Genomic DNA, 57,341 nt, shown 5'->3' on the forward strand with positions numbered 1-57,341 from the left:
ACAGGCCGATCCCCGGCAGTTCGGTGAGCTTTACCACATCCCGGGGGAATTCCCCGGCGTATTGCTCCACGACGATTTTCGCTGTTTTCTGCAGATTGCGTGCACGGGTGTAGTAGCCCAATCCGGTCCACAGATGCAGCACTTCATCCTCCGGCGCGTCGGCGAGAGCCTGGACCGTTGGCAGGGCGGCCATGAACCGGTCGAAGTAATTGAGCACGGTGCTGACCTGGGTCTGCTGCAGCATGATTTCCGAGACCCACACCCGATAAGGCGTGATGCCCTGTTGCCAGGGCAGATCGTGGCGTCCATGGCGGTCGAACCAATCCAGTACCGCGGCGGAAAACTGCTCGGATGTCATCGCTTGAACAGCCCCTTGAGCGCGTCTTTGAGCTCAGGGCTGACTTTGTCGCCCAGCTTCTCGTCAATCTTGTCGCCGAGGCGGTCTCCGGCCAGTTTCGCCGCGACCTTGCCCAGCCCATCGTTGTCCAGGCGGCAGGCTTTGGCACCCAACTCCAGCGGGCCGCGGCAGCGCAACGGCCACTCGACGTCGACGTAGCGTTCGTTGACCTGGCAGGCAGGGTCGGGCATGTCGCTCTTGTCGCCTTCGACGATCACGCCGACGCGGTAGTCCATGCCCAGCACGCGCAGGTCGATGTCGCCGTTGCCGTTGACGGTCATGCCGGGAATGCGGACTTTCAGGTCTGGGTTGTGGGCAACGCCGTTGGTGAAAGTGAGGTTGCCGTTGAGCTGCTGGAACGGCGTGTCCTTGCCGCGAGGTTCGCCAGTGAGTGACTTGCGGTTCAGCGTGGCGATGCCTTTGCACAGTTGCTGTTCAAGATTGGCATTGAGCAATACGCCATCGTTGATGACGAAACCGGCCGTGCCATTAAGGCTATCGATCAGGGCTTTTTGGCTGTTGCCGTTGGCGGTGATCGCGCTGTTGAGCGTGACCAGACCCTTGACCGGCGGATTCTTGCCTTGGCTTTCGATGATTTTCTCTGCCGGCACCCGGTTGATGCGGGTTTGCAGGCTCAACTGTGGCGTAGGCTGCCGTACGTCCAGGGTGCCCTTGGTTTCAAAGTTGCCGCTGTACAAGTCGCCGCGCAGGTTCTCCAGAGTCAACAGGCCACCCAGGCCGGTCGCCTTGAGCGCGGCGTTCTGGATCGGCAGTTTGTCGAGGGTCAGTTGGCCGAAGGTCAGGTCGGCATCGATGTCCAGCTTGCTCAGGCGCTCCACCGGAAACAGCCGATCATTGCTCCAGGCGCCTTGGGTTGGAGCGCTTGGCAGGGGTGTGCTGCCGGCGCCGGCCATGGCACTGGCCTCGGTGTTGCTGACTTCGGCCTCGCGGGCTGCCTTGGAGCTGTCGGCTTCGGCGGACTTTGGCGGCAGGTAGCGGTCGACGTTGAACGTATCGGCCTTGAGCTGCACGCGCAGGGCCTGTTTGGCAAAGTCTTCCACAGCGATACGGCCGCTGAAACTGCTGTCGTCGACCTTCAAGTTGATGTCGTTGAGCTCGACACTGTTCGGCGTGCCGGCAATGCGGCTCGCCAGTTCGACCTTGCTCAGGCTGCCCTCCGCCATGGCTGGCAGTTTTTGGCCAACGCTGTCGACAAACTTTGCCAAGTCGAATTGAGCAATCGAAATGCCGCCATTCAGTTGTGGTGTCTTGTCGAGGTCGTTGACCTTCAACTCGCCCAGTGCACGCAGTTGGTTGAGGGAAAGCTTGATCCCGGTCCACTCGGCGACGTTTGCCGCTTTATCCAGGGAAAGTTGCCCTTGGGCCGCGAAACTCACGGTCTTGCCCTGCAAGGGATCGCCGGTGGCTTCGCCGGACAGCTTCAGGTCTTCGAACCGATAGCGCTGCAAAGCGCGTTCGAAGCGCAGTTCGCCAGTGACCTCGGTGCGCACGCGGACGGCCGGCTGGTTGCTGGACAGGAACGCCGTGAGGGTAACCGGGATGTTGGTAGCGTCATGGATCGGGCCGGTGCTCAACTGGATGCTTTCGGCACTGAACTGCTTGCCGGTCTGCTCGTCGGTGTATTCCACTCGGGCGTTGTTCACGGTCAGGCTGTCGATGTCCAACCGTGTTGGCTGGGCCGGCTTTTCTGCCGGTGCGCTGGCCGGCGGGGTGGATTGTTCGACGGGCGTTGGTGCTTCCTGGGTGGATGCGGAGGTGGGCGCCTTGCCGATATCTTCCCAGTTGCCGTGGCCGCTCTTGTCACGGTTCAGGCGTAGGTTCAGGCCTTCGACCCGGACATCGCTCATCTGCACTTCGCGGCGCAGCAGCGGCATCACCCGGACAGACAGCCCGAGCATCTGAAGGTCGGCGAAAGGTTGGGTTGGGTTGGCCAGGGTGGCGACACTGGCTTCGTGCAGTTCCAGACCCAGCCATGGGAACAGGCTCCAACCGATGTCCCCATTGAGTGTCAGCTCGATGTGGGCTTTATCGCGGGCTATCTGGCGGATCTCTTCTTTATAGTCGTTGGGATCGAAGAGGTGGGTCAGGGCAAAGCCCAGGGCCACAATGATCAGCAACAGCCCGAGAAGTACCAGACCCAGGATTTTGCCGAACGCTTTCATGGGCGAATCCTTATAGGTTGAGTTCAAATTTTGCCAGGGAGTATAACGTCCCGGGTCGGTGGAGCGTTGAGGGATCGATTTTTCGAGCTGCCGTTACCCGGCCAGACACGGCCCCGTGGCGAGGGAGCTTGCTCCCGCTGGGCTGCGAAGCGGCCCAAAACCAGGCGAATCGGTATGCCAGGCGCGCCGTGGATTCAGTTTTTAGGGAGCTACGCTCCCAGCGGGAGCAAGCTCCCTCGCCACAGGGGCGCTAGTCGACATCCAGCGGTAATTTCAATTTCGCCGCCAAGGCCTGGGCTTCCAGATGCCCGGCAGGCGCCTGCAGTCGCAGCTCGGCGTTGCCTTGCTCAGCCATCCTCCGGGCTTCGCTCACCAGCCGTTCCGCCACGCCCCGGCGGCGAGTGACGTTTCGCACGCATAGGTGGGACAAGCGCCAGACGTTCTGGTGCCGTTGCAGTCGTGCTGCGCCGAGCAGGCGATCGTTGAAGCGTGCCGCGATCAACGAGCCTTCCTCGAGACATCTCTCTATGAGTCGCGCGGCGTCGCTGAACGGCTCGAACAGCCAGACCGGCGCGTCCCGATAGATTTTCTGCAGATCCTGCTCGTCCTGACGAGTGGCTTCATTCAGGTGCTCGACAACGATGGGCATGGAAATTCCTGAAAAATAAACGAATTGCCCCCTACAGAAAGTCAGCAGAGGCGCGATAAGACGAGTGAGAGAAAAAAGGTGATAGCACTTTGGTTTTTCTGTCACGAGCAAATGTTAACCTTTGTCGGTTCGTCCGTCCTTCTGCGACGTGATGTCGCACTAAAATGGAGCTTCACCACAGAATACAGTCATGCCTGCGTGCAAGAAGGCTGAGGGTGAGGTGTGGCTGGCGAACCATTCCAATAACTGGGGGATACACAATGAGCACGAGCATCACGGCGGACGGCATCGCCGACCAGCCTGCGTTCCTCTCCAAGGAACGTATCATCGCCAAGCCCGGATTCAACCGGTGGCTGGTTCCACCGGCCGCGTTGGCCATCCACCTCTGCATCGGCATGGCCTATGGCTTCTCGGTGTTCTGGTTGCCACTGTCCAAGGCCTTGGGTATCACCAAGCCTGTCGCCTGTGCACCGGATATGAGCTTTATCTCGCAAGTCTTTTCGTCCCAATGTGACTGGCCGATCTCCATGCTCGGCTGGATCTACACCCTGTTCTTCATCTTCCTGGGCTGCTCGGCAGCCATCTGGGGCGGCTGGCTGGAACACGCCGGGCCACGCAAGGCCGGCGTTGTTTCGGCATTGTGCTGGTGCGGTGGCCTGCTGATTTCCGCGTTGGGTATCTATACCCACCAGATCTGGCTGATGTGGGTCGGTTCCGGTGTGATCGGCGGCATTGGCCTGGGCCTGGGCTATATCTCGCCAGTCTCGACGCTGATCAAATGGTTCCCGGACAAGCGCGGCATGGCGACCGGCATGGCGATCATGGGCTTTGGTGGCGGTGCGATGGTCGGTGCTCCACTGGCTGCGGCGCTGATGAGCCATTTCGCTACGCCGACCGAGGTGGGTGTCTGGCAGAGCTTCCTGGTGATGGCCGCGATCTACTTCGTGTTCATGATCGGTGGCGCCTTGTCGTACCGCGTTCCGCCAACCGGTTGGAAGCCTGAAGGCTGGACCCCGGCACCGAAGAAAGCCGCGAACGCGATGATCACTCATCGTCACGTTCACGTGAACGTTGCCTGGAAAACCCCGCAGTTCCGCCTGGTATGGCTGGTGCTGTGCCTGAACGTATCCGCCGGTATCGGCATCCTGGGCATGGCTTCGCCACTGCTGCAGGAAGTGTTTGGCGGCAAACTGCTGGGCAACGACCTGCCTTTCGGTCAGCTGGACGCCGTGCAACTGGGCCAGATCGCTGCCATTGCGGCCGGTTTCACCGGTCTGTTGAGCCTGTTCAACATCGGTGGCCGGTTCTTCTGGGCGTCCTTCTCGGACTACCTGGGCCGTAAAAACACCTACTTCGTGTTCTTCGCATTGGGTGTTGCCCTGTACGCGTTGATCCCGAACCTGGGTCACTTGGGCAGTATCGCGCTGTTCGTGGCGGCGTTCTGCATCATCCTGTCGATGTACGGCGGCGGTTTCGCAACCGTGCCGGCCTACCTGGCGGACCTGTTCGGTACGCAAATGGTTGGCGCGATCCACGGTCGTCTGCTGACGGCGTGGGCGGCGGCAGGCGTGCTGGGCCCGGTTCTGGTGAACTACTTGCGTGAATATCAGCTGAGCATCGGCGTCGAGCGTGCCGCGGCCTATGACATCACCTTGTACATCCTGGCCGGCCTGCTGGTGCTGGGTTTCCTGTGTAACCTGATGGTCCGTCCGGTCGCCGACAAGTATTTCATGACCGACGCCGAACTGGCCGCTGAACAGGCGCTGGGCCATGACAAGGGCGCCGACAGCACCACTTCGCTGGAATGGAAAGCCGCGCCGGGCACCAAGCCTTTGGCAATCGCCGCCTGGCTGGTGGTGGGCATTCCGTTGGCGTGGGGTGTGTGGGTGACCCTGCAGAAGACGGCGGTGTTGTTCCGTTAAGACCGTTGCCCTGATCATCAGGTCAGGGCAGCCCTTGTGGGAGCGAGCTTGCTCGCGAAGGCGGTGTATCAGTCAACGGTAATGTCGACTGGCACACCGCTTTCGCGAGCAGGCTCGCTCCCACAGTTGTTTATGGGCATGGCTTAGACTTGTATGCACATGTCTATCGCCGACAGCCCGGTTTTCAACCCGTCAGTGATGTCACCTCTTTTGTTTCTGTTTGCCGCTCGCGCCCCTATAATGGCTGCCTTTTTCGCCCAATGATTTTGCGGAGCTGGTGATGGCCGAACGTAAGGCGTCTGTCGAGCGCGACACTCTGGAAACCCAGATCAAAGCCTCGATCAACCTGGATGGCACCGGAAAGGCCCGGTTTGATATCGGCGTGCCTTTTCTTGAGCACATGCTGGACCAGATCGCCCGTCACGGGCTGATCGACCTGGACATCGTCAGCAAGGGCGACCTGCATATCGACGACCACCACACGGTGGAAGACGTCGGTATCACCTTGGGCCAGGCCTTCACCCAGGCCATCGGCGACAAAAAAGGCATCCGTCGCTACGGCCATGCCTACGTGCCGCTCGATGAAGCGCTGTCGCGCGTGGTCATCGACTTCTCCGGCCGCCCTGGCCTGCAAATGCATGTGCCGTACACCCGTGCCACCGTCGGCGGCTTCGACGTTGACCTGTTCCAGGAATTCTTCCAGGGCTTCGTCAACCACGCCAACGTGACCCTGCACATCGACAACCTGCGCGGGCACAACACCCATCACCAGATCGAAACCGTGTTCAAGGCCTTTGGCCGCGCGCTGCGCATGGCGGTGGAGCTCGATGACCGCATGGCCGGCCAGATGCCTTCCACCAAGGGCGTGCTGTAATGCAGACGGTCGCGGTTATCGATTACGGCATGGGCAACCTGCACTCGGTGGCCAAGGCCCTCGAGCACGTGGGCGCCGGCAAGGTGCTGATCACCAGCGAAGCCGATGTGATTCGCGAAGCCGACCGCGTGGTGTTCCCCGGTGTCGGCGCGATTCGTGATTGCATGGCCGAGATTCGTCGCCTGGGCTTCGACAAGCTGGTGCACGAAGTCAGCCAGGATCGGCCGTTCCTCGGCATCTGCGTGGGCATGCAGGCTTTGCTCGATCGCAGCGAAGAGAACGATGGCGTCGATTGCATTTCGCTGTTCCCCGGCCAGGTAAAGTTTTTCGGCAAGGGCCTGCATGAGGATGGCGAACATCTGAAAGTCCCGCACATGGGCTGGAACGAAGTGAAGCAGGCGGTCGATCATCCCCTGTGGCACAACATCCCGGACCTGGCGCGCTTCTACTTCGTGCACAGCTACTACATCGCCGCCGGCAACGCGCGGCAGGTGGTGGGCAGCGGTCACTATGGCGTCGATTTCGCCGCGGCCCTGGCCGATGGTTCGCGCTTCGCCGTGCAGTTCCATCCGGAGAAGAGCCATACCCATGGCCTGCAGCTATTGCAGAACTTCGCCGCATGGGACGGACGCTGGTAATGGCACGCAAGAAACCGCCGATCCTCACCCTCACGCCTGAGCAGGAAAGTGAAGCGAACCGCAAGATCCAGCGGTTCATGGAGGAACGTTTCGAGCTGGACCTGGGCTCGTTCGAAGCGGCGGAAATTCTTGACCTGTTTACCCGCGAAATTGCTCCGCACTATTACAACAGGGCGATTTTCGATGTGCAGGCGCACCTTAAAGAAAGGTTCGAAAGCATTGAAAGCGACTTGTGGGCGCTCGAGAAAAACTGATTCCCGAGCCAAGCTGAATACTCGTATTTAAGGGTTTGCCAGATGCTGATTATCCCCGCTATCGATCTCAAGGACGGCGCTTGCGTACGTCTGCGCCAGGGCCGCATGGAAGACTCCACGGTGTTTTCCGATGACCCGGTGAGCATGGCCGCCAAGTGGGTGGAGGGCGGCTGCCGTCGCCTGCATCTGGTTGACCTGAACGGTGCTTTCGAAGGCCAGCCGGTCAATGGCGAAGTGGTCACGGCCATCGCCAAGCGCTATCCGAACCTGCCGATCCAGATCGGTGGCGGCATCCGCTCGCTGGAAACTATCGAGCACTACGTCAAAGCTGGCGTGAGCTACGTGATCATCGGCACCAAGGCCGTGAAAGACCCGGCTTTCGTCGCTGAAGCCTGTCGCGCGTTCCCTGGCAAAATCATCGTTGGCCTGGATGCCAAAGACGGTTTCGTCGCCACCGATGGCTGGGCTGAAATCAGCTCCGTGCAGGTCATCGATCTGGCCAAGCAGTTTGAAGCCGACGGCGTGTCCTCGATCGTTTATACCGACATCGCCAAAGACGGCATGATGCAGGGCTGCAACGTACCGTTCACCGCTGCGCTGGCCGCTGCCACCAAGATCCCGGTGATCGCTTCCGGTGGCATCCATAATCTGGGTGACATCAAGTCGCTGCTCGACGCCAAGGCACCGGGCATCATCGGCGCAATCACCGGGCGTGCGATCTATGAGGGCACCCTCGACGTCGCTGAAGCGCAAGCTTTCTGCGATTCCTACAAAGGCTGAGGACTGACCATGGCGCTGGCCAAACGCATCATCCCTTGCCTGGACGTGGACAACGGCCGGGTGGTCAAGGGCGTCAAATTCGAGAACATCCGTGACGCCGGCGACCCGGTGGAAATTGCTCGCCGCTACGACGAGCAGGGTGCCGATGAGATTACCTTCCTCGACATCACGGCCAGTGTCGATGGCCGCGATACCACACTGCATACCGTCGAGCGCATGGCCAGCCAGGTGTTCATCCCGCTGACCGTGGGCGGCGGCGTGCGCTCCGTTCAGGACATCCGCAACCTGCTCAATGCCGGGGCGGACAAGGTGTCGATCAATACCGCCGCGGTGTTCAACCCCGAATTTGTCGGTGAAGCAGCGCAGCACTTCGGCTCGCAGTGCATCGTCGTGGCCATCGACGCGAAGAAGGTTTCCGCCCCCGGCGAAACCCCGCGCTGGGAAATCTTCACCCATGGTGGGCGCAAACCCACGGGGCTGGACGCTGTTGAATGGGCAAAGAAAATGGAAGCCCTGGGCGCCGGTGAGATCCTGCTGACCAGCATGGACCAGGACGGCATGAAAAACGGCTTCGACCTGGGCGTCACCCGCGCCATCAGCGATGCACTGGGCATTCCAGTCATCGCTTCCGGCGGTGTCGGCAACCTGCAGCACTTGGCTGACGGCATTCTCGAAGGTCACGCCAGTGCGGTATTGGCGGCGAGTATCTTCCACTTCGGCGAGTACACCGTGCCGGAGGCCAAAGCTTATATGGCGCAGCGCGGTATCTGCATTCGATAGGTTTCTTCATCGAAAACAGCCCGGTGCCTGTCAGAGTGTCGGGCTGGTCTCCTGCCGGCTTGTGGCAGGACTTAGCAAGTCTTCCCTGGGCTTGGATTCCTGATTCATTTTGTCGTAAGCGATGCTGCAGAATTTCTGCGGCAGTTCTTCGTTTTCGAACAAATAACCTCTCTGGTCATAGGGTTCGTACTCTTGCGCTTCAGTGCAGTCTGTCGTTTCCGGCGGGCCGAACTTGATGGCGTAGGTATGGTATTGATCCTCGGATTGTTCCAGTGCGACTCCGATGCCCGCGTAGATCGACAGATTTGGCTGGGCTGTCGGAGCGCCGTCCAGGATTTCTACCGGCAGCGAAAGGGTAGTGAGTGGCTCTGCCGGTCCCGAGGAGTCAACACCAATAATGCATAGGAAATAGACGCCTGGCTGAGTGCCGATATCAGTGTCTATAAACGCGTCGACCGAGCTGATTGGATCGCTATAGTTTTGGCCGTTTTCGCAGTGCTTTGCGGTACGAACTGTCTTGTGGCGATAAAAGGCAGTGCTGATCTTGAAGCGGTAGTTCCAAGTCGGGATTGCTATGGTCCCGTCAGGCTGTTTTACAAGACGCTGATACCGCGCCGGGCTGTTTTTTTCCAGGTCAACGGAAAATGACGGGTAAAGCGCGCAAGATGCCGTCACGTCCTTGACCAGATGGCCTTGCACGAAGCACCCGTTGAGAAAAGCCGTTGAAGTTCCATAGTGGTTGTCGGGGATTGGTTTATAGCCACTGTTGGTGCGCATACAAGGCACATACCATTCGCATGGGGTGAAGCCCTCGGGTGTGGCACTGGTGTTCAGCACACCGACAATCTCGTTGGTGTAACGATCAAGGATGGGGCCTCCTTCACTGCCTCCCGCCAGATCCGAGCATTGATTCATTATGTTGTTTCGCCAGACAAACTGACCTTTGATGACCTCGTCGGCAGATTGCAGTGTGCACGCGGCCATGCGCAGTGTGTTCTTTGGAAAACCCAACGAGGCTCCTACCGTCAACACATCGGTTCCATCAGTCGGCTGTCCCTGGGCCAATTTCAATGGTTTTATACCGGCCCTGATGAGTTCCTGAAGGCTGACGTTCAGCTCGATGATAGAAAGATTGGTGCCATGCATACTCCGCCATGCCACTTTTTTTACCGGGTAGATCTGGAATAACAAGGTGTCAGCGAAGTAACTGAAATAGATGTGGCCGCTTATGGGGGTGTCCGTCATGTTGCTTTCGTCGATTTGCCTCGTACAGAAACCCGTGGTGACCACATAGGCGGGCGTTGGTCCGGCCACAGTGGAATCCTGAGTATCGAGCAGTGTGGCGGTGCAATAACTGTCGGTATACAGCCGACCGATGCCTCGCCAATGGTCATATTTGCCATCCGCATTTTCCAAGACCCTGGACGCTGCGAAGTTTTGCAGGCCATCGCCATAGTCCTTGCTGTGAGCAATACCTTGCAAAGCCGACACGCACAGCACGGCCATTAAGGGAAATAAGATCGATCTCATAAAACGCTGCCTCTGATTAAATGAATAGAAACCGGTCAGGCCGGTGTTTCAATTAACCAGAGCGCGCCTGTTGGCTGGCGGTAACTAATTACCTCACCCTTGAAGGCTGGAACCTCTAGCCTGAAAGGTTGAGCCGGCGGCAAGTAACGACCGTAGACATGATTGCGGCCCTGAGGCACTCTTGGCTCGCCATGGATCTTCGGTAGTCAGACATGTTCAGACGTTTGGTTTTCTTTCTTGCCGGCACCGTGCTGTTGTTCATCAACGGGGCGCAGGCTCAAGAACATCGCGATGTCGGCGTGGTATTGCTGACGGAAAATTTCCCGCCATACAACATGGCCAAGAACGGCAAGAACTTCGCCCAGGACGAAAACATCCATGGCATCGCCGTGGACATCGTGCGCGAGATCTTCAAGCGCGCCGACATTACTTACAGCCTGACATTGCGCTTTCCTTGGGAACGAATCTACAAGCTCGCCCTGGAGAAACCCGGCTACGGGGTGTTCGTCACGGCGCGGTTGCCGGAGCGCGAGAAACTCTTCAAATGGGTCGGCCCTATCGGCCCGGACGACTGGGTCATGCTAGCCAAGGCAGACAGCAAAATTGCCCTAGACTCGCTTGAGCAGGCGCGTGAATACAAGATTGGCGCCTACAAGGGCGACGCTATTGCCGAGACATTGGCCAAGCAAGGACTCAAGCCTGTCGTCGTGTTGCGCGATCAGGACAACGCCAGGAAGCTGATCAGCGGCCAGATCGATCTGTGGGCCACCGGAGACCCGGCCGGGCGTTACCTGGCGCGGCAGGAAGGAGTTAGCGATCTCAAGACCGTGCTGCGATTCAACAGTGCCGAGCTGTACCTGGCGTTGAACAAGGACGTGCCGGACGATGTGGTTGCCCGACTCCAAGCGGCCCTGGACGAACTGCGCAAGGACGGTACGGTGGACGCGATCATGGCGCGGTATCTCTAAGCACTTCACCCGCCGCGCGGCCGCCATCGCGAGCAGGCTCGCTCCCACAATGGTTCTGCATCGGGCACAAGGTTTGTGTTCACCGCAGATCCCCTGTGGGAGCGAACTTGCTCGCGATGGCGGCGACGCGGTTACCGTCGCTACCGATAAACCCCATCTTTCCCATGCCCGGCCATTGCTCGGTTGCTGCGCAGGCTGATCATCGATTTTATGTCGATCCATTCGATGCCCTGAGCCTTGAGCTTGGGTAGTTCGCGTTCGAGTACCGCCAGGGTCTGTGGGTAGGGGTGGCCGATCATCACGGCCGAGCCCTGCCGGCGGGCCAGGTCGATGGCGGTCTGGAGCTGATGGGCGATGGCTGCTTCGGTGCGCTCGTCATCCAGGAACACATCCCGCGACACGCTGGCGAGGCCGATTTTCTGGGCCTCGGCGCCGGCGACCGTCTGGGCGCTGGTGCGGCTGTCGACGAAAAACTTGTGCCGCTGTTGCAGGTTCGCCATCAACCACGCCATGGCCCTGGGTTGGGCGGTCATGCGGCTACCCATGTGGTTGTTGACGCCGCTGGTATAGGGCACTGCGGCAAACGCGGCGTCCAGGCGCTTGCCCAGTTCTTCGACAGGGAGTTCCGGATGCCAGGCGAACGGCCCGTTGGCCGGGTCCATGGGCATGTGGAGCATGACCAGTTTGCCGGCGCGATGGGCTTCGCGGGCCAGTTCGGCGGCATGGGGTGTGTCGGGCATGATCGCAGCGGTGACGGGCCCAGGGAGGGCCAGTACCCGGAGATCCCGAGGCAGATTTTGCCCCAGGTCGTCGATGATCAGGCTCAGGTACGCCTTATGCGGCGAAGAAGGTGTAGCGGGCGCCGCGTTAACGGCTCCCGCCAGCAGGCACAGCAGGACGAAGGTAAACCGCCGGAACATCTCAGCGGCCGGAAGTGATGTTCAACCCCTTGAGCAAGCTCAAGGCCTGGGCCAACTGATAGTCGTCGTCCTGCGGCATTGGCTTGGCCTTGGCACCGGAACCGGTCGGCTTGTCGGCGCCGCCGTTGCCATTGCCCAAGTGACCTTGCAGGTCGGCTTCCTTGAAGTATTCGCTGTCCGCTTCGCTGGTGATCTTGGCCTTGCGCACTTCGATGTCCGGAACGATGCCCTGGGCCTGGATGGAGCGGCCGTTAGGGGTGAAGTACAGCGCGGTGGTGATCTTCAACGCTCGATCGTTGTTCAGCGGCAACACGGTCTGCACCGAGCCCTTGCCAAAACTGGTGGTGCCCATGACCACGCCGCGTTTCTGGTCCTGCAGGGCGCCGGCGACGATTTCCGAGGCCGAGGCACTGCCGCCGTTGATCAGCACCACCAATGGCACGGCTTCGCTCAGGTCGTTGCCAGTGGCCGAGAAGCGCAGCTCGGAATTGGCAATGCGCCCCTTGGTGTAGACGATCAGGCCCTTGGTGATGAAGTGATCCACCACCTCGACGGCCGATTGCAGTACGCCGCCGGGGTTGTTGCGCAGGTCCAGAACCAGCCCGTTGAGCTTCTTGCCGTTGTCCTTGCGCAACTTGGCCAGGGCCTTGGCGACCTCTTCGCCGGTCTTGACCTGGAACTGCGTGATGCGGATGTAGCCGTAGCCCGACTCCAACAACTGGCTCTTCACGCTCCTGACCTGGATGACCGCTCGCGTGAGGGTCACGTCGAATGGCGTGCCGCCGTCGCGCACCAGCGTCAGGGTGATTTTCTGGCCGATCTTGCCGCGCATCTTGTCTACGGCTTCGGTCATGCTCTGGCCGCGTGTCGGCTGGCCGTTGATCTTGACGATGAAGTCACCGGCCTGGATGCCGGCCTTGGAAGCGGGCGTATCGTCGATTGGCGAGACGACTTTGACGAAGCCGTCTTCGCTGCCGACTTCGATACCCAGGCCGCCGAACTCGCCACTGGTGCTTTCCTGCAACTCGGCAAAATCCTCCGGCCCCAGGTAGGCCGAGTGCGGGTCAAGGTTGCTGAGCATGCCTTTGATGGCGTTTTCCAGCAGCTGTTTGTCATCCACGGGCTCGACGTAGGCAGCCTTGATCCGGTCCATGACCTCGGCGAAGGTGCGCAGTTCGTCCAGCGGCAGCGGAGCCTTGGTGGTCGCGGCGGTGGCGGCGGGTGCCGACGGGGCCGTTTCGGCGGCGAAGGCCAGGGGCGCGCCGATCACGAGGGCGATCGTCAGGGCCAGCGAGGTGAGGCGGGACAAATGCAGCATGTCGAACGAACTCCTTAATAGGATGGGCGCGCTTATCCTTGCGCACGACACCATTGGGCCGGGTCGCTGGGGCGACCCTGCTGACGAATAGCGAAATACAGTGCTGGCGTATCCTGCCCGCCACTGTTGCCGACCGTGGAGATGGACTCGCCGGCCTTGACCACATCGCCCGCCGCCTTGAGCAGCGTCTGGTTGTGGCCGTACAGGCTCAAGTAACCGTTGCCGTGGTCGAGAATCACCAACAGGCCGGCGCCGCGCAGCCAATCGGCAAACACCACGCGCCCGCCATGCACGGCGTGCACCTGGCTGCCGGCGGAGGCGCTGATCATCACGCCGTCCCACTTGGTGCGGGTATCGTCGCCGCGGGTTTCACCGAAGCGCGCAAGCAATCGACCATTGACCGGCCATGGAAGTTTTCCCCGGGCCGAACCAAAAGCACCGCCGAAGGTTTCTCCACCGCTGGAAACCAGCGTGCCGGGGCTCGATTTTGCAGGTTTGCGCGGCGCGTCGCCGGCGTCCGCGTCGGCCTGGGCTTCACGTAAACGCTTTTTTTCGGCTTCCTGCTGGGCGATCAGCGCTTTCTGGCGCGCTTCTTCAGCCTCTCGGGCCTGGCGGGCCAGTGTTTCCTCGATCGTCTTCAAGACGTTGGCCAGTTCGGCCTGGTCTTGCTCGCGGGCCTTGAGCTTGCTGTCGCGGGCTTTCACATCGTCATTGAGTTTGGCCAGGGCAACCTGGCGCTCCTTGCGGACTTTCTCGAGTTCTTCGCGCTGGGTGTCGAGACTGCTTTGCTGGACCAGCAATTGGGCTTGCTGCAACTCGATGTCTTTTTCGACATTGGCCAGTTGGCGCAGGGTTTCGTTGAAATTCTTGAGCTGTTCCAGGCGTGCCTGGCTCAGGTAGTCGTAATAAGTGAGGGTGCGGGCGAATTTCTCGGGGTTCTGCTGGTTGAGGAGCAGCTTGAGGTATTCCTGGCGACCGTTCTGGTAGGCCGCTCGGGCCTGGATCGCGATCAGCTTTTGCTGTTCAGTGCGCGCGCTCTGGAGTTTTTTTTTCTCTCCATCGAGCCGTTGCAGCTCGGATTCGCTTTTCTTCAGCTCTTTCTGCAGGGCCTCGACCTGCTTCTCCAGCTTGCCCATCTCGGTCTCGGTGCCGCGCAAGTCCTTCTGCACACTGGATTTTTCTTCCTGCAGCTTGCCCAGCAGTTTCTTCAGCTCGGCGATGTCCTGGCGCGTGGCTTCCAACTGCTGTTGGGTTTGCGCGCGCTCGTCGGCGAAGGCCGGTTGGAGCAGGCAGGTCAGGGCAAGGGCTATCAGGACGCGGAGCATAGAGGCGGGTGGCACCAGGGAAAGGGACGGCCTAGTATGCCCGCCCCACGCTGCAAAAAAAACGCCCATTTAGGGCTGTGTGATAACTGGCCGAAAAAACACCAAACCCCAATGTGGGAGCGAGCTTGCTGTGGCGAGGGAGCTTGCTCCCGCTGGGCTGCGAAGCAGCCCCTCGACAGTAGATCAGGCCAGAAGCCTTTGCGATGGCTGCGCCATCGAGCGGGAGCAAGCTCCCTCGCCACACAAGCTGTGCTCAAACCTGCGACGCTTCGTCAGACCAGGATCGAAGTCCCGGTCATCTCCGCCGGTTTCTCCATGCCCAGCAACATCAGCATGGTCGGTGCCACGTCAGCCAGCACGCCGCCGTCGCGGACCTTGAAGTCGCGCTTGCCGACATAAATGAACGGCACCGGCTCGGTGGTGTGGGCGGTGTGGGCCTGGCCGGTGGACTCATCGGACATTTGCTCGACATTGCCATGGTCCGCCGTGATCAGGGCTTCGCCGCCTACTTTTTCCAAGGCGTCGACGATGCGACCCACGCAGGTGTCCAAGCATTCAACGGCCTTGACCGCCGCCTCGAACACGCCGCTATGGCCCACCATGTCGCCGTTGGCGTAGTTGACCACGATTACGTCGTAGCGCTGGTTCTCGATGGCATCGACGATGCGGTCGGTCACTTCCGGCGCGCTCATTTCCGGCTGCAGGTCATAGGTGGCGACTTTCGGCGAGGGGATCAGGATGCGTTCTTCGCCCGGGAAGGGTTCTTCACGGCCACCGGAGAAGAAGAACGTCACGTGGGCGTACTTTTCGGTTTCGGCGATGCGCAGCTGGGTCTTGCCGTTTTTCGCCAAGTAGTCGCCCAGCACGTTGTCCAGGCTGCCGGCGGCAAAGGCGGATGGCGCGGGAATGCTGGCGGCGTATTGAGTCAGCATCACGAAGCCGGCCAGTTTCGGCTGGCGGGCGCGGTCGAATTCCTTGAAATCATCTTCGACAAATACGCGGGTCAGTTCGCGGGCACGGTCGGCACGGAAGTTCATGAACACCACGGCGTCGCCGTCTTCGACTTTTACCGGCTCGCCGAGGGTGGTGGCCTTGACGAATTCGTCGCTTTCGCCGCGTTCATAAGCCGCTTGCAGACCCTCTTGCGCGGTGGCGGCATGGAATTCGGCATTGCCGTCGACGATCAGGTTGTAGGCCTGGGCGACGCGGTCCCAGCGATTGTCACGGTCCATGGCGAAATAACGGCCGATCAGGCTGGCGATCCGGCCCTTGCCCAACGCCTTGAAGGTGTCGTCCAGTACTTTGATCGACGACTCGGCGCTCTTGGGCGGCGTGTCGCGGCCATCGAGGAAGGCGTGCAGGTAGATGTTCTTGGCGTCGCGCTTGGCAGCGAGTTCGGCCATGGCGACCAGGTGGTCCTGGTGGCTGTGCACGCCGCCGTCCGACAGCAGGCCCATGAAGTGCACGGCCTTGCCAGCGGCCACTGCTTTGTCCACGGCGGCGCAGATGGTGGGGTTTTCGAAGAAGTCGCCGTCGCGGATCGACTTGGTCACGCGGGTGAAGTCCTGGTAAACCACGCGGCCCGCGCCGAGGTTCATGTGGCCGACCTCGGAGTTGCCCATCTGCCCGTCCGGCAGGCCGACGTCCATGCCGCTGCCGGAGATCAAGCCGTTCGGCACGGTGGCCCACAGGCGATCGAGCACAGGCTTCCTGGCCGCGTATACGGCGTTGGATTCGTGGCTGTCACTGTGACCGAAGCCGTCCAGAATCATCAGGACCAAAGGTTTAGGCGTGGTAGTCATGGAATCCACTCGTGGCTGGTTAAAAGAAGACGATGGAAAAGGGACGGGCAGTTTAAAGGTAAGTTCCGGTGCCGTCACCGCCGGGCGGGGTTTGGCCGGCCTTGCGTGCTGTGTATACTGGCCGACATTTTAACGCCCTGGAACCTCCTTCGATGGTTGCTCACCTGATTGAATTTGCCACTAACCACTACATTCTCGTCGGTATCTTCGTCGTACTGCTGGCTTTGCTGGTTGCCCACACGATGCAGGGCGGCGGTCGCAGCCTGAGCACTGGCGAGCTGACCGCGCTGGTCAACAAGGACGCCGGCGTCGTGGTCGATATTCGTCCGATCAAGGACTACGCCGCCGGTCACATTGTCGGCGCGCTGAACATCCCTCAGGACAAACTGGTCGCACGCGTAGGCGAACTGGAAAAGCACAAGGCCAAGACGGTAATCCTGGTCGACGCCCAAGGCCAGCAGGCCGGGACCCTCGCCCGCGAACTGATGAAGTCCGGCTTCACCGCCGCCAAACTGTCCGGTGGCGTTGCAAGCTGGAAAGCCGACAATCTGCCCCTGGTGAAGTGACATGCCCCACGTTGTTGTCTATTCCAGCGATTACTGCCCCTACTGCTCCCGAGCCAAGCACTTGCTCCAAAGCAAAGGCGTGGCTTTCGAAGAGATCAAGGTCGACGGCAAGCCGCAACTGCGCGCCGAAATGACCCAGAAGGCCCGGCGTACTTCCGTGCCGCAGATCTGGATCGGCGGCACTCACGTGGGCGGTTGCGATGACCTGTATGCCTTGGAGCGCGCCGGCAAGCTTGACGCGCTGCTCAAGGCTTGAATTCCTTATCAATAGAACTGAAGTAAGAAGGATCTGCGATGACTGACCAACAGAACACTGCTGCCACTGAAGAAGAAGCCGCACCGCAATTCTCCTTGCAGCGCATCTATGTCCGTGACCTGTCCTTCGAGGCCCCGAAAAGCCCGGCGATCTTTCGTCAGCAGTGGGAGCCGAGCGTGGCCCTGGACCTGAACACCCGTCAGAAAGCCCTGGAAGAAGATTTCCACGAAGTGGTGCTGACCCTGTCCGTGACCGTGAAAAACGGTGACGAAGTGGCGTTCATTGCCGAAGTCCAGCAAGCCGGTATCTTCCTGATCAAGAACCTCGACGCCGCTTCGATGAGCCACACCCTGGGCGCCTTCTGCCCGAACATCCTGTTCCCTTACGCTCGCGAAACCCTGGACAGCCTGGTGACCCGCGGTTCGTTCCCGGCCCTGATGCTGGCTCCGGTGAACTTCGATGCTCTGTACGCACAAGAGCTGCAGCGCATGCAAGAGGAAGGCGGCGCGACCGTTCAGTAATCCGTTCCATAGCCAGGCACAAAACCTGTGGGAGCGAGCCTGCTCGCGATAGCGGTACGTCAGTCAGCAGTGAGTTGACTGATACACCGCTATCGCGAGCAGGCTCGCTCCCACAGGGGTTTCTGGCCCGGGATTGTCAATCTTGTTACCGGAAGCCGTTCTGCCGCCACGCCTCGTAAACCGCCACTGCTACGGTGTTGGACAGGTTCAGGCTGCGGCAGCCTTCGCGCATCGGCAGGCGCAGGCGCTGTTCCGCCGGCAGGGCGTCGAGCACATCGGCCGACAGGCCGCGACTTTCGGGGCCGAACAGAAACGCATCACCGGCAACGAAACTGGCGTCATGAAACGGCCGTGAACCCTTGGTGGTGAACGCGAACAGACGTGGGTGCCCCAGGCTTTCCAGGCAACTGGCGAGGTCGGCGTGCCGCTGCAAAGTGGCATACTCGTGATAATCGAGGCCCGCGCGGCGCAGGCGCTTGTCGTCCATCTCGAAGCCCAGCGGTTCGATCAAATGCAGGTGGCAGCCGCTGTTGGCGCACAGCCTGATGACGTTGCCGGTATTGGGCGGTATTTCCGGTTGAAAAAGGATGACGTGAAACATGCACGGCTCCGCAGATAAAGATGAGCGGCATTCTACGCCGCAAACCGACCGACGTTCGAAGCTATTGCCTCGGGTGCTGGGCTCGCTGGCGATCTTCGGCATGATGGTCGGGCTAATGATCGGCCGTCTGACCACGCCTGACCCCAGTGCGCTGCAACAGATCGAGGCGGGCGATGGGGTGTTGGTAGCCTGGTTCAACAATGAACCCAAGCTCCACGGGGAAATCGTCGACGGCTCCGTGGCGCTGTTGTTCCAGGCCGAAGGTCGACCGCAGAAGGGCCAGCTCAAGCTCAACGGCAAGGACGTGAATTGGCGGGTGCGGTTGAGTGACAAGGGGTTGTTGCTGACGCTGGTGGCGGCGCGTCCGTTGCGAGGGGAATGGGCCGGCAGCGAAGTCGATGACCGCTGGCGGCTGGAGATCCGTCTCCAAGAGCAATAAAAGAGGGAACCCCCGGCCTGCCTGTACCAAGGTTCCCAAAACGGGAGGGCTCGCGCTTGGCGCAGAGCCCTGGGTGTAAAGAAGGGAAACCTTGACCTGCCTGTATCAAGGCCCCCAAAACAGCGGGCTCGAGAGCCCGGTATAAAAGAGGGGAATCCCCGGCCTGCCTGTACCAAGGTCCCCAAAACTGGGTAGTGACCTAGCTATTGCAGGGGGCGTGCCAGTTTTAAACGGCTTGTCACGAAAACACTGCTGTGAATGAGCAAAGCCCCGTATTCCGGGGCTTTGGCTTTTGTGTGGGCTGGTTTTCCTAGCATGGTCCACCGGCTTTTGGCTTGTTACAGTGGGGCAATTGCAGCCCGCAGTGCATTGAAGCGGTGCACAAAACCTTTAAAAGCATCGCGAGCAGGCTGCTCCCACAGTAGCTCTGTGTCGTTCCCAAAACCTGTGGGAGCGAGCCTGAACTGGCCTAATGATTTTGGACACTTCAATCGGGCGCTATGATAGCGCCCAAATCTGAGGTGTTTGGATATGCGTAAATCTTATTCGAGTGAGTTCAAGCTCAAGGCTGCCAGCATGGTGCTGGATGAAGGCCAGCCGGTTACCGAGGTCTGTGCCAGCCTAGATATCGGCCCCACTGCTCTGCGCCGCTGGGTCGATCAAGTGCAAAAAGAACGCCTGGGTTCGACCCCGGTAGGGGCCAAGGCGATTACTGCTGATCAGCGAGAAATCCAGAGGCTCAAAGCCCTACTCAGGGAGAAAGACCTGGACATTGAAATCCTAAAAAAGGCCAGTGCTCTCCTGCTTTTGGACGCCAAAGATCATTCACGCTGATCGATGAGCTGGACGAGCAATACGGCGTTAAAAGGTGTTGCCGGGCGTTTGGGATCAACCGCAGTAGTTTCTACGCCTGGCGCCAGCGCCAAGGCAGAGCAAATCCTGAACGGGACAAGCTCAAAGCCGCGCTGGTCAGGCACCACAGGGCGTCCAGAGAGTCGGCCGGCGCACGTACTTTGTCCAAGGAGCTAAAAGCCAAAGGGCATCGTATCGGACGTTATATGGCTCGCAGTTTGATGCGCGAAGCTGGCATCGCTAGTCGTCAGCGCAGGCGCCATAAGTACAAGTCGCCGGGCGTTGAGGCATTGGTGGCGCCGCACGTGCTCAAGCGAAAATTTGATGTAACGGCGGTTAACCAGGTGTGGTGTGGCGACGTGACTTACATCAAGGTCGGCAAGCGGTGGATGTACTTCGCCGCCGTTCTGGATCTGTACGCTCGGAGGATCGTGGGTTGGTCGTTCTCGATGATTTCTGATGCCAACCTGACCTGCGAAGCGCTACGCATGGCGGTTGAGCTACGCGGCCACCCCCAGGATGTGTTGTTTCATTCAGACCAAGGTTGTCAGTACACCAGTCATAAATTCCGAAACGAGCTTGTGAAACACGGGTTTAGGCAAAGTATGAGCCGTAAAGGCGAGTGCTGGGACAACGCCCCCATGGAGCGTTTCTTTGGTAGTTTGAAATCAGAGTGGGTTCCTGAAACGGGCTACAAACTGGAACATGAGGCCCGGGCAGACGTGCAGCGCTATGTCTCGCGCTACAACATCAGCAGGCCTCACAGCTACAACGACTACCGGTCGCCGGTCGCGAAGGAAAGGTTGGCGGCGTGAACCTTAATCGGTGTCCAAGATTACTTGACCAGTTCAGCCTGCTCGCGATTGGGCCTTCAAATTCAGTGAAGGATCAAAGGCTGATCAACCCTCATCTCCCTCATCATCATCCCCACCATCGACCTTCATCCCCAATTCCTTGATCTTGCGGGTCAAGGTATTGCGGCCCCAGCCCAGCAGCACGGCGGCGTCGCGGCGGCGGCCGGCGGTGTGCTTGAGGGCGGTCTCGATCATGATGCGTTCGAAGCTCGGCACGGCGCTGTCCAGCAGGCTCGATTGGCCGCGGGCCAACGCCTGGTCGGCCCACTGGCGCAGGGCCTGTTCCCAATTGGTCACCGGCGCCGAATCTTGTGGCAGGCTCAACAGCTCGGGTGGTAGGTCGCTGATATGCACTTCGCGCCCCGAAGCCATTACCGTGATCCAGCGGCAAGTGTTCTCCAATTGGCGCACGTTGCCGGGCCATGGCAGGTTCTTGAGGTATTCCTCGGTTTCGCTCTTGAGCAGCTTGGGCTCCACGGCCAGTTCCTGAGCGGCACGGCCAAGGAAATGCCGGGCCAGGGTCGGGATGTCTTCGCGGCGGTCGGCCAGGCGCGGTATGTGGATGCGGATCACGTTCAGGCGATGGAACAAGTCTTCCCGGAATTTACCGGCGTGGACCAGGGTTTCCAGGTTCTGGTGGGTCGCGGCGATGATCCGCACATCCACCTTGACCGGCGTATGGCCGCCCACGCGATAGAACTCACCGTCCGCCAATACCCGAAGCAGGCGGGTCTGGGTGTCGGCCGGCATGTCGCCGATTTCGTCAAGGAACAAGGTGCCGCCATCGGCCTGTTCGAAGCGTCCGCGTCGAAGGTTGGCCGCGCCGGTAAACGCACCTTTTTCATGGCCGAACAGCTCGGATTCCATCAGATCCTTGGGAATCGCCGCCATGTTCAAAGCAATGAATGGCGACGCCGCCCGGGGACTGTGACGGTGGAGGGCATGGGCAACCAATTCCTTGCCAGTGCCCGACTCGCCGTTGATCAGCACGGTGATGTTGGAATGGCTCAGGCGGCCGATGGCGCGAAACACTTCCTGCATCGCCGGCGCTTCGCCGATGATTTCCGGGGTGCGGGCCAGGGCTGGCACTTCTTCCAGGCCTTGTTGTTCCTGGGCATGCTGGTTGGCGCGCTTGACCAGGGACACGGCTTCGTCGACGTCGAACGGCTTGGGCAGGTATTCGAACGCACCGCCCTGGTAGGACGCGACAGCGCTGTCCAGGTCCGAATGAGCGGTCATTATGATCACCGGCAAGCGCGGATGCTGCTCGCGGATCCTGGCCAGCAGGTCCAGGCCACTGGCGCCGGGCATGCGGATGTCGGAGATGATGACGTCCGGCTGCTGACGGGCCAGGCGGCTCATCACCCCATCGGCGCTGTCGAAGCTCTGGGTGGTCATGCCTTCCTGTTGCAAGGCTTTTTCCAGGACCCAGCGGATAGAACGGTCGTCATCGACGATCCACACGGTTTCACTACGGCTCATGTCGATGTGGCTCCTTGTTCCAGTGGCAGGAAGATCGAGAAAGTGGTGTGGCCAGGGTGGCTTTCACATTCGATCAAGCCCTGATGCTGACTGATGATGTTCTGGGTGATGGACAGCCCCAGCCCGGTACCGTCCGGGCGGCCGCTGACCATGGGAAAGAAGATGGTTTCCTGCAGCTCGGCAGGGATCCCCGGGCCGTTGTCGATGATTTCGATCTTGGTCACCAGGCGATGACGCACATGGCCGATGGTGAACTGGCGCATGGCGCGGGTGCGAAGGCTGATGCGGCCCAGGCGCAGCTCGTTCTGGCTGCTGATGGCCTGCATGGCGTTGCGCACGATGTTCAGCACGGCCTGGATCATCTGCTCGCGGTCGATCAGGACGTCGGGGATGCTCGGGTCGTAGTCGCGCACCAATGTGATGCAGCCCTGGCTTTCCGCTTCGACCAGGCTGCTGACGCGCTCCAGCACTTCGTGGACGTTGCACATCGCCAGGGACGGAAGCTTGTTCGAGCCGAGCATGCGGTCCACCAGGTTCCGCAGGCGGTCGGCTTCTTCGATGATGACGTTGGTGTAGTCCTTGAGGCTTTCTTCCGGCAGCTCACGCGCGAGCAACTGCGCCGCGCCACGTATGCCGCCAAGCGGATTCTTGATCTCGTGGGCGAGGCCGCGCACCAGCATCTTGCTGGTTTCCTGCTTGGACAATTGCGCCTCTTCCTTGGTGATGCGCAGCAGGCGATCACGGGGATGGACTTCGAGCAACAGGAGGGTGGCGTGGTTGTTCAGGATAGGCGTTACCGCGTAGTCGACGGTCAGGGTCTGGCCGGTCAGGGCGGTAAGCATGGCTTCGCGCTTGGTGAATGGGTGGGCCTGCTCGACGGCCTGGCGCAGGGAGTTGAGCGCTTCGGCGGATTCGGTAAACAGTTCGCTGATGAACTGCCCATGGCTGCGCTGGCCACTGACAGCCAAGAGCATCTCCGCCGCCGGGTTCATGTACTCAAGGCGCAGTTCGGCGTCGAGCAGGATGGTCGCGGTGGTGAGATTGTCGAGCAGCAAGCGGTGTAGTGCGTCGCTAATGGTCATCAGGACCTCTTTTAAAGCGTAGCAATTGGAGGCAAGCCCTCAAATTGCGCGCGCGATTAATGCGCTGATACCAGGAAAATGCAAAAACCAAACCAAGGCTCCGAAAAGAAGCGTTTAAAGCCTCAATCAGCCTTTGTGCGCTCGTTTACGCGGCGTTCTGCCAGCGCTTTCGGGTAGTTTCGAACCAAAATGGGTTGGTATCTGGGTAGGGCGTGCGGAGCCCGCACCAATATGGTGCTCCATCTCCAGGGGCATTAGAAGAACGGCAGGATGCTGCTTTCTTCTTCCTTGGGCTTGTCGGCGAGCGGGCATTCGGGACGTTGGCCGTAATCGGCCTTTGTACAAGGTTTGACGCGGCGCTTCTGTGCCAGGGACATGCGCTGCATGTGGAAGGGTTGGTTGGCGGTGCGTTCGACGATACGGTCTTGCTCATCGAGGATTTCAACCGCCAGTTGATGGCTGCCACGGTCGATATTCTTCAACGCGAATACCGGGCTGGGCCCTGCGGCGCCGGTGGGTTTGCCATCCAGCAGCAGGCGGTAGCGATGGCCTTTCTGCAGGCCGGGTTCGCTGGTGGCGGTGACGATCAGCTCCCCGGCGGTGCTGCGTATCGTGGCGTCCGGTTCGGGAATCAGCAGCCGGAGCATCTCGTAACGAAACAATGGTTCGGGTCGCGGTTCCTCCGGTGGCGCCGTTGAGGTTGTACCCGGGGGCGGCGCCTGCATCCGGTTGCCCGGTGATAGCTGCAGTTTCTTGGCATTGCCGGGGCGGGGCTGGTCGGTGAAGACACGATTGCCCTGGGCGTCGATGTAGGTATAGACCTGCGCCAGGCCCGGCGATGCGCTCAACAGCAGGGCTGCGGCGAGTAACCAGCGGCTCAAGGAACGTGTACCCGCTGCACGGTGAAGGTGACGGTTTCGCTCTGCTGCACCAGGCGCTCGCCGTCGATGACCTGGACTGCGAGGCTGTGCTCGCCGCGATCGATGTTCATCAATTGCAGCCGTGGCACATTGCTAGGCTGGCCATAGGGCTGGCCGTCCAGCAGCAACCTGAACAGATGGGGGCTTTGCAGGCGCGGTTGTGTCCGAACGCCGACGGTGAAGGTGCCATTGTTGGCGCGCAGGGCCTCATCGGTTGGAATGTCGGTCAGTTCCAGCAGGTCGTAGGCGTTGCGCGGCGCGTCGTTGTTTTGCGCAGGTGCGGGCGTTTCCGGGGTGGTCGGAGCCTGGGTTTCAACGCTGTTGAGCGGCGGCAACTCCACCGCCTGGGCCGGCACGCCGTCGGGCGGCTGGTTGCTGTAGGCGGTGTTGCCGTTGGCGTCGGTGTATTTGTAGATCTGCGCGGCGGCGGGCAGCGTCAGCAGCAATAAAAGGAGAATTGAACCGCGACCCATGGAGGATTGACCGTAAAACAAAAGTGATGGGTAGCAGCATAGGCCAGGGTGGGCGGTTGGCCAAAGAAGTTGCATCAACCTTTGTGGGTTGTGGTGTGCCTGGTTTTTGGCCGACGCAAATCCAGCGTGGGAGCGAGCCTGCTCGCGAAAGCGGCGTGTCAGACGCCGCGATGCTGAGGCTGCCGGCCCATTCGCGAGCAGGCTCGCTCCCACAGGGTTTTGGAAATATTTCTCAGGATTTCGGGGAGATACACAGTCCGCCGGTTGCCCGGATCAGGGCCAGCCGGTGCACCGGGTGCTGTTTGTTGTGGTGGGTGGCCTGGGCCAGCCATTGCGGGCACTGTGGATCGGTGCGGTAGGGCGCGAAGTCGGCCAGTTGTTGCAGCAGGCGTTTTTGCAGGCGGTCGAGTTTAGGGCGGATCTCGCCTACCAGGTCCGGGCGCGGCAGGTCTGGCGCCTTGCCGTCCAGGGCCCAGTCGGACAAGTTGATGTATTGGACCAGTTTGTTGGCTTCTATCTGGGCGGCGAAAAACGCCTCCACCGTCTCGCCGTTCAGCTTGTAGGTGGGCGCCTGGGCCACGGCGGCGGCAATGACTTCGCGCTCGCGCGGACGGTCCTCTACGGGTTTGCCACTGTCCCATTTGCTCAATGCCACTTGATCTGCGATCAGCAGGCGTTCGCCGATGGCATTGAGCAACGGCGTCAGGGCGTCGGGGGCGTTGCTGGCCTCGGCTGTGGAACACAGCAGTGCGGCAGACAGGGCGAGGCAAATCTTCAAGCGGGAAGTCATTGGCGATCTCGTCTTGTAAGGGAAGCGGCGCACCATCATGCACGCATCCTGCGCCCATAAAAAAGGCCTCCCGAAGGAGGCCTCTCTTTAGTTCACGCCGTGCGTGGCGGCGCTTACTGGATCAGCAGCTGTAGTACAGCTCGTATTCCAGTGGGTGTACGAAGGTGCGAACCTTGATTTCTTCTTCGCTTTTCAGTGCGATGTAAGCGTCGATGAAGTCATCGCTGAATACGCCGCCCTTGGTCAGGAACGCACGGCCCTTGTCCAGCTCTTCCAGGGCTTCTTTCAGGCTGCCACAAACCTGTGGGATTTCCTTGGCCTCTTCAGGCGGCAGGTCATACAGGTTTTTGTCAGCGGCATCGCCAGGGTGGATCTTGTTCTGGATACCGTCCAGGCCGGCCATCATCAGTGCAGCGAAGGCCAGGTATGGGTTGGCAGCCGGATCCGGGAAGCGCGCTTCGATACGGCGGGCTTTTGGGCTGTTAACGTAAGGGATACGGATCGAGGCGGAACGGTTGCGAGCCGAGTAGGCCAGCATGACCGGGGCTTCGAAGCCTGGTACCAGACGCTTGTAGGAGTTGGTCGACGGGTTGGTGAAGCCGTTCAGGGCCTTACCGTGCTTGATGATGCCACCGATGAAGTACAGGGCAGTGTCCGACAGACCGGCATAACCTTCGCCAGCGAAGGTGTTCTTGCCGTCCTTGGAGATCGACATGTGCACGTGCATGCCCGAACCGTTGTCGCCGTACAGAGGCTTCGGCATGAAGGTCGCGGTGCGGCCGTAGGCGTCGGCAACGTTGTGTACGCAGTACTTCAGGGTCTGGACTTCGTCAGCCTTCTTCACCAGTGTGTTGAATTTCACACCGATTTCGTTCTGGCCGGCAGTTGCCACTTCGTGGTGGTGAACTTCGACGGTCTGGCCCATTTCTTCCAGTGCGTTGCACATGGAGGTACGGATTTCGTGGTCGAAGTCGAACGGTGGAACCGGGAAGTAGCCGCCTTTGATACCTGGACGGTGGCCTTTGTTGCCGCCTTCCACGTCCTGGTCGGACATCCACGAACCTTGTTCGGAGAAGATCTTGAACATGGAGCCGGAGATATCGGACTTGAACTTGACCGAGTCAAAGATGAAGAACTCAGGCTCTGGACCGAAGAAAGCGGTGTCGCCGATACCGGTGGACTTCAGGTATTCCTCGGCGCGGTGGGCAATGGCGCGTGGGTCGCGGTCATAACCTTGCATGGTCGAAGGTTCGATGATGTCGCAGACCAGGATCAGGGTCGGCTCTTCGGTGAACGGGTCCAGGACGGCGGTTTCGTCGTCCGGCATCAGGATCATGTCGGAGGCTTCGATGCCTTTCCAGCCGGAGATGGAAGAACCGTCGAACATCTTGCCGATTTCGAAGAATTCGTCGTCCAGCGCATCACGGGCCGGCATGGTCACGTGATGTTGAGTGCCTTTGGTGTCAGTGAAGCGCAGATCAATCCACTTGACGTCATGATCTTTGATGAGTTGAACCGACTTCGACATATGTCCTCCGGGTGGCTTCGGGCGGGTAGTGGAGTGCCCTTAGATATGGGTGATGCCGGCGCGAATACTCTGCCAAGGCAACCTGCCTCACAAGGGAGCAAATTGCATGCCAGTGCCCCACCATGGGTTTTTTGCACCAAATCCACGCTTTTACAGGCGCAAATCAAAGATTGTCAGACAATAACGCACTGCAATGTGGCGCCGTCAATCGATAATGACCCGTTTTGGTGCATGAAAAACCATCTGCACATAAACTGGTTAAACCTTGAGCAATTTCCGCTATAATCCGCGCCCCCTTTTTCGGCTGGCCGTTCGCGCGCTGTTTTCATGAAACTAATCGTAAAAGTCTTCCCCGAGATCACCATCAAGAGCCGCCCGGTACGGATGCGTTTCATCCGCCAGTTGGCCAAGAACATCCGTGCCGTGCTCCGTGACCTGGACCCGGCCGTCGTGGTGAACGGTGTGTGGGACAACCTCGAACTGGAAACCCGCGTCAGCGAACCCAAGCTGCTGAAGGAAATGACCGAGCGCCTGAGCTGCATGCCGGGCATCGCGCATTTCCTGCAAGTTGACGAGTACCCGCTGGGGGACTTCGACGATATCCTCGCCAAGTGCATGCTCCATTATGGTGATGCACTGGCCGGAAAGATCTTTTCGGTCCGCTGCAAGCGCGCCGGCAAGCACCCGTTCAGTTCCATGGACGTGGAACGTTATGTCGGCAGCCAGCTGCGCCGGCAGTGCGGCGCCGCCGGGATTTCGCTGAAAGATCCGCAGGTTGAAGTGCGCATCGAAATTCGCGACCAGCGGTTGTTCGTGATCCACAGCCAGCACGACAGCATCGGCGGTTACCCGTTGGGGTCACTGGAGCAAACGCTGGTGCTGATGTCCGGTGGCTTCGATTCCACCGTCGCCGCTTACCAGATCATGCGTCGCGGCCTGATGAGCCATTTCTGCTTCTTCAACCTCGGCGGGCGCGCCCATGAGCTGGGCGTGATGGAAGTGGCGCACTTCATCTGGAAGAAGTACGGCAGCTCCCAGCGCGTGTTATTTGTGAGCGTGCCGTTCGAAGAAGTCCTGGGCGAGATTCTCGGCAAAGTCGATAACAGTCATATGGGCGTCATTTTGAAGCGTATGATGTTGCGTGCCGCGACGAGCATCGCCGACCGGCTGCACATCGACGCGCTGGTGACCGGCGAGGCGATTTCCCAGGTATCGAGCCAGACGCTGCCGAACCTGTCGGTAATCGACTGCGTGACCGAGAAACTCGTGCTGCGCCCGCTGATCGCCAGCCACAAGCAGGACATCATCGACACGGCGAACGAGATCGGCACCGCCGATTTCGCCCGGCACATGCCCGAGTACTGCGGGGTCATCTCGGTCAATCCGAAGACGGCGGCCAAGCGCGGGCGCGTGGAGCACGAAGAGAAAGAATTCGACATGGCGGTACTCGAGCGCGCGATCGAGAACGCCAGGCTGGTACCGATCGATCGGGTCATCGACGAATTGGGCCAGGACATCCAGATTGAAGAAGTCGGCGAAGCGCTGGCCGGTCAGATCATCATCGACATCCGTCACCCGGACGATGCTGAGGACGACCCGCTGAGCATCGCCGGCGTCGAGGTACAAACGATGCCGTTCTATGCAGTGAACGCGCGTTTCAAGGAACTGGACCCTACTCGCCAGTACCTGCTGTATTGCGACAAAGGCGTGATGAGTCGCCTGCATGCTCACCATTTGCTCAGTGAGGGGCATGCCAATGTGCGCGTTTATCGACCGAGCTAAGTGCCCGGGGCTGTTTGCCTGTGGCCTGCGTCACCGGCCCCCCGACGCCGCCGACACGCTGTAACTGTCGGACTCTACTGTAAATCGCTGCCACGACCTGTCAGCACACCGAATCCTCTGATCGAGATACACAAGTGATCGAAAATCTACGCAACATCGCCATCATTGCTCACGTTGACCATGGTAAGACCACCCTGGTAGACAAACTCTTGCGTCAATCCGGCACCCTGGAGCGCAACGAGCTCAACGACGAGCGCGTGATGGACTCCAACGACCAGGAAAAAGAGCGCGGTATTACCATCCTGGCGAAAAACACCGCCATCAACTGGAACGGCTACCACATCAACATCGTGGACACCCCGGGCCACGCCGACTTCGGTGGTGAAGTAGAGCGCGTGATGTCGATGGTCGACTCCGTGCTGCTGCTGGTTGACGCCCAGGACGGCCCTATGCCGCAAACCCGTTTCGTGACCAAGAAGGCCTTCGAAGCCGGCCTGCGTCCGATCGTGTGCATCAACAAGGTTGACCGTCCAGGCGCGCGTCCGGACTGGGTTCTGGATCAGATCTTCGACCTGTTCGACAACCTGGGCGCCACCGAAGAACAGCTGGACTTCAAAGTCGTCTACGCCTCGGCCCTGAACGGCATTGCCGGTCTGGACCACACCGACATGGCTGAAGACATGACCCCGCTGTACCAGTCGATCGTCGACAACGTACCTGCACCGGCCGTTGACCGTGACGGTCCGTTCCAGATGCAGATCTCGGCACTGGACTACAACAGCTTCCTGGGTGTGATCGGTGTTGGCCGTATCGCCCGTGGTCGCGTCAAGCCGAACACCCCGGTCGTGGCTATCGGCGCCGACGGCAAGCGCCGCAACGGTCGTATCCTGAAGCTGATGGGTCACCATGGCCTGCACCGCGTTGACGTCGAAGAAGCTGCCGCCGGCGACATCGTCTGCATCAGCGGTATGGACTCGCTGTTCATCTCCGACACCCTGTGCCACCCGGACACCGTTGAAGCGATGAAGCCGTTGACCGTCGACGAGCCGACCGTTTCCATGACCTTCCAGGTCAACGACTCGCCATTCTGCGGTAAAGAAGGCAAGTTCGTGACGTCCCGTAACATCAAGGAACGTCTGGACAAAGAGCTGCTGTACAACGTTGCACTGCGCGTTGAAGAAGGCGACTCGGCTGATAAGTTCAAGGTTTCCGGCCGTGGCGAACTGCACCTTTCGGTACTGATCGAAACCATGCGTCGCGAAGGCTTCGAAATGGCTGTAGGCCGTCCGGAAGTGATCATCCGTCTGGTTGACGGCGTGAAGCACGAACCGTTCGAAAACGTCACCATCGACCTGCCGGAAGAATCCCAGGGCAAGGTGATGGAAGAGATGGGCCTGCGTAAGGGCGACCTGACCAACATGGTGCCGGATGGCAAAGGCCGTGTACGTCTGGAATACAACATCCCTGCTCGCGGTCTGATCGGTTTCCGTAACCAGTTCCTGACCCTGACCAACGGTGCTGGCATCCTGACCTCGATCTTCGACCGTTACGACGTGATGAAGTCGGGCGACATGTCCGGCCGTCAGAATGGCGTTCTGGTTTCGGTTGAAACCGGTAAGGCACTGACCTACTCCCTGGAAACTCTCCAGGCGCGTGGCAAGCTGTTCGTCGAGCACGGCCAGGAAATCTACGGCGGCCAGATCGTTGGTCTGAACAGCCGTGACAACGACCTGGGCGTGAACCCTACCAAGGGCAAGAAGCTCGACAACATGCGTGCTTCGGGTAAAGACGAAACCATCGCCCTGGTTCCACCTGTTCGCTTCACTCTGGAACAGGCCCTGGAATTCATCCAGGATGACGAGCTGTGCGAAGTGACGCCTAAGTCGATCCGCCTGCGCAAGAAGATCCTGGACGAAAGCGAGCGTACCCGCGCCGCCAAGAAAGCCAAGGCCTGATTTAGCCCAGGCTGAATGAAAAACGCCCCCGGTTGTGAGACCGGGGGCGTTTTTTTGTGCCCGGTTTTATGGAGTGCCTGTGAGGGCCCCTTCGCGAGCAGGCTCGCTCCCACAGTGGTTCTTTGTCGGACGCAAGATTGTGAACAACATAAGGCCCTTGTGGGAGCGAGCCTGCTCGCGAAGACGGTATTGCAGGCGCCGCTAAACCCTCAGTCGATCAAAATTTGTCCAGCGTCCGCGGATTCCGCTCGCGCTCCACTTCCTTGGGCTTGTACGCGCAATAACCCGGCCGTGGCCCGACCCGTGGATGGTTGCGGCAGGTGTCCGGGCGCTTCTCATAGATGGTGCACAGCCGGCTCTTTCGGTCCAGGTACAGGCAATCGTTGTTGCTCATGCGTTGCAACGTGAAGATTTCCGATTTCTGGTTGTAGCGCTCGACGATCCCTTCCTTTTGCAGGCGCTTGGCGATGTTCTTCGGCGGGTCGCCCAGTTCGAACTCATCGACGATGCCAATCCGGATCAGATCCTTGATCTTCACCTCCACCGGCAGCGTGCAGCAGCTCGACACGCAGGAACCGCACATCGGGGCGGAGTACTTGGCCCAGGTATCGAGTCGGTCGATCTCCGCGGCGGCGATCAGGTTGGGCTTCATCATCGGTGTGTACCAGCATGCATCAGGGCGCGCGATCATACCGGGACTGGTGAAATTTTGAACGACCATCTGCCGGTTTTTTTTGCGTCCCGACAAAACCCGCCCTTACCGGCACGGCCCCTGCATTCATTCGTCCATCGGCAATTCCTTGGCGACGATTCTCCGGCGCCGACGGAAAAACCACCGAACCAAGAGCCTTTACCGTCTGTCAGACCGACTAGGCTCAGACAATTCCATGCTCGTTCGAGGTCTCATCAATGACTCAAGAACCACTTGTTCGCGAAGCTGAGGTTGCGGCATTTCGCGACGCTGTGTTGACCAAACTCACTTATGCCGTCGGCAAGGATCCCGATCATGCGTTTGATCACGATTGGTTCGAAGCCATCGCCCTTGCCGCCCGCGACCACATGGTCGAACACTGGATGGACCACACGCGGCAGATCTACCGCAAGGGCCAGAAGCGTGTCTATTACCTCTCCTTGGAATTCCTCATCGGCCGCCTGCTCTACGACAGCCTGAGCAACCTCGGCCTGCTGGACACCGCCCGCGAAGCGCTGACCGAGCTGGGTGTCGACCTGGAACGCATCCGTCTGCTGGAGCCCGACGCGGCCCTGGGCAACGGCGGCCTTGGCCGTCTGGCGGCGTGCTTCATGGAAAGCATGTCGACACTGGGTATCGCCGGTCATGGCTACGGTATTCGTTACGAACACGGCTTGTTCCGCCAGGCGATTGTCGATGGCTGGCAACAGGAGCAGACCGAGCACTGGCTGGATTTCGGCAACCCCTGGGAATTCGAGCGGCCTGAAGTCGTCTACCCAATCGGCTTTGGCGGCAGCGTCGAAACCGTCACCGACGAAACCGGCAAGACTCGCCAGGTGTGGTCCCCGGCCGAAACCGTGCGGGCCATCGCCTATGACACGCCGGTGGTCGGCTGGCGCGGCGCGAGCGTCAATACCCTGCGCCTGTGGCGTGCCCGGGCCATGGAAGAACTGCACCTGGAGCGCTTCAATGCCGGCGACCACCTCGGCGCCGTAGCCGAAGTGGCCCGGGCCGAAAGTATTTCCCGCGTGCTGTATCCGGCCGACAGCACCGAGGCCGGCCAGGAGTTGCGCCTGCGCCAGGAGTACTTCTTTGTCGCCGCTTCGCTGCAGGACTTGCTGCGTCGTCATCGCAACATGCACACCTCGGTGCTGACCCTGGGCGATCACGCGGCGATCCAGCTCAACGACACGCACCCGTCCATTGCCGTGGCCGAGCTGATGCGCCAATTGGTGGACGTCTACGATGTGGCGTGGGACGCGGCCTGGCAGATCACCCAGGACACACTGTCCTACACCAACCACACGTTGCTGCCTGAGGCCCTGGAAACCTGGCCGGTAGGGTTGATGGAGCGCATGCTGCCTCGGCACATGCAGATCATCTACCTGATCAACGCCCAGCACATCGATTCGCTGCGGGCCAAGGGCGTGCATGATTTCGACGTGCTGCGCTCGGTGTCGCTGATCGAGGAAGACAACGGTCGCCGGGTGCGCATGGGCAACCTGGCGTTCCTCGGCTCCCACAGCGTCAACGGCGTGTCCGGGTTGCACACCCAGTTGATGCGCAGCACGGTGTTCTCCGAGCTGCACAAGCTCTATCCAGAGCGAATCAACAACAAGACGAACGGCATCACTTTCCGCCGCTGGCTGTTCCAGGCCAACGCTGAATTGACCTCGATGATGGTCGACGCTCTGGGGCCTGGCGTGCTCGACAACCCCGAGGAACGGCTGATCGAGCTGGAGCCGTTCGCCGACAAGCCGGCGTTCCGCAAGCAGTTCGCCGAGCAGCGCCTGCACAGCAAGAAAGCCTTGGCTTACTTGATTCACGAGCGCCTGGGCATCGCCGTCAACCCGGCGGCGATGTTCGACGTGCAGGTCAAGCGCATCCACGAGTACAAACGCCAGTTGCTCAACCTGCTGCACACCGTGGCGCTGTACCAGGCGATTCGTGCCGAGCCGGAAGTGGACTGGGTACCGCGGGTAAAGATCTTCGCCGGCAAGGCCGCCGCCAGTTACCACCAGGCCAAGCTGATCATCAAGCTGACCAACGACATCGCCCGGGTGGTGAACAACGACCCGACCGTGCGCGGTCTGCTCAAAGTGGTTTTCCTGCCCAACTACAACGTCAGCCTGGCCGAAAGCATCATTCCGGCGGCGGACTTGTCGGAGCAGATTTCCACCGCCGGTTTCGAGGCGTCGGGCACCAGTAATATGAAGTTCGGCCTCAACGGCGCGCTGACCATCGGCACCATGGATGGCGCTAACGTGGAGATGCACGAGCGCGTCGGCGATGAGCACATGTTCATCTTCGGCCTGACTGCCGAGCAGGTGGAAGCGCGCAAGCGCAACGGTGAGTTCAGCGCCGCGCCGGACATCGCCGCCTCCCATCGCCTCAACGATGTGTTGCAGGCGATTCGGGGCGGGGTGTTTTCCCCGGACGATCCGATGCGCTACACCGGATTGGTGGATTCGCTGGTGGACTACGACCGCTTCCTGGTCTGCGCCGATTTCGATGCCTACTGGAACGCCCAGGTGAAGGTCGAAGAGAAGTGGCACGACTCCAAGCAATGGTGGCGCTCGGCGGTGCTCAACACCGCGCGCATGGGCTGGTTCTCCTCGGACCGGACCATTCGCGAATACGCCACCGATATCTGGAAAGCGCTGGAATAACGCTTGCGAGAAATGTGAGCGAAGCCCAACGACGGTTGGGCTTCGTCGATATACTAAGCGCCTGATTCGCCGGGTTGTGAAGCCGGATTCAGTACTGGAAGCGCCAACGATCCACTGTGGGAGCGAGCTTGCTCGCGATAGCGGCATGTCAGGCAAGATCACTGTCGCCTGAAACGACGCCATCGCGAGCAAGCTCGCTCCCACAGGGTTTTGGGGTTTCCACTAGACTGATCCAGGCACCGCATCCTCCCGGTCATGCCCGCTAGGGGCCGCTTAGGGATATCGACCATATGCAATGGATTTTGACACTGTTGGGCCTGGCACTCGGCTGGGTGGTGGACGAGTCGTTCGCCGATGCGCTGATAGGCGCGTTGGTCGGGCTCGGCATCGCCCAGTCGTTTCGACTGGGGCGCTTGGGTATCCAGGCGGCCAAGCAACAAATCCTGTTGCAAGAGGCCCAGCAGAGTCTGCTCACCTTGGAAGCGCGGCTGGCGGTGCTCGAACGCGGCAAGGCCGCCCAGCCGAGTGATCCGGCGCCGGCGGCCGAGGCCGTCGCGCCCCAGGCTCCAAAACCCGAAGCCCGCACCGAGCCGGAGCTGGTCTGGGAACTGCCGCCAGACCTCGAACCCATCTCCGTCATGAGCACCCAGGCCAGCCAGCCGTTGCCTGATGAAATCTGGAGCCCTGCGCCGGCCGCTTCCAGCCGTCCCTCCAATCGTGACTTTGCGCCGTTGCCCCTTGAATCGACGTCGCCTGCGCCTGCGGTTCCCCGTGGCCCGAATCTGCTCGATCGCGCCATCACCGCCGCGCGCAACTGGCTGTTCGGCGGTAATACCGTGTTGCGGGTCGGGGTGGTGTTGTTATTCCTCGGCCTGGCATTCCTGTTGCGCTACGCCACCGAAGGCATGGTGGTGCCGATCGAATTGCGCTATGCCGGCGTCGCGGCCAGCGCGCTGGGCCTGTTGGGCCTGGGCTGGTGGTTGCGCCAACGTAACAACAGTTATGCATTGATGCTCCAAGGCACGGGCATTGCGGTGCTGTACCTGACCGTGTTTGCCGCCATGCGCCTGCATCCATTGCTCGATTCCAAGGCAGCGCTGGCCTTGCTGGTGGCGGTCACGGTGTTCTCGGCGATCCTGGCGGTCACCCAGAATGCCATGGGCCTGGCGGCGGCCGCGGCGCTGGGCGGGTTTGCCGCGCCGATCCTCACCTCCACCGGCAGTGGCAACCACGTCGGGCTGTTCAGCTATTTCATCCTGCTCAACGCCGGCATCCTCGCGATTGCTTGGTTCAAAGCCTGGCGCCTGCTCAACCTGATTGGCTTTGTTGGTACTTTCGGCATTGGTTTCGCCTGGGGTTTGCGTTCCTATACGCCGGAATTGTTGTGGAGCACCGAACCGTTCCTCATTGTGTTTTTCCTGATGTATTTGGTGATCGGCTTGCTGTTCACCCGGCGCAAGCTGATGGAAATGAGCGATGGACCCGACGATGACAGCCGCGATGCGATGTTGCGCTGGTCGGCCCGCAAGGGTGACTACGTCGATGGCAGCATGCTGTTCGGCCCTCCGTTGGTAGGCTTCGGTTTGCAGTTCGCGTTGGTCCAGCACCTGGAATTCGCCGCAGCGTTCAGTGCTTTGGCCCTGGGCATGATCTACATGGGTCTGGCCCGCGTATTGATGGGCGGTCGCGCCGTGCTGCTGGCTGAAACCTGCCTCGCCTTGGGCGTGATTTTCAGCAGTCTGGCGATTCCGCTCGGCCTCGATGCCCGTTGGACTGCCGCGGCATGGGCGGTGGAGGGCGCCGGCATCTTCTGGCTGGGCCTGCGCCAACAACGGCCCTTCGCGCGAGTCTTTGCCCTGTTGCTGCAATTGGGTTCGGCGCTGGCCTTCGTCAGCGAATTGCATTCAGGTGAAGGCAGCCTGCTGGAAGGTTCGTGGCTGGGTGCGTTGATGCTCGGTGGTGCCTTGCTGTTCAGCTTCTATCAGTCGCGCAAGGCAGAGCCTGACCATATCGCGAGCTGGGAGCGCCAGGGCCAACCCGTGCTGGCGGTGCTGGGCCTGGGCTTCCTTTATTTGCTGGCTCCTCTGTTCTTCTCCACCCACGGCACCGCCATCGCTTGGGCATTGGCCGGCCTGGCGACGCTGTTCGTTGGCCTGCGCCTGCAATCACGTAGCTTCTTGTTTACGGCGTTCGCCGTGCAACTGCTGGGCGGTGCGTTGTTCCTGGTGCGCCTGCAAGGTGCGGACGGGGATTCGACGGCCGTGTTCAGCGCTGGCTGGAGCGGTTTGCTCAGTGCTTCGCTGATTGGCCTGGCATTGATCGGCGGCATGCTGCTGGCGGCGCGCGACGACATGGTGCGCAACGATGTGCGGTTGCTGCGTGGCTTGTCGGTGGTGTTGCTGGCGGGACTGGTGCTGATCAATCTCGCGGTGCTCTTCGTCCTGCCTTGGCAAACGGCGAGCGGCGTGTGGGCGGCCAGCGGCCTGTTGATCATCTGGTTGAGCCTGTACCTGAAGCAGCGGGTGAGTTTTGTCTTTGGCTTGCTGCTGCAATTGCTGGGCGGTGCGGCGTTCCTCACTGCGGGGCCGGCGCTGTTGGGGGCGCTCGATGCCGAGGATCTTCGCCCGCTGGCCCACAGCGGTTTCTGGACACCATTGGTTCTGGGACTGGCGGCGCTGGTGGGTGCATGGCGGCTGCAACGGGCGCATTCGGCGAAGGAGCTCGACGCCTTGAGTTTGCGGCGCCTGTCCGAGCTGTTGCTGATTTGGGGTGCCGGTTGGTGGGCGCTGGCATGGGTCAGCGAAGTGCTGCGCTTTGCCCCGGCCAACCTGCAAGGCAGCTTGTTGCTGATGGTGGCGGCGGCCAGCGTGGCGGTGTGGAGCGTCTTGTCGCTGCGTTTGAAATGGCCGGCGCTGGGGCTGTTGGGCACCTTGCTGATCCCGGCGGCGGGCTGTGTGCTGGTGGCGACCGGGCACAGCCGTTACCACCCGGCGGCGGATTTCGGTTGGCTGGCCTGGCTTGCGGTGTTCGCCGTGCATTTCATGTCCTTGAAACGGCTCGCGCCGATACTGCCGGCCCAGGCGCGCAGTACGGCTCATGTGCTCGGCTGCTGGCTGCTGATGACGGTGTTGATGCTGGAGCTGCGTTACGGCCTGCTGTTGCTGTCTGAGCAATACAACGCCTGGCGCTGGTTGGCCTGGGCGATCCTGCCGAGCCTTTACCTGGTGCTGGTGTCAACGCCGCGCAGCTTGCCCTGGCCGGTATCGGCTCAACCGCGCGAATACCGAGTCTACGCGGCGGCACCGATGGCGCTGTTGATGCTCGGTTGGTTCTGGCTGACCAACACCTTCAGTGACGGCAACTCTGAGCCACTGCCCTATGTGCCGTTGCTCAATCCCTTGGAGCTGGGCCTGCTGTTCGCCTTGTTCGGTATTTACGTGTGGGCCCGCAACGCCGTGGAGCAGTCGACAAACCGTTGGAGTCGCGTCGGGCATATCGCTCAGTTGACCGCCGGTGTGTCGCTGTTCGCGTTCTTCACTGCCGTGGTGATGCGCTGTGCGCACCAGTGGATGGGGGTTGCGTACGAACTGGATGCGTTGCTTGAATCCATGTTCGTGCAGGCCGGTCTGTCCATCGTCTGGACCTTGATTGCCTTGGGCCTGATGATCGGCGGTCACCTGCGCCATCGCCGTGAGGTGTGGCTGATCGGCGCCGCGTTGATTGCTGTCGTCGTGGCCAAGCTGTTCTTCGTCGAATTGAGTAACCGTGGCGGTCTGGCGCGGATCGTGTCGTTTATTGGGGTGGGCGTGTTGTTGCTGGTGGTCGGCTATTTTGCGCCGCTGCCACCGAAACGTCCGGAGCCGGCCGCCGATGCCGAGCCGCCGATGCCTGTCAGTGAGGGAGTGTCGTCTTGAGTCGCAAGTTAAGTCGAATCGGGTTGGGCGTGGTCGGGCTGTGGGCAGCCTTGTCGGCGACGGCGCAGGAGCAACCGCAGGATTTTGCCCATCAGGTGCCGTTGGCCTTGAGCGGCGAGGGGCCGTGGTATCGCTTGCCGTTACCGTTGGACGTCCAGTTGCAGGCGCGGCAAACCGACCTCAGTGACCTGCGGGTCTTCAACGCCGCCGGGCAGGCCCAGGCCTATGCGTTGTTGCGCGAGTCGGCTCAGAGCCGGGAGAATCGCACCCTCACCGATGTGAAGTGGTTCCCGTTGTACAACGCCGCGGACGACAGCGAGCGCGCGCCCAGCGTGCGGGTGCAATCGAACGCCAACGGCACGTTGGTGCAAGTGCAGCCGTCCAGCCGACTCGAAGCGGGGGAAGAAGAACTGCGCGGCTGGCTGCTCGATGCCAGCGCAATCAAGGCACCGTTGCAGCAGTTGATTCTCGACTGGACCAGCGAGCGCGACGGCTTCCAGCGCTTCACCATCGAAGCCAGCGATGACTTGCAGCATTGGCAGGCCTGGGGGGAAGGGCAGGTCGCCCGGCTGACATTTGCCGATGAGCGGGTCGAGCAGCACGAAGTGAACCTGCCCGGGCAATCGGCGCGGTACTTGCGGTTGCTGTGGGATTCTCCGTCCTCGGCGCCGGTGCTGACCTCAGCCCAACTGCAAAGCGCCAGCCGCGAAAGCCTGCCGCTGCCGTTGGTCTGGTCGCAACCGCTTGCCGGCAATACGACGAAGGCCGGTGAGTACACATGGCAGTTGCCGATGGGGCTGGACATCGAGCAGGTGCAGGTGGAGCTCAGCCAGGCCAACAGCCTGGCGCCGGTGACCCTGGCCGGTCGCCGTGAAAGCAGCCATCCGTGGCAGCCGATGGGCGGTGGCTTGCTCTATCGCCTGACCCAGAACGGTCAGGACGTGCAGCAAAACCAGCTGCAGTTGTCCGGCCAGACCGTTCAACAATTGAAGCTGACGGTGGATGAGCGCGGCGGCGGTCTGGGCACCGAAGCGCCTGCGCTGCGTTTTGCCGTGCGTGCGACCCAGGTGGTGTTCCTGGCACGGGGCGAAGGGCCATACCAGCTGGCACTGGGCAGCGCGACGGTAAAGGCGGCCAACTTGCCGTTGACCACGCTGATTCCGGATTACAAACCGTCACGCCTGGCGGCGCTGGGTGCGGCGAAGGTGAACGGAACCACTACGTTGACGCCAACGGTTGAAGCGGTGCCTGCGGTCGTTGACACCAACTGGAAGAAAATGGGCTTGTGGGCGGTGTTGCTACTGAGCGTGCTGTTCCTCGCGGCGATGGCGTTCAGCCTGTTGCGCAAGCCGCCGGTCAAGAACTGAGGTGTGTTCATCGTCGGATCGCCGCCCGGAGCAAGCTCGCTCCCACAATAGACCGCATTCGTTAGAGCAACTCGGTCAACTTGTGGAAGCGAGCTTGGTCGCGATGGCGCCTTGTCAATCAACATAAATACCCAAGCGGGCCCCACCCCGTGAACTCAATCCTCCATATCCCGTCTCATAGGAGGAATTAAGTCCCGACTCGCGCTAAACTGCGCGGGTTTTCCGCCCCCTATTCTTCGGAGCCGTCCATGTCCCGCGTTACCTTGAGTCGCTATTTGATTGAGCAGACCCGCAGCAACAATACCCCTGCCGATCTGCGCTTTTTGATCGAAGTGGTGGCGCGTGCATGCAAGGAGATCAGCCACGCCGTGTCCAAGGGCGCGCTGGGCGGTGTCCTGGGCAGCATGGGCACCGAGAACGTGCAGGGCGAAGTGCAGAAGAAGCTCGACGTGCTCTCCAACGAAATCCTGCTGGAAGCCAACGAGTGGGGCGGTCACCTGGCCGGCATGGCGTCCGAGGAAATGGACAATGCCTACCAGATCCCGGGCAAATACCCGAAAGGCGCCTACCTGCTGGTATTCGACCCGTTGGACGGCTCGTCGAACATCGACATCAATGCGCCGGTCGGCACAATCTTCTCGGTACTGCGTTGCCCGAACGAATACCTGAGCCAGAACGAAGCCTTGAATGAAAAGGCCTTCCTGCAGCCCGGCACCGAGCAAGTCGCCGCCGGTTACGCCATCTACGGTCCTCAGACCATGCTGGTGCTGACCCTGGGCGACGGCGTGAAAGGCTTCACCCTGGACCGCGAGATGGGCAGTTTCGTCCTGACCCACGAAGACATCACCATTCCTGAAACCACCCAGGAATTCGCCATCAACATGTCCAACCAGCGTCACTGGGAAGCTCCGGTACAACGCTACGTCAGCGAGTTGCTGGCCGGTGAAGAAGGCCCGCTGAAAAAGAACTACAACATGCGCTGGGTGGCCGCGATGGTTGCCGATGTACACCGCATCCTGACCCGAGGCGGTCTGTTCATGTACCCGCGCGACAGCCGCGAGCCGTCCAAGCCGGGCAAGCTGCGCCTGATGTACGAAGCCAACCCGATGTCGTTCCTGGTAGAGCAGGCGGGTGGCGCTTCCACCGACGGTCGCCAGCGCATCCTCGACATCAAGCCTGAGGGCCTGCACCAGCGAGTTGCGGTATTCCTCGGTTCGAAAGAAGAAGTGGCACGCGCCACGGCTTACCACAAGGAGTAAACCATGACCGGGCCTTGGCAGCCGTTGCTCGATTGGTGGTTTGGCACAGCCCAAACGCCGGACGAAATAGCGGCTGACAAGGGCAAGCTGTGGTTTGGCAAAGGCCATGATCGCCAGGCGCAAGAGCGCTTCGGCGAACAGGTCGAGCAAGCACTGGCCGGCGGATTGACCGATTGGGCGCAACGCCCGGAAGGTTGGCTGGCCCTGGTGCTGCTACTGGATCAGCTCCCGCGTATGATCTTTCGCAACACGCCCAAAAGCTTTTCCGGCGACTTGCGTGCCCAAGCGTTGGTGGCCCAAGGCCTGACGGCAGGTTTCGACCAGCAACTGCGGCCAATCCAGCGTGTCTTCATCTACCTCGTCCTCGAACATTGCGAAAACCTCGCGGTGCAGAACGAAGCCGTGTCGCGGTTCGTCAAACTGGTCCGGGAGCAACCCGAGGCGCAGCGTGCGGTGTTCGAAGACAACCTGGATTATGCCGAACGGCATCAGAAGATCATTGCCCGGTTCGGACGTTTTCCCCATCGCAATGCGGTGTTGGGGCGTGAATCCACGGCGGATGAGCTGGAGTTTTTGAGCAGGCCTGGGTCCAGGTTCTAAATTGCGTCGTGGCTGCTGTTGCCATCGCGAGCAGGCTCGCTCCCACATTGGGTTTCTGTTTGAGCGCAAAAAGCGCGTCCGCTGAAGATCTACTGTGGGAGCGGGCTTGCTCGCGAAAGGGCCCTTGAGAGCACTAGATCCGGAAACTACCCACCAACTGCTTCAACCGCGCCGCCTGCTGTTCCAGGTCGGAACAGGCCCGCAAGGTGGCTTGCAGGTTTTCCACGCCTTCCTGGTTCAGCGTGTTGATTTCATTGATGTCGACGTTGATCGATTCCACCACGGCGGTCTGTTCTTCGGTGGCGGTGGCCACGGACTGGTTCATGCCGTCGATCTCGCCGATGCGCTGGGTCACGCTGCCCAGTCGTTCGCCGGCCTGGTTGGCGATGCCGACGCTGCTTTCGCTCTGGCGCTGGCTATCGGTCATGGTCAGCACCGCTTCCCGCGCGCCGACTTGCAACTCTTCGATCATCTTCTGCACTTGCTGCGCCGAATCCTGGGTGCGGTGGGCCAGGTTGCGCACTTCGTCGGCGACGACCGCGAAGCCGCGACCGGCTTCACCGGCCCGGGCCGCTTCGATGGCGGCGTTCAGGGCAAGCAGGTTGGTCTGCTGGGAAATGCTGGTGATCACTTCGAGAATCTGGCCGATGTTCACCGTGTTGCTGTTCAGGGTTTCGATGTTGCCGCAAGAATCGCTGATCTTGGCTGACAGCTGTTGCATCGCCGTGATGGTTTTATCCACCACTTGCTGGCCATCTTCGGCCAGGTTGCGGGCCTCGCTGGAGTGCTGCGAGGCGAGGGCGGCATTCTGGGCAATTTCCTGGGCTGCGGCGCCAAGCTGGTTGATGGCCGCGGCCACGCTGCTGGTGCGCGAGGCTTGCTGGTCGGAGTTGTACATCGACGAATTGGAGGCGCTGACGACACGCAGGGCGACTTCATTGACCTGGCCCGTTGCGGAAGCCACTTCGCGGATCGAAGCGTGGATACGCTCGACGAAACGGTTGAACGAAGTGCCCAGCGCGCCGAATTCATCATGGCCGTGGATGGTCAGGCGGCGGGTCAGGTCGCCTTCGCCTTCGGCGATGTCATGCATGGCGCGGCCCATGATCAGCAGCGGTTGCATCAATACACGGATGAGCATGCTCAGCAGGGCGATGATGAACACCACGGCAATGACCATGGCAATCAGGGCCGAGGTGCGGAACTCGCTGAGCATCGCCAGCGCCGCGCTCTTGTCGAGCACCAGCGCCACGTACCAGTCGGCGCCGGGTACGCCGGCGACTCGGGTAAAGGAAATGAACTGGGTCTTGCCGTCGAGCTCGACTTCCTTCATGCCCGGGCTGACTTGCGGCGCACCGTTGGGATAGGCCTCGGCGAGGGTCTTGAGCACGCGCTTGCTGTCAGGGTGGACGAGGATCTTGCCATCGGCGCTGACGATGAACGCATGACCATGTCCGCCGAAGTTCAGCGAGTTGATGATGGCGCTGACGCTGGTCAGGTCGATGTCCGCCCCCGCCACGCCGATCATCTGGTTCTGGCGCTGTACCGGCGTGGCAACGGTGATCACAAGCTTGCCCGAAGACGCGGCGATGTAGGGTTCGGTGACGACGGTCTGTTGGGCGCTGTTGGCGGCCTTGTACCAGCCACGGGCGCGCGGGTCGTAGTCGGCGGCGCGATTGCCGGCCGGCACCGAAAACATTACGCCGTCGGTGCCGCCAAAATAGCTGAGCTGAAAATTGCCGGTGTAGGCAGGCAGGCCCACCGCGCGTTTCAGGCTGTCGGCACTGCTGCCATCGATGGCGATTTGCTGGGCCAGCGATTGCAGCAGTTGGATCCGGCCTTCGACCCACGTCTGGATATTGCGGCTGGTCAGGCTGCCGAGCTCCTGCATGGAGGTCTCGGTGCTGGAATACAGACTTTGTCGTTGGCGGTAATCGTTGAACAGGATGAAACAGGCGAATGCGACGGCCACCACAAGGGCGGCAGCCAACAGGATTTTGTGGCTAAATTTCATGTTTCTGGTCATTAAGAACGCTACCGCGGAGGGACGGGTCAAAAAGGGGCGTCAATTTGCCATAACACAGGAATTTACGCTGTTACTTTTTATCGGCCCGCAGGCCCGGCGCATCAGGTGTCGATGGACTCATCCCGACGAAAGGCACGACGGCGTCACCGTTCGGTTGTTTCACCCGTCGAATACCCTCGGAACAACCAATAAATACTGGGGGCGTCGGGGAACCAGATAGGGGTTTTCTCTTCTAAGGTTCAGGTTGGCACCCTGCCACCTCCCTTCCGCTCCAGGAGTTACACCATGTCGCTGCGATCTATCGCCCTGCTGTTCATGTGCGTCGTATTGACCGCATGCAGCAAGGTCAACCAGGAAAACTACTCGAAGCTGTCGGCGGGCATGCCCAAGGCCGAAGTCGAGACGTTGCTGGGGAAGCCGACTGACTGTTCGGGCGCGCTCGGCATGTCCAGCTGCACCTGGGGCGACCAGAAAAGCTTTATCAGCGTGCAGTACGCCGGTGACAAAGTGTTGATGTTTTCCGGCCAAGGCCTGAAGTAACCTGAAGTAAACCGGGGCCAAGCGCCCACGGGAGAAAAAAATAATGATGCGGTTAGTTTTTGTGCTTTTGGCTGGCCTGGTATTGGCCGGCTGTGCCACTTCTGGCGTAGACCCGTTGGCGCCCAAGACCGTCAACAGTGTCAATCTCAAGCGTTACCAAGGGACCTGGTACGAGCTGGCCCGCCTACCGATGTATTTCCAGCGCAACTGCGCGCAATCCGAAGCCCATTACACACTCAAGCCCGACGGCAACGTGGATGTGTTCAACCGCTGCCTGACTTCCGATTGGAAGTGGGAAGAAGCCCGGGGCACCGCTTACCCGCAGGTGCCAGGCAAGACCGACAAGCTCTGGGTCGAATTCGACACCTGGTTCTCGCGGATCCTGCCGGGTGTGGCGAAGGGAGAATATTGGGTCTTGTATGTCAGTGATGACTACAAGACCGCCATCGTTGGCGATCCGAGCCGGCGTTACATGTGGTTGCTGTCGCGCACGCCAACGGTCAATGTCGATGTGCGCGAAGAACTGCTGAGCAAGGCGCGCCAGCAGGGCTACGACACGACGCGGTTGGTCTGGCGTGCGTCGGACCGGCAGATGGCCAAGACTTCGGACTGATGTAGTAGAACACCTGTGGGAGCGAGCTTGCTCGCGATGAGGCCTTTACCGTCAACATAGATGTTGATGGAAAATCCGCTATCGCGAGCAAGCTCGCTCCCACATTGAATTGTCGTCAGCCCAGCAGTTCGCGCAGCACCCGGGTAAACGCTCGGGCGCTTTCTTCTTCGCCGGCATGACGGCCGTCGCGAACCTGCCATTTTCCGCCGACCATCACATCGCGCACCTGGCGATCGCCGCCCGCAAACAGCCAACGATTGAGAATGCCGTCACCGGTCGCCGTGGCCAGGTAAGGATCATTGCCATCGAGCACCAGCCAGTCGGCGCGCTTGCCGACTTCCAATGCGCCGATCGGTTGGCCCAACGCCTGGGCGCCACCGTCCAGTGCGGCGTCATACAGGGTACGCCCGACCATCGGCTGATCCGTTCGGTACAACCGGTTGCGGCGCTGGTCCCGCAGCCGCTGGCCGTATTCCAGCCAGCGTAATTCCTCCACGACGCTCAACGACACATGGCTGTCAGAGCCGATGCCCATCCGCCCGCCTTGGGCTAGGAAATCCACGGCCGGAAAAATTCCGTCACCCAGATTGGCTTCCGTGGTCAGGCACAGACCGGCAATTGCCCGGCTCTTGGCCATCAGGCTGACTTCCTTTGGATTGGCGTGGGTGGCATGAACCAGGCACCAGCGTTGATCCACCTCGGCATTTTCATACAGCCATTGCAGCGGACGCACGCCGCTCCAGCTCAAGCAGTCGTCAACCTCCTTTTGCTGTTCGGCGATGTGGATATGCACGGGGCAATCGCGGTCGCTGGCGGCCAGCACATCGTGGATCTGCCCGGGTGTCACGGCGCGCAGCGAGTGGAAGCACAGGCCCAACGCCTGGGACGGTTGCCCGGCCAGGATCGGCTGCAAGCGTGACTGAAGCTTCAGGTAGTTTTCGGTGCTGTTGATGAACCGGCGCTGCCCGTCGTTGGGCTCTTGGCCGCCAAAACCGGAATGGCTGTAAAGCACCGGCAGCAGCGTCAAGCCAATGCCCACGTCACCGGCGGCCTGGCTGATACGCAAGGCCAGTTCGGCCGGATCGGCGTAATGCCTGCCGTCGGTGTCATGGTGTACGTAATGGAATTCGGCAACCGATGTATAGCCGGCCTTGAGCATTTCGATGTAAAGCTGTCGGGCGATGACGCCGAGCTGGTCGGGGCTGATTTTGCCGACGAGGCGGTACATCAAGTCGCGCCATGTCCAGAAACTGTCATTGGGATTGCCCGCCACTTCCGCCAGCCCGGCCATGGCCCGCTGGAACGCATGGGAATGCAGGTTCGGCATGCCCGGGAGCAGGGGACCGCCGAGCCGTTCGGCGCCGTTTGCGTGGAAATCGGCCTGGACATGGGTCAAGACGCCCTCGGCGTTGACCTCGAGGCGTACATCATTGGCCCATCCATCAGGCAGCAGCGCACGCTCGGCAAAGAAGGCGGACATCGGTTGAACCTCGTTGCGTGTAATTTGTATATACATATACAGACGTTTGCCTGCCCGGTAAACTCCGGCAAGCTAGTCATCAACATTCGCAGAACAGGAATACGCCGTGCCGACTCCGCCTGCCAAACCGCCGCTGGCCGCAACCATGGGTGACAGTCCGGCGCCCTTGTACGCCCGCGTCAAACAAATGATCACCCAGCAGATCGACAGTGGAAACTGGCCGCCACATTACCGTGTGCCATCGGAAAGCGAACTGGTCAGCCAGTTGGGCTTCAGCCGCATGACCATCAACCGGGCCCTGCGGGAAATGACCGCTGATGGCCTGCTGGTGCGCATGCAAGGCGTCGGCACGTTCGTCGCCGAGCCCAAGAGCCAGTCCGCACTGTTCGAAGTGCATAACATTGCGGATGAAATCGCCTCCCGTGGTCATCGCCATACGTGCAAGGTCATCACCCTGGAAGAAGAGGCCGCCGGTTCCGAGCGGGCGCTGGCCCTGGACATGCGCGAAGGCCAGAAGGTATTCCATTCGTTGATCGTGCATTTCGAAAACGACATTCCTGTGCAAATCGAGGACCGTTTCGTCAACGCGCTGGTGGCGCCTGATTACCTCAAGCAGGACTTCACTCAACAAACGCCTTATGCCTACCTGAACCAGGTTGCGCCGCTGACCGAAGGTGAGCATGTGGTCGAGGCGATCCTGGCGGAGCCGAGTGAATGCAAGCTGTTGCAGATCGAGCGGGGCGAGCCGTGCCTGTTGATCCGTCGTCGTACCTGGTCAGGTCGCCAGCCGGTGACCGCCGCACGCCTGATCCATCCGGGCTCGCGTCACAGTCTGGAAGGGCGTTTCCACAAATGAGCCAATTGAAGGTTTTACGCGCAGCGGATTACCCGCGCATGCCGTGGAAAAACGGCGGTGGCAGCACCGAGGAAATCACCCGCGATGCCGGCACCGGCCTGGAAGGTTTCGGCTGGCGCCTGTCCATTGCCGATATCGGTGAATCGGGTGGTTTTTCCACCTTCGCTGGCTACGAACGGATCATCACGGTCTTGCAAGGTGGCGGCATGACGCTGACTGTCGATGGCCACGCCACGCGGCCGCTGCATTCGCTGGATCCCTTTGCCTTCAGCGGCGAGAGCCAAGTGCAGTGCACGCTGCTGGAGGGGCCGATTCGCGACTTCAACCTGATCTACGCGCCGCAGCGTTACCGCGCGCGGCTGCAATGGCTGGGCGGCCAGCAGCGTTTTTTCAGCGAGGCGGGAACGGTATTGGTGTTCAGTGCCGCTCCGACGCTGAGGGTCAAGATGGATGAAACTGTCGAGGCACTGGGGCTTTATGACTGCCTGCAACTGAGCGGTAACGCTGGGCTGCTGGACATCACTACCCACGGCCAATGCTGCGTGATCGAGCTGACGGCTCACTAAAGAAGTCCTGCGACAGAGCTTTTGTGGCGAGGGAGCTTGCTCCCGCTCGACTGCGCAGCAGTCGCAAGGTATGGGGCCGCTTCGCAGCCCAGCGGGAGCGAGCTCCCTCGCCACAAAAAGTGCGCTCATTGTTCCCTACCCGCGCACCAACTTGTTACCGAACGCCCCAGCGTGGCGCAATACCACGCTTTTATGCCCTGCTGATTGCTTCCCAAAAACCTCCTCCAAAAATTTCATGCAGCTTGGCGGCCCTTCTATTACGAGGCTTCTCGCCGATTCTTCAATTTTTCTTGATTAGCCCTTCAACAAGTTGGCCGCTTGATTGCATATGCTTGTACATACAAGTAAAGACGTATGCGTATGAGTCCTCTGCATTCAACGCTACGTTCGCTTAATCGCTGCCCACTGCCCGGGCTGGTCTGGATTGATCGCTGAGGAGTTTTTGCTGTGACCGACGCTACCCGCAAACCTGAAAAATACCGTGACGTTGAAATCCGTGCCCCTCGCGGTAACACGCTGACCGCCAAGAGCTGGCTGACCGAAGCGCCGCTGCGCATGCTGATGAACAACCTCGACCCGGAAGTGGCCGAGAACCCCAAGGAGCTGGTGGTCTACGGTGGCATCGGGCGCGCGGCGCGCAACTGGGAGTGCTACGACAAGATCGTCGAAAGCCTCACCCATCTGAATGACGATGAAACCCTGCTGGTGCAGTCCGGCAAGCCGGTGGGCGTGTTCAAGACCCACAGCAACGCCCCGCGCGTACTGATCGCCAATTCCAACCTGGTGCCGCACTGGGCCAGTTGGGAACACTTCAACGAGCTCGACGCCAAGGGCCTGGCCATGTACGGCCAGATGACAGCCGGCAGCTGGATCTACATCGGCAGCCAGGGCATCGTGCAAGGCACGTATGAAACCTTCGTCGAGGCCGGCCGCCAGCATTACGACTCCAACCTCAAGGGCCGCTGGGTCCTGACCGCCGGCCTCGGCGGCATGGGCGGCGCGCAACCGTTGGCCGCGACTTTGGCCGGTGCGTGCTCGCTGAACATCGAGTGCCAGCAGGTGAGTATCGATTTCCGCCTGAAAACCCGTTACGTCGACGAACAAGCCAAGGATCTGGACGACGCCCTGGCGCGCATCGAGAAATACACCGCCGAAGGCAAGGCGATTTCCATCGCACTGTGTGGGAACGCGGCTGAAATCCTGCCAGAAATGGTCCGTCGTGGTGTGCGCCCGGACATGGTCACAGACCAGACCAGCGCCCACGACCCACTCAATGGTTACTTGCCTGCCGGCTGGACCTGGGACGAATACCGTGCCCGCGCCAAGACTGAACCCGCCGCCGTGGTAAAGGCCGCCAAGCAATCGATGGCCGTCCACGTCAAAGCGATGCTCGAATTCCAGAAAAGGGGCGTGCCGACCTTCGACTACGGCAACAACATCCGTCAGATGGCCCAGGAAGAAGGCGTGGAAAACGCATTCGACTTCCCGGGTTTCGTCCCGGCCTACATCCGTCCTCTGTTCTGCCGCGGCATTGGCCCGTTCCGTTGGGCGGCGCTGTCCGGTGACCCGCAGGACATCTACAAGACCGACGCCAAGGTCAAGGAACTGATCCCCGACGACGCCCACCTGCACAACTGGTTGGACATGGCTCGCGAGCGCATCAGCTTCCAAGGCTTGCCGGCGCGGATCTGCTGGGTTGGCCTGGGCCAACGCGCCAAGTTGGGCCTGGCGTTCAACGAGATGGTCCGCAGCGGCGAGTTGTCGGCGCCGATCGTCATCGGCCGCGACCACCTGGACTCCGGTTCCGTGGCCAGCCCGAACCGCGAAACCGAATCCATGCAGGACGGTTCCGACGCCGTTTCCGACTGGCCGCTGCTCAACGCCTTGCTCAACACCGCCAGCGGCGCGACCTGGGTTTCGCTGCACCACGGCGGCGGCGTCGGCATGGGCTTCTCCCAGCACTCGGGCATGGTGATTGTCTGCGATGGCACCGACGAAGCGGCCGAACGGATTGCCCGCGTACTGCACAACGACCCGGGCACTGGCGTGATGCGCCACGCCGACGCCGGTTACCAGATCGCGATCGATTGCGCGAAGGAGCAGGGGCTCAACCTGCCGATGATCACTGGCAAGTAAGTGCAAAAACTGTGGGAGCGAGCCTGCTCGCGATGGCGGCCTGTGAGCCAACGCATGTATCGAATGTGTCGGCCTCATCGCGAGCAGGCTCGCTCCCACAAATAAGAGCATCGTTCGAACCAGAACAATCCACAGAGGTTGAACCATGGCTGTCACCAGCACACGCGATAGCAGCAAGCCGTTGATCGAGAAGCGCTCGATCGACTACATCCCGGAAGGGGAAAGACACGGTCATCTGTTTAGCCAGTTCACCCTCTGGATGGGGGCCAATCTGCAGATCACCGCCATTGTCACCGGTGCGTTGGCGGTGGTGTTGGGGGGTGATGTGTTCTGGTCGTTGATCGGTTTGCTGATCGGCCAGTTGCTCGGCGGTGGTGTCATGGCGTTGCACGCCGCCCAAGGGCCAAAGCTCGGGCTGCCGCAGATGATCTCCAGCCGGGTGCAGTTTGGTGTATATGGCGCGGCCATCCCGATCGTGCTGGTGTGCCTGATGTACCTGGGTTTCACCGCAACGGGCACCGTGCTATCCGGCCAGGCGCTGGGCCAGTTGTTTGGCGTCAGCGACAGTGTCGGCATCCTCATTTTCGCCAGTGTCATCGTGTTGGTCACGGTGCTTGGTTATCGGGTGATTCACTTGATCGGCCGTGTCGCCAGCATCATCGGTGTGATCGCCTTTGTTTACCTGTTCGCTCGCCTGATCAGCCATACGGATGTGGGCGCACTCCTGCAGATCCGCCACTTCAGTTGGAGCAGTTTCCTGCTTGCGGTGTCGCTCGCGGCCTCCTGGCAGATCGCCTTCGGCCCCTACGTCGCGGACTACTCGCGTTACCTGCCGAGCAAGACGTCCTCGGTGAAAACCTTCTTTGCCGCAGGCGCAGGTTCAGTCATCGGCGCGCAGGTGGCGATGATCCTCGGTGTGTTTGCCGCCGCCTCGGCCAACGGGCAGTTCGCCGGCCACGAAGTGGCCTACATCGTTGGCCTGGGTGGCACCGGCGCCACCGCCGCGCTGCTGTATTTCAGCATCGCGTTCGGCAAGGTCACCATTTCCACGCTGAACTCCTACGGCAGCTTCATGTGCATTGCGACCATCATCAGCGGTTTCCGTGGTCACCTGAACGTAACGCGGGTGCAACGCCTGGTGTTCGTGCTGTTCATTGTCGGCGCCGCGACCCTGATCGCGCTGCTCGGCCAGCACTCGTTCCTCGGTGCGTTCAAGTCCTTCATCCTGTTCCTGCTGGCGTTCTTTACGCCTTGGAGCGCGATCAACCTGGTGGACTACTACTGCATAACCCGTGAGCGCTATGACGTGCCGGCACTCGCCGATCCGAACGGTCGCTACGGTCGTTGGAACGCACTGGGTATCAGCGTCTACGTCTTCGGCGTACTGGTCCAGTTGCCGTTCATCGCCACCAAGTTCTATACCGGTCCGCTGGTGGAGGCCATGGGCGGTGTGGATATCTCGTGGATCATCGGCTTGGTGGTTCCGGCGGTGCTGTACTACGTCATCGCTAGAAAATGGCACAGCGCCGTACCCGATCAATTGATCCTGCCGGTCGAGCAGGACGCGGTTGACGCACAACCGAGCAGGGCGGGCCGCATCCAAGCGGTCTGATGGGACGTTGACAGGGCTGGATGCCTCTTGACTGCCGTAAGCCAATCCAACTGATTAGGAGCGTCACATAATGAAATCGAACAAGACCCTGCTGACCACATTGCTGTCCATGGGCCTGCTGGCCAGTGCCGGCGCCACGCAAGCGGCAGGCTGGTGCGAGTCGGGCAAACCGGTGAAGTTCGCCGGCCTGAACTGGGAAAGCGGCATGCTGCTGACCGACGTGATGCAAGTGGTGCTGGACAAGGGTTACGGCTGCAAGACCGATAGCCTGCCTGGTAACTCCATCACCATGGAAAACGCCCTGAGCAGCAACGACATCCAGGTGTTCGCCGAAGAGTGGGTCGGCCGCAGCGAAGTGTGGAACAAGGCCGAGAAGGCCGGCAAGGTGGTGGGCGTCGGTGCGCCGGTGGTGGGGGCCATCGAAGGCTGGTACGTGCCACGCTACGTGATCGAAGGCGATGCCAAGCGCAAGCTGGAAGCCAAGGCGCCAGGCCTGAAGAACATCGCCGACCTGGGCCAGTACGCCGCCGTGTTCAAGGATCCTGAGGAACCGTCCAAGGGTCGCTTCTACAACTGCCCGGCCGGCTGGACGTGCGAGCTCGACAACAGCGAAATGCTGAAGAGCTACGGCCTGGAAAAGACTTATACCAACTTCCGTCCGGGCACCGGCCCGGCGCTGGATGCAGCGGTGCTGTCGAGCTACAAGCGTGGCGAGCCGATCCTGTTCTACTACTGGTCGCCGACGCCGCTGATGGGCCAGGTGGACCTGGTGAAACTGGAAGAAAAACCGGGCGTGGATAAAAGCGTGAGCATCAAGGTCGGCCTGTCCAAGACCTTCCACGACGAAGCCCCGGAGCTGGTGGCTGTGCTGGAAAAGGTCAACCTGCCGATCGATATCCTGAACCAGAACCTCGGCCGCATGGCCAAAGAGCGGATCGAGTCGCCGAAGCTGGCGAGGATCTTCCTGAAGGAACATCCTGAAGTCTGGCATGCCTGGGTCAGCGAAGACGCAGCCAAGAAAATCGACGCGGCTCTGTAGGTCGAATATTTCCCGGCCAGCCAGAGGGCGGGCCGGGACGTTCACCGCATCCACCTGATCGAGAGTCTCTTATGTTTCCCGAAAGCTTTACCTTCTCCATCGCCGACTGGGTCAACGGTTGGGTCGACGCCCTGGTGACCAACTATGGCGATGTGTTCCGGCAGATCTCCGACACGTTGCTGTGGGCCATCGTCAGCCTTGAAGGCCTGCTGCGCATGGCACCCTGGTGGCTGATGCTGGCCATCGTCGGCGGTGTTGCCTGGCACGCCACCCGCAAGGTCGTCGCTACGGCGGTGATCGTCGGCCTGCTGTTCCTGGTGGGTGCGGTGGGCCTGTGGGACAAACTGATGCAGACCCTCGCGCTGATGCTGGTGGCGACGCTGATCTCGGTGATGATCGGCATCCCGCTGGGCATCCTCTCGGCGCGCAGCAACCGCCTGCGTTCGGTGCTGATGCCGTTGCTGGACATCATGCAGACGATGCCCAGCTTCGTGTACCTCATTCCGGTGTTGATGCTGTTTGGCCTGGGCAAGGTCCCGGCGATTTTCGCCACGGTGATCTATGCCGCGCCACCGTTGATTCGCCTCACCGACCTGGGCATCCGCCAGGTGGACGGTGAAGTCATGGAGGCCATCAACGCCTTTGGCGCCAATCGCTGGCAACAGCTGTTCGGCGTGCAGCTGCCCCTGGCCCTGCCGAGCATCATGGCCGGGATCAACCAGACCACCATGATGGCCCTGTCGATGGTGGTCATCGCCTCGATGATCGGCGCCCGTGGCCTGGGTGAAGACGTGCTGGTGGGCATCCAGACCCTCAACGTCGGGCGCGGCCTGGAAGCGGGGCTGGCCATCGTGATTCTCGCCGTGGTCATCGACCGCATTACCCAGGCCTATGGTCGTCCGCGGCACGAGGTGAGCAAATGAGCAACGAAGTCATCAGCAAGATCGAAGTCAAAAATGTCTTCAAGATTTTCGGCAACCGCTCCAAGGAAGCCCTGGCGCTGATCCGCCAGAACAAGACCAAGGACCAGGTGCTGGCCGAGACTGGCTGCGTGGTCGGCGTGAACGACCTGTCGCTGAGCATCGGCACCGGCGAGATCTTCGTGATCATGGGCCTGTCGGGCTCCGGAAAATCCACCCTGGTGCGCCATTTCAACCGGCTGATCGACCCAACCAGCGGCGCCATCCTGGTGGACGGCGAAGACATCCTGCAGCTGGACATGGACGCCCTGCGCGAATTTCGTCGGCACAAGATCAGCATGGTCTTCCAGAGCTTCGGCCTGCTTCCCCACAAGAGCGTGTTGGACAACGTCGCCTATGGCTTGAAAGTGCGCGGCGAAAGCAAGCAGGTGTGCGCCGAGCGCGCGCTGCACTGGATCAACACCGTCGGCCTGAAAGGCTACGAGAACAAATACCCGCACCAGCTCTCCGGCGGCATGCGCCAGCGCGTCGGCCTGGCCCGAGCCTTGGCGGCCGATACCGACATCATCCTCATGGACGAAGCCTTCAGCGCCCTCGACCCGCTGATCCGCGCGGAAATGCAGGACCAGTTGCTGGAACTGCAAAAGACCCTGCACAAGACCATCGTTTTCATCACCCACGACCTCGACGAGGCCGTGCGCATCGGCAACCGCATTGCGATCCTCAAGGACGGCAAGCTGATTCAGGTCGGCACGCCGAGAGAGATCCTGCACTCGCCGGCGGATGAGTATGTCGATCGGTTCGTGCAGCGCAGAGCGGCGGAGGTTTGAGGTTTTGTGGGTGACAGGGCTGGCCTCTTCGCGAGCAGGCTCGCTCCCACAATGGGGCCTCCTTTGTTCACAGATTTGTGTCCAAAGGCAAATCCCTGTGGGAGCGAGCCTGCTCGCGAAAGCGTCGGCAAAGCAGCATAAATATTTAAGTTGTACAGATGAGGTCGAGGATGTCCCAGGCTGAAAAAATCATCATCACCGGCGCCCCCCTGCGCTGGCAGGACGTAGTCGCCGTCGCCCGCTTCGGCGCTACGCTCGAGCTGTCGGCCCAGGTCTGGGCGCGGATCGACAATGCCCAGGCCATCGTCCAGCGCATCGTCGAAAGCGGCGAGCGTGCCTATGGCGTCAACACCGGCCTGGGCGCCTTGTGCAATGTCTCGCTCCAGGACGAACAGCTCAGCCAATTGTCGCGCAACACCCTGCTCAGTCACGCCTGTGGCGTCGGCCCGGCACTCGCCGACGAGCAGACCCGGGCGATTCTCTGCGCCGCCATCCACAACTACAGCCAAGGCAAGTCCGGTATCCATCGCCGGGCGGTCGAGGCATTACTGGCGTTGCTCAACCGCGGCATTACGCCACAAGTGCCGTCCCAGGGCTCAGTGGGTTACTTGACCCACATGGCCCACATCGGTATCGCGCTGTTGGGCGTTGGGCAAGTCAGCTATCGCGGGCAGATCGTCCCGGCGCAACAGGCCTTGGCCGCAGAAGGCCTGCAGCCGGTGCAGTTGGGAGCGAAGGACGGTTTGTGCCTGGTCAACGGCACGCCGTGCATGACCGGGCTCAGTTGCCTGGCCCTGGCCGATGCCACGCGGCTGGTGCAATGGGCCGACGTGATCGGTGCCATGAGCTTCGAGGCCCAGCGCGGGCAGATTGCCGCGTTCGATGCCGAGATCATCGCCCTCAAGCCACACCCGGGCATGCAACAGGTTGGTGCGAATCTGCGCGCGTTGCTCGATGGCAGCGAAGTCATTGCTTCGAGCCTGGGTATCCGCACCCAGGATGCCTTGAGCATCCGCTCGATTCCCCAGGTTCACGGCGCCGCTCGCGATCAGTTGGAGCATGCTCGGCAACAGATCGAAACCGAGCTCAACGCTGTCACCGATAACCCAATGCTGCTGGGTACGCCGGAGAGTTTCCGGGTCATGTCCCAGGCCAATCCACACGGCCAGTCGGTGGCGTTGGCGGCGGACCTGCTGGCGATTGCCATGGCCGAGATCGGTTCGATCGCCGAGCGTCGCCTCGACCGCCTGATCAATCCTCACGTCAGCGGCTTGCCGGCATTTTTGGTCGCCAACCCGGGCGTGAACTCGGGAATGATGATCGTGCAATACGTTGCCGCGTCGCTGTGCGCGGAGAACAAGCAACTGGCGCAACCGGCGGTGCTGGACAATTTCGTCACCTCCGGGTTGCAGGAAGACCATTTGAGCATGGGCACCAACGCGGCCTTGAAGCTGCACCGGGCGCTGGAAAACTGCACGCAGATCCTCGCCATCGAGTACCTGCTGGCGGCCCAGGCCTTCGAGTTTCTCAAGGCGCAGCGCTTCGGCGCCGGCACCGACATCGCCTGGAAACTGCTGCGCGAGCGCGTTCCGGCCTACGACCAGGACCGCTGGCTGGCGCCGGACATCGCCAGTGCCGCCGGGCTGCTCAGCGACCCGCACCTCCTGAAAAACGTATTACCGAATTTGAATTGATCAAAAAAGCGCCAGCGTGCCAAGGCACCTATAGCCCCTAGGCATCGCCCAAAAAGCGAAGGTGACGGATAACGGAGCATTCCGGAGCGACTGGCGAATGAAAAAACAAAACTCTCAAAAGGAGCAATAAATGACTGCCTTAAACCTGATTCCCGGCCAATTGAGCCTGGCTCAATTGCGCGACATCTACCAGCAACCGGTCACCCTGAGCCTTGATGCCAGTGCGTCGGCGCAGATCGAAGCCAGCGTTGCGTGCGTGGAACAGATTCTTGCCGAGAACCGCACCGCCTATGGCATCAACACCGGTTTCGGCCTGCTGGCCTCGACTCGCATCGCAAGCGAGGACCTGGAAAACCTGCAGCGTTCCCTGGTGCTGTCCCATGCCGCCGGTGTGGGCGAGCCGATCAGCGATGCGCTGGTGCGGTTGGTCATGGTGCTCAAGGTCAACAGCCTGAGCCGAGGTTTCTCGGGCATTCGTCGGCAGGTGATCGATGCGCTGATCGCGCTGATCAACGCCGAGGTTTATCCACACATTCCGTTGAAAGGTTCGGTGGGCGCATCCGGTGACCTGGCACCGCTGGCGCACATGTCCCTGGTGCTGCTGGGCGAAGGTAAGGCCCGCTACAAGGGCGAATGGCTGCCGGCCGTCGACGCCTTGAAAGTTGCTGGCCTCGCGCCGCTGACCCTGGCCGCGAAGGAAGGCTTGGCGCTGCTCAACGGCACCCAGGTGTCCACCGCGTTTGCCTTGCGCGGCCTTTTCGAAGGCGAAGACCTGTTCGCTGGCGCCCTGGCCCTGGGTAGCCTCACTGTCGAAGCGGTGCTCGGTTCGCGCTCGCCATTCGATGCGCGCATCCATGCGGCTCGCGGCCAGAAAGGCCAGATCGATGCAGCCGCGGCCTACCGCGACCTGTTGGGCGAGCGCAGCGAAGTTTCCGATTCGCACCAGAACTGTGACAAGGTCCAGGACCCGTACTCCCTGCGTTGCCAACCGCAAGTGATGGGCGCCTGCCTGACCCAGTTCCGCCAGGCCGCCGAGGTGCTGGTGATCGAGGCCAACGCCGTGTCGGATAACCCGCTGGTGTTCGCTGCCGAGGGCGATGTGATTTCCGGTGGCAACTTCCACGCCGAACCGGTGGCGATGGCGGCGGACAACATGGCCCTGGCGATTGCCGAAATTGGCTCCCTGAGCGAGCGACGCATTTCGCTGATGATGGACAAGCACATGTCGCAGCTGCCGCCGTTCCTGGTGGCCAATGGCGGTGTGAACTCCGGGTTCATGATTGCCCAGGTGACAGCGGCGGCGCTGGCGAGTGAAAACAAAGCGCTGTCCCATCCTCATTCGGTGGATAGCCTGCCGACCTCGGCCAACCAGGAAGACCACGTCTCCATGGCCCCGGCCGCTGGCAAGCGCCTGTGGGAAATGGCCGAGAACACCCGCGGGATCCTGGCGGTGGAATGGCTGGCGGCGTGCCAAGGGCTGGACCTGCGCGGCGGTTTGAAGACCTCCGCCAAGCTGGAACAGGCCCGGGGTCTGTTGCGTGCAGAAGTGCCGTTCTATGAGAAGGACCGATTCTTTGCCCCGGATATCAATGCAGCGAGTGAATTGTTGGCGAGTCGCTGCCTGAACGAGCTGGTCACGGCGCAGTTGTTGCCGAGTCTATAAGGGCCTCATCGCGAGCAAGCTCGCTCCCACAGGGGTAGGGGTTGAACATTCATTTGGGTACACCCTGACCCTTGTGAGAGCGAGCCTGCTTGCGATTCGATTTTGAACGCGACGAGGAAACCGGGATGAAAACCCTCTGGCAAAACTGCCACGCCGCCACCATGGCCCAGGGCGTCTACTCGATCATCGAAGACGCCGCCATCGTCACCCAGGGCGAGCACATTCAATGGATCGGGCCCCGTGCCGAACTGCCGATGGGCGACTATCCGGCGGTCAACGACCTCAAGGGCGCCTGGGTCACGCCGGGGCTGATCGACTGCCACACCCACACGGTGTTTGGCGGCAACCGCAGCGGTGAGTTCGAACAGCGCCTGCAAGGCGTTAGCTACGCCGAAATAGCGGCGGCCGGCGGTGGCATCGCCAGC

The 57,341-nt window shown here is 60.8% G+C and carries 50 protein-coding genes (2 of these 50 only partly in view); 32 read left to right on the top strand and 18 right to left on the bottom strand.

Annotation, left to right across the window (positions count from 1 at the left end; genetic code table 11):
* The 3 genes from mutY to panM form a co-directional block, all read right to left on the bottom strand.
* Window positions 1-358, bottom strand: partial view of an A/G-specific adenine glycosylase gene (gene mutY, locus J3Q04_RS01835; protein ID WP_434608285.1) — the beginning only. The gene continues 710 nt to the left of window position 1, outside the view; the window shows 358 of its 1,068 coding nt (coding positions 1-358); it begins with the start codon at window positions 356-358; its stop codon lies off the left edge, out of view.
* Window positions 355-2,580 (bottom strand): AsmA family protein, encoded by a 2,226-nt coding sequence (locus J3Q04_RS01840; protein WP_434608282.1) that lies wholly within the window; start codon window positions 2,578-2,580, stop codon window positions 355-357. Before J3Q04_RS01840 ends, mutY begins: the two co-directional genes overlap by 4 nt.
* 250 nt (window positions 2,581-2,830) lie before the next feature.
* Complete coding sequence (gene panM, locus J3Q04_RS01845) at window positions 2,831-3,229, bottom strand: aspartate 1-decarboxylase autocleavage activator PanM (protein WP_434608280.1); 399 nt, start codon at window positions 3,227-3,229, stop codon at window positions 2,831-2,833.
* A 260-nt stretch (window positions 3,230-3,489) separates the two neighbouring features.
* On the opposite strand from panM, the gene J3Q04_RS01850 reads away from it, so the two are divergent.
* From J3Q04_RS01850 to hisF, 6 genes are all read left to right on the top strand, one after another.
* A complete protein-coding gene (locus tag J3Q04_RS01850) occupies window positions 3,490-5,151 on the top strand; it encodes an OFA family MFS transporter (RefSeq protein WP_434561140.1) in 1,662 nt (553 codons plus the stop codon).
* Between the two features lie 280 nt (window positions 5,152-5,431).
* Complete coding sequence (hisB, locus tag J3Q04_RS01855; protein ID WP_024778052.1) at window positions 5,432-6,025, top strand: imidazoleglycerol-phosphate dehydratase HisB; 594 nt, start codon at window positions 5,432-5,434, stop codon at window positions 6,023-6,025.
* Window positions 6,025-6,663: an imidazole glycerol phosphate synthase subunit HisH gene (gene hisH, locus J3Q04_RS01860; protein ID WP_434608276.1), complete on the top strand. Its 639-nt coding sequence runs from the start codon at window positions 6,025-6,027 to the stop codon at window positions 6,661-6,663. The genes hisB and hisH overlap by 1 nt, the downstream gene beginning before the upstream one ends.
* The gene (locus J3Q04_RS01865; RefSeq protein ID WP_030141479.1) at window positions 6,663-6,917 is read left to right on the top strand and encodes a DUF2164 domain-containing protein; all 255 of its coding nucleotides are present in this window, start codon (window positions 6,663-6,665) and stop codon (window positions 6,915-6,917) included. The genes hisH and J3Q04_RS01865 overlap by 1 nt, the downstream gene beginning before the upstream one ends.
* Before the next feature lie 42 nt (window positions 6,918-6,959).
* The gene (gene hisA, locus J3Q04_RS01870; RefSeq protein ID WP_434561136.1) at window positions 6,960-7,697 is read left to right on the top strand and encodes a 1-(5-phosphoribosyl)-5-[(5-phosphoribosylamino)methylideneamino]imidazole-4-carboxamide isomerase; all 738 of its coding nucleotides are present in this window, start codon (window positions 6,960-6,962) and stop codon (window positions 7,695-7,697) included.
* 9 nt (window positions 7,698-7,706) lie between these two features.
* On the top strand, window positions 7,707-8,477 hold the full coding sequence (hisF, locus tag J3Q04_RS01875; RefSeq protein ID WP_420766339.1) for an imidazole glycerol phosphate synthase subunit HisF: 771 nt from the start codon (window positions 7,707-7,709) through the stop codon (window positions 8,475-8,477).
* Between the two features lie 30 nt (window positions 8,478-8,507).
* Here the strand turns inward: hisF and J3Q04_RS01880 are convergent, their stop codons facing one another.
* Window positions 8,508-10,007: a trypsin-like serine peptidase gene (locus J3Q04_RS01880; protein WP_434608272.1), complete on the bottom strand. Its 1,500-nt coding sequence runs from the start codon at window positions 10,005-10,007 to the stop codon at window positions 8,508-8,510.
* 212 nt (window positions 10,008-10,219) lie between these two features.
* On the opposite strand from J3Q04_RS01880, the gene J3Q04_RS01885 reads away from it, so the two are divergent.
* The gene (locus J3Q04_RS01885; RefSeq protein WP_420766337.1) at window positions 10,220-10,975 is read left to right on the top strand and encodes a substrate-binding periplasmic protein; all 756 of its coding nucleotides are present in this window, start codon (window positions 10,220-10,222) and stop codon (window positions 10,973-10,975) included.
* A gap of 140 nt (window positions 10,976-11,115) precedes the next feature.
* Here J3Q04_RS01885 and J3Q04_RS01890 read toward each other — a convergent pair whose 3' ends face one another.
* The 4 genes from J3Q04_RS01890 to gpmI form a co-directional block, all read right to left on the bottom strand.
* Complete coding sequence (locus tag J3Q04_RS01890) at window positions 11,116-11,895, bottom strand: divergent polysaccharide deacetylase family protein (protein ID WP_434608269.1); 780 nt, start codon at window positions 11,893-11,895, stop codon at window positions 11,116-11,118.
* A gap of 1 nt (window position 11,896) precedes the next feature.
* A complete protein-coding gene (locus J3Q04_RS01895; RefSeq protein ID WP_434608266.1) occupies window positions 11,897-13,213 on the bottom strand; it encodes a S41 family peptidase in 1,317 nt (438 codons plus the stop codon).
* A gap of 32 nt (window positions 13,214-13,245) precedes the next feature.
* A complete protein-coding gene (locus J3Q04_RS01900) occupies window positions 13,246-14,538 on the bottom strand; it encodes a murein hydrolase activator EnvC family protein (RefSeq protein ID WP_434608264.1) in 1,293 nt (430 codons plus the stop codon).
* A gap of 272 nt (window positions 14,539-14,810) precedes the next feature.
* Window positions 14,811-16,340, bottom strand: a complete 1,530-nt coding sequence (gene gpmI / locus J3Q04_RS01905; protein ID WP_434608262.1) for a 2,3-bisphosphoglycerate-independent phosphoglycerate mutase — start codon at window positions 16,338-16,340, stop codon at window positions 14,811-14,813.
* A gap of 152 nt (window positions 16,341-16,492) precedes the next feature.
* On the opposite strand from gpmI, the gene J3Q04_RS01910 reads away from it, so the two are divergent.
* Genes J3Q04_RS01910 through secB form a run of 3 tightly spaced genes read left to right on the top strand, consistent with a single transcriptional unit; the run spans window position 16,493 to window position 17,683 of the window.
* Window positions 16,493-16,906, top strand: coding sequence for a rhodanese-like domain-containing protein (locus tag J3Q04_RS01910; protein ID WP_434608261.1), 414 nt, complete (start codon window positions 16,493-16,495; stop codon window positions 16,904-16,906).
* Window position 16,907: 1 nt separating this feature from the next.
* Window positions 16,908-17,162: a glutaredoxin 3 gene (gene grxC / locus J3Q04_RS01915; RefSeq protein ID WP_434608259.1), complete on the top strand. Its 255-nt coding sequence runs from the start codon at window positions 16,908-16,910 to the stop codon at window positions 17,160-17,162.
* A 38-nt stretch (window positions 17,163-17,200) separates the two neighbouring features.
* Complete coding sequence (gene secB, locus J3Q04_RS01920; RefSeq protein ID WP_420766331.1) at window positions 17,201-17,683, top strand: protein-export chaperone SecB; 483 nt, start codon at window positions 17,201-17,203, stop codon at window positions 17,681-17,683.
* A 145-nt stretch (window positions 17,684-17,828) separates the two neighbouring features.
* Here secB and J3Q04_RS01925 read toward each other — a convergent pair whose 3' ends face one another.
* The gene (locus J3Q04_RS01925) at window positions 17,829-18,284 is read right to left on the bottom strand and encodes a tRNA (cytidine(34)-2'-O)-methyltransferase (protein ID WP_434608257.1); all 456 of its coding nucleotides are present in this window, start codon (window positions 18,282-18,284) and stop codon (window positions 17,829-17,831) included.
* On the opposite strand from J3Q04_RS01925, the gene J3Q04_RS01930 reads away from it, so the two are divergent.
* The 3 genes from J3Q04_RS01930 (at window position 18,283) to J3Q04_RS01940 (ending at window position 20,390) form a co-directional block, all read left to right on the top strand.
* Complete coding sequence (locus J3Q04_RS01930; RefSeq protein WP_434608255.1) at window positions 18,283-18,723, top strand: hypothetical protein; 441 nt, start codon at window positions 18,283-18,285, stop codon at window positions 18,721-18,723. The genes J3Q04_RS01925 and J3Q04_RS01930 overlap by 2 nt on opposite strands.
* A gap of 531 nt (window positions 18,724-19,254) precedes the next feature.
* Entirely contained in the window at window positions 19,255-19,557 is a 303-nt protein-coding gene (locus J3Q04_RS01935) for a transposase (protein WP_014717988.1), read from the top strand.
* Between the two features lie 8 nt (window positions 19,558-19,565).
* Entirely contained in the window at window positions 19,566-20,390 is an 825-nt protein-coding gene (locus J3Q04_RS01940) for an IS3 family transposase (RefSeq protein ID WP_434611621.1), read from the top strand.
* 84 nt (window positions 20,391-20,474) lie between these two features.
* Here the strand turns inward: J3Q04_RS01940 and ntrC are convergent, their stop codons facing one another.
* The 6 genes from ntrC to glnA form a co-directional block, all read right to left on the bottom strand.
* Window positions 20,475-21,911, bottom strand: a complete 1,437-nt coding sequence (gene ntrC, locus J3Q04_RS01945; protein WP_420766328.1) for a nitrogen regulation protein NR(I) — start codon at window positions 21,909-21,911, stop codon at window positions 20,475-20,477.
* Window positions 21,908-22,993, bottom strand: coding sequence for a nitrogen regulation protein NR(II) (gene glnL / locus J3Q04_RS01950; RefSeq protein WP_420766327.1), 1,086 nt, complete (start codon window positions 22,991-22,993; stop codon window positions 21,908-21,910). The genes ntrC and glnL overlap by 4 nt, the downstream gene beginning before the upstream one ends.
* Before the next feature lie 254 nt (window positions 22,994-23,247).
* A complete protein-coding gene (locus tag J3Q04_RS01955) occupies window positions 23,248-23,874 on the bottom strand; it encodes a DUF4124 domain-containing protein (RefSeq protein WP_420766326.1) in 627 nt (208 codons plus the stop codon).
* Window positions 23,871-24,386, bottom strand: coding sequence for a DUF4124 domain-containing protein (locus tag J3Q04_RS01960; RefSeq protein WP_434608252.1), 516 nt, complete (start codon window positions 24,384-24,386; stop codon window positions 23,871-23,873). Before J3Q04_RS01960 ends, J3Q04_RS01955 begins: the two co-directional genes overlap by 4 nt.
* Window positions 24,387-24,618: 232 nt before the next feature.
* Window positions 24,619-25,176: a chorismate mutase gene (locus J3Q04_RS01965; protein WP_434608251.1), complete on the bottom strand. Its 558-nt coding sequence runs from the start codon at window positions 25,174-25,176 to the stop codon at window positions 24,619-24,621.
* Window positions 25,177-25,297: 121 nt separating this feature from the next.
* Window positions 25,298-26,704: a type I glutamate--ammonia ligase gene (gene glnA, locus J3Q04_RS01970; protein ID WP_014336114.1), complete on the bottom strand. Its 1,407-nt coding sequence runs from the start codon at window positions 26,702-26,704 to the stop codon at window positions 25,298-25,300.
* 327 nt (window positions 26,705-27,031) lie between these two features.
* Between glnA and thiI the strand changes: the two genes are divergently transcribed.
* A complete protein-coding gene (gene thiI, locus J3Q04_RS01975; RefSeq protein WP_420766324.1) occupies window positions 27,032-28,486 on the top strand; it encodes a tRNA uracil 4-sulfurtransferase ThiI in 1,455 nt (484 codons plus the stop codon).
* Between the two features lie 134 nt (window positions 28,487-28,620).
* Window positions 28,621-30,441, top strand: a complete 1,821-nt coding sequence (gene typA / locus J3Q04_RS01980; RefSeq protein WP_420766323.1) for a translational GTPase TypA — start codon at window positions 28,621-28,623, stop codon at window positions 30,439-30,441.
* A gap of 217 nt (window positions 30,442-30,658) precedes the next feature.
* On the opposite strand, the gene J3Q04_RS01985 is transcribed toward typA, so the two are convergent.
* Complete coding sequence (locus J3Q04_RS01985; RefSeq protein ID WP_003196865.1) at window positions 30,659-31,096, bottom strand: YkgJ family cysteine cluster protein; 438 nt, start codon at window positions 31,094-31,096, stop codon at window positions 30,659-30,661.
* A 254-nt stretch (window positions 31,097-31,350) separates the two neighbouring features.
* On the opposite strand from J3Q04_RS01985, the gene J3Q04_RS01990 reads away from it, so the two are divergent.
* The 5 genes from J3Q04_RS01990 to J3Q04_RS02010 all read left to right on the top strand — a co-directional run bounded on the left by J3Q04_RS01990 (window position 31,351) and on the right by J3Q04_RS02010 (window position 40,941).
* Window positions 31,351-33,801, top strand: a complete 2,451-nt coding sequence (locus J3Q04_RS01990) for a glycogen/starch/alpha-glucan phosphorylase (protein WP_434561124.1) — start codon at window positions 31,351-31,353, stop codon at window positions 33,799-33,801.
* Window positions 33,802-34,091: 290 nt separating this feature from the next.
* A complete protein-coding gene (locus tag J3Q04_RS01995) occupies window positions 34,092-37,715 on the top strand; it encodes a DUF2339 domain-containing protein (RefSeq protein ID WP_434608248.1) in 3,624 nt (1,207 codons plus the stop codon).
* Complete coding sequence (locus J3Q04_RS02000; protein ID WP_434608246.1) at window positions 37,712-39,082, top strand: DUF3999 domain-containing protein; 1,371 nt, start codon at window positions 37,712-37,714, stop codon at window positions 39,080-39,082. The genes J3Q04_RS01995 and J3Q04_RS02000 overlap by 4 nt, the downstream gene beginning before the upstream one ends.
* A gap of 248 nt (window positions 39,083-39,330) precedes the next feature.
* Window positions 39,331-40,341: a class 1 fructose-bisphosphatase gene (locus J3Q04_RS02005; RefSeq protein WP_420767001.1), complete on the top strand. Its 1,011-nt coding sequence runs from the start codon at window positions 39,331-39,333 to the stop codon at window positions 40,339-40,341.
* Between the two features lie 3 nt (window positions 40,342-40,344).
* Entirely contained in the window at window positions 40,345-40,941 is a 597-nt protein-coding gene (locus J3Q04_RS02010) for a DUF924 family protein (RefSeq protein WP_434608244.1), read from the top strand.
* A 133-nt stretch (window positions 40,942-41,074) separates the two neighbouring features.
* Here J3Q04_RS02010 and J3Q04_RS02015 read toward each other — a convergent pair whose 3' ends face one another.
* Window positions 41,075-42,967, bottom strand: a complete 1,893-nt coding sequence (locus J3Q04_RS02015; protein WP_434561116.1) for a methyl-accepting chemotaxis protein — start codon at window positions 42,965-42,967, stop codon at window positions 41,075-41,077.
* 285 nt (window positions 42,968-43,252) lie between these two features.
* Here J3Q04_RS02015 and J3Q04_RS02020 point away from each other — a divergent pair, with 285 nt between their 5' ends.
* Window positions 43,253-43,507, top strand: a complete 255-nt coding sequence (locus tag J3Q04_RS02020; RefSeq protein ID WP_003186715.1) for a hypothetical protein — start codon at window positions 43,253-43,255, stop codon at window positions 43,505-43,507.
* A gap of 43 nt (window positions 43,508-43,550) precedes the next feature.
* Entirely contained in the window at window positions 43,551-44,120 is a 570-nt protein-coding gene (locus tag J3Q04_RS02025) for a lipocalin family protein (protein WP_420767003.1), read from the top strand.
* 115 nt (window positions 44,121-44,235) lie between these two features.
* Here the strand turns inward: J3Q04_RS02025 and J3Q04_RS02030 are convergent, their stop codons facing one another.
* A complete protein-coding gene (locus J3Q04_RS02030; protein ID WP_434608240.1) occupies window positions 44,236-45,600 on the bottom strand; it encodes a formimidoylglutamate deiminase in 1,365 nt (454 codons plus the stop codon).
* A 145-nt stretch (window positions 45,601-45,745) separates the two neighbouring features.
* Between J3Q04_RS02030 and hutC the strand changes: the two genes are divergently transcribed.
* The 10 genes from hutC to hutI form a co-directional block, all read left to right on the top strand.
* Window positions 45,746-46,456, top strand: coding sequence for a histidine utilization repressor (hutC, locus tag J3Q04_RS02035; RefSeq protein ID WP_305501386.1), 711 nt, complete (start codon window positions 45,746-45,748; stop codon window positions 46,454-46,456).
* Window positions 46,453-47,022, top strand: a complete 570-nt coding sequence (locus J3Q04_RS02040) for a HutD/Ves family protein (protein WP_434608237.1) — start codon at window positions 46,453-46,455, stop codon at window positions 47,020-47,022. Before hutC ends, J3Q04_RS02040 begins: the two co-directional genes overlap by 4 nt.
* A gap of 447 nt (window positions 47,023-47,469) precedes the next feature.
* The gene (hutU, locus tag J3Q04_RS02045) at window positions 47,470-49,158 is read left to right on the top strand and encodes a urocanate hydratase (protein ID WP_434608235.1); all 1,689 of its coding nucleotides are present in this window, start codon (window positions 47,470-47,472) and stop codon (window positions 49,156-49,158) included.
* Window positions 49,159-49,303: 145 nt separating this feature from the next.
* On the top strand, window positions 49,304-50,770 hold the full coding sequence (locus J3Q04_RS02050) for a purine-cytosine permease family protein (protein WP_434608233.1): 1,467 nt from the start codon (window positions 49,304-49,306) through the stop codon (window positions 50,768-50,770).
* A 70-nt stretch (window positions 50,771-50,840) separates the two neighbouring features.
* Window positions 50,841-51,809 (top strand): ABC transporter substrate-binding protein, encoded by a 969-nt coding sequence (locus J3Q04_RS02055; protein ID WP_434608231.1) that lies wholly within the window; start codon window positions 50,841-50,843, stop codon window positions 51,807-51,809.
* Between the two features lie 71 nt (window positions 51,810-51,880).
* Complete coding sequence (locus J3Q04_RS02060; protein WP_420767009.1) at window positions 51,881-52,732, top strand: ABC transporter permease; 852 nt, start codon at window positions 51,881-51,883, stop codon at window positions 52,730-52,732.
* Window positions 52,729-53,559 carry a quaternary amine ABC transporter ATP-binding protein gene (locus tag J3Q04_RS02065; protein ID WP_434608229.1) on the top strand — a complete coding sequence of 277 codons (831 nt, stop codon included), beginning with the start codon at window positions 52,729-52,731 and terminating at the stop codon, window positions 53,557-53,559. Before J3Q04_RS02060 ends, J3Q04_RS02065 begins: the two co-directional genes overlap by 4 nt.
* Window positions 53,560-53,729: 170 nt before the next feature.
* Window positions 53,730-55,253, top strand: a complete 1,524-nt coding sequence (gene hutH / locus J3Q04_RS02070) for a histidine ammonia-lyase (RefSeq protein ID WP_434608227.1) — start codon at window positions 53,730-53,732, stop codon at window positions 55,251-55,253.
* A gap of 130 nt (window positions 55,254-55,383) precedes the next feature.
* Complete coding sequence (gene hutH / locus J3Q04_RS02075; protein WP_420767012.1) at window positions 55,384-56,916, top strand: histidine ammonia-lyase; 1,533 nt, start codon at window positions 55,384-55,386, stop codon at window positions 56,914-56,916.
* Between the two features lie 125 nt (window positions 56,917-57,041).
* Window positions 57,042-57,341, top strand: the start of a protein-coding gene (gene hutI, locus J3Q04_RS02080) for an imidazolonepropionase (RefSeq protein WP_434608225.1). 903 nt of this gene lie beyond the right edge of the window; 300 of the gene's 1,203 nt are visible here — the first part of the coding sequence; its start codon is at window positions 57,042-57,044; its stop codon lies off the right edge, out of view.

This window comes from Pseudomonas sp. D4-21, from assembly GCF_051132125.1.
Classification (GTDB): Bacteria; Pseudomonadota; Gammaproteobacteria; order Pseudomonadales; family Pseudomonadaceae; genus Aquipseudomonas.

What these genes read in the sequence shown, in the direction of transcription:
- J3Q04_RS01840 (WP_434608282.1), bottom strand. Translation starts at nt 2,580, where the DNA reads ATGAAAGCGTTCGGCAAAATCCTGGGTCTGGTACTTCTCGGGCTGTTG.
- panM (WP_434608280.1), bottom strand. Translation starts at nt 3,229, where the DNA reads ATGCCCATCGTTGTCGAGCACCTGAATGAAGCCACTCGTCAGGACGAG.
- J3Q04_RS01850 (WP_434561140.1), top strand. Translation starts at nt 3,490, where the DNA reads ATGAGCACGAGCATCACGGCGGACGGCATCGCCGACCAGCCTGCGTTC.
- hisB (WP_024778052.1), top strand. Translation starts at nt 5,432, where the DNA reads ATGGCCGAACGTAAGGCGTCTGTCGAGCGCGACACTCTGGAAACCCAG.
- hisH (WP_434608276.1), top strand. Translation starts at nt 6,025, where the DNA reads ATGCAGACGGTCGCGGTTATCGATTACGGCATGGGCAACCTGCACTCG.
- J3Q04_RS01865 (WP_030141479.1), top strand. Translation starts at nt 6,663, where the DNA reads ATGGCACGCAAGAAACCGCCGATCCTCACCCTCACGCCTGAGCAGGAA.
- hisA (WP_434561136.1), top strand. Translation starts at nt 6,960, where the DNA reads ATGCTGATTATCCCCGCTATCGATCTCAAGGACGGCGCTTGCGTACGT.
- hisF (WP_420766339.1), top strand. Translation starts at nt 7,707, where the DNA reads ATGGCGCTGGCCAAACGCATCATCCCTTGCCTGGACGTGGACAACGGC.
- J3Q04_RS01880 (WP_434608272.1), bottom strand. Translation starts at nt 10,007, where the DNA reads ATGAGATCGATCTTATTTCCCTTAATGGCCGTGCTGTGCGTGTCGGCT.
- J3Q04_RS01885 (WP_420766337.1), top strand. Translation starts at nt 10,220, where the DNA reads ATGTTCAGACGTTTGGTTTTCTTTCTTGCCGGCACCGTGCTGTTGTTC.
- J3Q04_RS01890 (WP_434608269.1), bottom strand. Translation starts at nt 11,895, where the DNA reads ATGTTCCGGCGGTTTACCTTCGTCCTGCTGTGCCTGCTGGCGGGAGCC.
- J3Q04_RS01895 (WP_434608266.1), bottom strand. Translation starts at nt 13,213, where the DNA reads ATGCTGCATTTGTCCCGCCTCACCTCGCTGGCCCTGACGATCGCCCTC.
- J3Q04_RS01900 (WP_434608264.1), bottom strand. Translation starts at nt 14,538, where the DNA reads ATGCTCCGCGTCCTGATAGCCCTTGCCCTGACCTGCCTGCTCCAACCG.
- gpmI (WP_434608262.1), bottom strand. Translation starts at nt 16,340, where the DNA reads ATGACTACCACGCCTAAACCTTTGGTCCTGATGATTCTGGACGGCTTC.
- J3Q04_RS01910 (WP_434608261.1), top strand. Translation starts at nt 16,493, where the DNA reads ATGGTTGCTCACCTGATTGAATTTGCCACTAACCACTACATTCTCGTC.
- grxC (WP_434608259.1), top strand. Translation starts at nt 16,908, where the DNA reads ATGCCCCACGTTGTTGTCTATTCCAGCGATTACTGCCCCTACTGCTCC.
- secB (WP_420766331.1), top strand. Translation starts at nt 17,201, where the DNA reads ATGACTGACCAACAGAACACTGCTGCCACTGAAGAAGAAGCCGCACCG.
- J3Q04_RS01930 (WP_434608255.1), top strand. Translation starts at nt 18,283, where the DNA reads ATGCACGGCTCCGCAGATAAAGATGAGCGGCATTCTACGCCGCAAACC.
- J3Q04_RS01925 (WP_434608257.1), bottom strand. Translation starts at nt 18,284, where the DNA reads ATGTTTCACGTCATCCTTTTTCAACCGGAAATACCGCCCAATACCGGC.
- J3Q04_RS01935 (WP_014717988.1), top strand. Translation starts at nt 19,255, where the DNA reads ATGCGTAAATCTTATTCGAGTGAGTTCAAGCTCAAGGCTGCCAGCATG.
- ntrC (WP_420766328.1), bottom strand. Translation starts at nt 21,911, where the DNA reads ATGAGCCGTAGTGAAACCGTGTGGATCGTCGATGACGACCGTTCTATC.
- glnL (WP_420766327.1), bottom strand. Translation starts at nt 22,993, where the DNA reads ATGACCATTAGCGACGCACTACACCGCTTGCTGCTCGACAATCTCACC.
- J3Q04_RS01960 (WP_434608252.1), bottom strand. Translation starts at nt 24,386, where the DNA reads ATGGGTCGCGGTTCAATTCTCCTTTTATTGCTGCTGACGCTGCCCGCC.
- J3Q04_RS01965 (WP_434608251.1), bottom strand. Translation starts at nt 25,176, where the DNA reads ATGACTTCCCGCTTGAAGATTTGCCTCGCCCTGTCTGCCGCACTGCTG.
- glnA (WP_014336114.1), bottom strand. Translation starts at nt 26,704, where the DNA reads ATGTCGAAGTCGGTTCAACTCATCAAAGATCATGACGTCAAGTGGATT.
- thiI (WP_420766324.1), top strand. Translation starts at nt 27,032, where the DNA reads ATGAAACTAATCGTAAAAGTCTTCCCCGAGATCACCATCAAGAGCCGC.
- J3Q04_RS01985 (WP_003196865.1), bottom strand. Translation starts at nt 31,096, where the DNA reads ATGATGAAGCCCAACCTGATCGCCGCCGCGGAGATCGACCGACTCGAT.
- J3Q04_RS01990 (WP_434561124.1), top strand. Translation starts at nt 31,351, where the DNA reads ATGACTCAAGAACCACTTGTTCGCGAAGCTGAGGTTGCGGCATTTCGC.
- J3Q04_RS01995 (WP_434608248.1), top strand. Translation starts at nt 34,092, where the DNA reads ATGCAATGGATTTTGACACTGTTGGGCCTGGCACTCGGCTGGGTGGTG.
- J3Q04_RS02005 (WP_420767001.1), top strand. Translation starts at nt 39,331, where the DNA reads ATGTCCCGCGTTACCTTGAGTCGCTATTTGATTGAGCAGACCCGCAGC.
- J3Q04_RS02010 (WP_434608244.1), top strand. Translation starts at nt 40,345, where the DNA reads ATGACCGGGCCTTGGCAGCCGTTGCTCGATTGGTGGTTTGGCACAGCC.
- J3Q04_RS02015 (WP_434561116.1), bottom strand. Translation starts at nt 42,967, where the DNA reads ATGACCAGAAACATGAAATTTAGCCACAAAATCCTGTTGGCTGCCGCC.
- J3Q04_RS02020 (WP_003186715.1), top strand. Translation starts at nt 43,253, where the DNA reads ATGTCGCTGCGATCTATCGCCCTGCTGTTCATGTGCGTCGTATTGACC.
- J3Q04_RS02025 (WP_420767003.1), top strand. Translation starts at nt 43,551, where the DNA reads ATGATGCGGTTAGTTTTTGTGCTTTTGGCTGGCCTGGTATTGGCCGGC.
- J3Q04_RS02030 (WP_434608240.1), bottom strand. Translation starts at nt 45,600, where the DNA reads ATGTCCGCCTTCTTTGCCGAGCGTGCGCTGCTGCCTGATGGATGGGCC.
- hutC (WP_305501386.1), top strand. Translation starts at nt 45,746, where the DNA reads ATGGGTGACAGTCCGGCGCCCTTGTACGCCCGCGTCAAACAAATGATC.
- J3Q04_RS02040 (WP_434608237.1), top strand. Translation starts at nt 46,453, where the DNA reads ATGAGCCAATTGAAGGTTTTACGCGCAGCGGATTACCCGCGCATGCCG.
- J3Q04_RS02050 (WP_434608233.1), top strand. Translation starts at nt 49,304, where the DNA reads ATGGCTGTCACCAGCACACGCGATAGCAGCAAGCCGTTGATCGAGAAG.
- J3Q04_RS02055 (WP_434608231.1), top strand. Translation starts at nt 50,841, where the DNA reads ATGAAATCGAACAAGACCCTGCTGACCACATTGCTGTCCATGGGCCTG.
- J3Q04_RS02060 (WP_420767009.1), top strand. Translation starts at nt 51,881, where the DNA reads ATGTTTCCCGAAAGCTTTACCTTCTCCATCGCCGACTGGGTCAACGGT.
- J3Q04_RS02065 (WP_434608229.1), top strand. Translation starts at nt 52,729, where the DNA reads ATGAGCAACGAAGTCATCAGCAAGATCGAAGTCAAAAATGTCTTCAAG.
- hutH (WP_434608227.1), top strand. Translation starts at nt 53,730, where the DNA reads ATGTCCCAGGCTGAAAAAATCATCATCACCGGCGCCCCCCTGCGCTGG.
- hutH (WP_420767012.1), top strand. Translation starts at nt 55,384, where the DNA reads ATGACTGCCTTAAACCTGATTCCCGGCCAATTGAGCCTGGCTCAATTG.